Annotated in this window: 43 protein-coding genes (2 of these 43 cut by a window edge); 19 read left to right on the top strand and 24 right to left on the bottom strand. The window is 67.1% G+C overall.

Going from position 1 to position 57671, the window contains the following annotated elements; translation table 11 throughout:
• From LY284_RS25690 to LY284_RS25675, 4 genes are all read left to right on the top strand, one after another.
• Window positions 1-249, top strand: the 3' end of a protein-coding gene (locus tag LY284_RS25690; RefSeq protein WP_233388747.1) for an amino acid ABC transporter permease. The gene continues 483 nt to the left of window position 1, outside the view; the window shows 249 of its 732 coding nt (coding positions 484-732); its start codon lies off the left edge, out of view; the stop codon is at window positions 247-249.
• Window positions 246-986 (top strand): amino acid ABC transporter permease, encoded by a 741-nt coding sequence (locus tag LY284_RS25685; RefSeq protein ID WP_233388745.1) that lies wholly within the window; start codon window positions 246-248, stop codon window positions 984-986. The genes LY284_RS25690 and LY284_RS25685 overlap by 4 nt, the downstream gene beginning before the upstream one ends.
• A gap of 55 nt (window positions 987-1041) precedes the next feature.
• Window positions 1042-1302, top strand: coding sequence for a hypothetical protein (locus LY284_RS25680; protein ID WP_233388743.1), 261 nt, complete (start codon window positions 1042-1044; stop codon window positions 1300-1302).
• 81 nt (window positions 1303-1383) lie between these two features.
• The gene (locus LY284_RS25675) at window positions 1384-2709 is read left to right on the top strand and encodes an LLM class flavin-dependent oxidoreductase (RefSeq protein ID WP_233388741.1); all 1326 of its coding nucleotides are present in this window, start codon (window positions 1384-1386) and stop codon (window positions 2707-2709) included.
• A gap of 19 nt (window positions 2710-2728) precedes the next feature.
• Here LY284_RS25675 and LY284_RS25670 read toward each other — a convergent pair whose 3' ends face one another.
• From LY284_RS25670 to LY284_RS25635, 8 genes are all read right to left on the bottom strand, one after another.
• On the bottom strand, window positions 2729-3904 hold the full coding sequence (locus LY284_RS25670; RefSeq protein WP_233388740.1) for an acyl-CoA dehydrogenase family protein: 1176 nt from the start codon (window positions 3902-3904) through the stop codon (window positions 2729-2731).
• Between the two features lie 100 nt (window positions 3905-4004).
• Window positions 4005-4895: an ABC transporter permease gene (locus tag LY284_RS25665; RefSeq protein ID WP_233388738.1), complete on the bottom strand. Its 891-nt coding sequence runs from the start codon at window positions 4893-4895 to the stop codon at window positions 4005-4007.
• The gene (locus LY284_RS25660) at window positions 4892-5884 is read right to left on the bottom strand and encodes an ABC transporter permease (RefSeq protein WP_077161315.1); all 993 of its coding nucleotides are present in this window, start codon (window positions 5882-5884) and stop codon (window positions 4892-4894) included. Before LY284_RS25660 ends, LY284_RS25665 begins: the two co-directional genes overlap by 4 nt.
• Window positions 5885-5889: 5 nt before the next feature.
• Window positions 5890-7605 (bottom strand): ABC transporter substrate-binding protein, encoded by a 1716-nt coding sequence (locus tag LY284_RS25655; protein WP_045459865.1) that lies wholly within the window; start codon window positions 7603-7605, stop codon window positions 5890-5892.
• Window positions 7547-9235: an ABC transporter ATP-binding protein gene (locus LY284_RS25650; RefSeq protein ID WP_233388735.1), complete on the bottom strand. Its 1689-nt coding sequence runs from the start codon at window positions 9233-9235 to the stop codon at window positions 7547-7549. Before LY284_RS25650 ends, LY284_RS25655 begins: the two co-directional genes overlap by 59 nt.
• On the bottom strand, window positions 9232-10617 hold the full coding sequence (locus LY284_RS25645; protein ID WP_233388733.1) for an LLM class flavin-dependent oxidoreductase: 1386 nt from the start codon (window positions 10615-10617) through the stop codon (window positions 9232-9234). The genes LY284_RS25650 and LY284_RS25645 overlap by 4 nt, the downstream gene beginning before the upstream one ends.
• 28 nt (window positions 10618-10645) lie before the next feature.
• On the bottom strand, window positions 10646-11890 hold the full coding sequence (locus LY284_RS25640) for an acyl-CoA dehydrogenase family protein (RefSeq protein ID WP_233388731.1): 1245 nt from the start codon (window positions 11888-11890) through the stop codon (window positions 10646-10648).
• 77 nt (window positions 11891-11967) lie between these two features.
• Window positions 11968-12858, bottom strand: a complete 891-nt coding sequence (locus tag LY284_RS25635; RefSeq protein ID WP_233388729.1) for a LysR substrate-binding domain-containing protein — start codon at window positions 12856-12858, stop codon at window positions 11968-11970.
• A 187-nt stretch (window positions 12859-13045) separates the two neighbouring features.
• On the opposite strand from LY284_RS25635, the gene LY284_RS25630 reads away from it, so the two are divergent.
• From LY284_RS25630 to LY284_RS25615, 4 genes are read left to right on the top strand one after another with little or no spacing between them, the layout of a single operon-like run.
• Entirely contained in the window at window positions 13046-14302 is a 1257-nt protein-coding gene (locus tag LY284_RS25630) for a Xaa-Pro peptidase family protein (RefSeq protein ID WP_233388727.1), read from the top strand.
• A gap of 57 nt (window positions 14303-14359) precedes the next feature.
• Window positions 14360-15223, top strand: a complete 864-nt coding sequence (locus LY284_RS25625) for a glycine betaine ABC transporter substrate-binding protein (protein ID WP_233388725.1) — start codon at window positions 14360-14362, stop codon at window positions 15221-15223.
• Between the two features lie 38 nt (window positions 15224-15261).
• A complete protein-coding gene (locus LY284_RS25620) occupies window positions 15262-15579 on the top strand; it encodes a cupin domain-containing protein (protein ID WP_233388723.1) in 318 nt (105 codons plus the stop codon).
• Between the two features lie 2 nt (window positions 15580-15581).
• Window positions 15582-17216, top strand: a complete 1635-nt coding sequence (locus LY284_RS25615; protein ID WP_233388721.1) for a choline dehydrogenase — start codon at window positions 15582-15584, stop codon at window positions 17214-17216.
• A 20-nt stretch (window positions 17217-17236) separates the two neighbouring features.
• On the opposite strand, the gene LY284_RS25610 is transcribed toward LY284_RS25615, so the two are convergent.
• Window positions 17237-18259, bottom strand: coding sequence for an MBL fold metallo-hydrolase (locus LY284_RS25610; RefSeq protein WP_233388719.1), 1023 nt, complete (start codon window positions 18257-18259; stop codon window positions 17237-17239).
• Window positions 18260-18474: 215 nt separating this feature from the next.
• Here LY284_RS25610 and LY284_RS25605 point away from each other — a divergent pair, with 215 nt between their 5' ends.
• Together LY284_RS25605 and LY284_RS25600 are read left to right on the top strand one after the other, a co-directional pair.
• Window positions 18475-19116, top strand: a complete 642-nt coding sequence (locus LY284_RS25605) for a hypothetical protein (RefSeq protein WP_233388717.1) — start codon at window positions 18475-18477, stop codon at window positions 19114-19116.
• A 25-nt stretch (window positions 19117-19141) separates the two neighbouring features.
• A complete protein-coding gene (locus tag LY284_RS25600) occupies window positions 19142-19972 on the top strand; it encodes a hypothetical protein (protein ID WP_233388715.1) in 831 nt (276 codons plus the stop codon).
• Window positions 19973-19993: 21 nt separating this feature from the next.
• On the opposite strand, the gene LY284_RS25595 is transcribed toward LY284_RS25600, so the two are convergent.
• The 8 genes from LY284_RS25595 to tssJ all read right to left on the bottom strand — a co-directional run bounded on the left by LY284_RS25595 (window position 19994) and on the right by tssJ (window position 32122).
• The gene (locus LY284_RS25595) at window positions 19994-20761 is read right to left on the bottom strand and encodes a hypothetical protein (RefSeq protein WP_233388713.1); all 768 of its coding nucleotides are present in this window, start codon (window positions 20759-20761) and stop codon (window positions 19994-19996) included.
• 30 nt (window positions 20762-20791) lie between these two features.
• Window positions 20792-22609: an MltA domain-containing protein gene (locus LY284_RS25590; protein WP_233388711.1), complete on the bottom strand. Its 1818-nt coding sequence runs from the start codon at window positions 22607-22609 to the stop codon at window positions 20792-20794.
• Between the two features lie 37 nt (window positions 22610-22646).
• Window positions 22647-24422, bottom strand: a complete 1776-nt coding sequence (locus tag LY284_RS25585) for a serine/threonine-protein kinase (RefSeq protein WP_233388709.1) — start codon at window positions 24420-24422, stop codon at window positions 22647-22649.
• A complete protein-coding gene (gene tagF, locus LY284_RS25580) occupies window positions 24419-25141 on the bottom strand; it encodes a type VI secretion system-associated protein TagF (protein WP_233388707.1) in 723 nt (240 codons plus the stop codon). The genes LY284_RS25585 and tagF overlap by 4 nt, the downstream gene beginning before the upstream one ends.
• A complete protein-coding gene (tssM, locus tag LY284_RS25575; RefSeq protein WP_233388705.1) occupies window positions 25138-28767 on the bottom strand; it encodes a type VI secretion system membrane subunit TssM in 3630 nt (1209 codons plus the stop codon). The genes tagF and tssM overlap by 4 nt, the downstream gene beginning before the upstream one ends.
• A gap of 2 nt (window positions 28768-28769) precedes the next feature.
• Window positions 28770-30077, bottom strand: coding sequence for a DotU family type VI secretion system protein (locus LY284_RS25570; RefSeq protein ID WP_233388703.1), 1308 nt, complete (start codon window positions 30075-30077; stop codon window positions 28770-28772).
• 41 nt (window positions 30078-30118) lie between these two features.
• The gene (tssK, locus tag LY284_RS25565) at window positions 30119-31477 is read right to left on the bottom strand and encodes a type VI secretion system baseplate subunit TssK (RefSeq protein WP_233388701.1); all 1359 of its coding nucleotides are present in this window, start codon (window positions 31475-31477) and stop codon (window positions 30119-30121) included.
• A gap of 120 nt (window positions 31478-31597) precedes the next feature.
• The gene (gene tssJ / locus LY284_RS25560; protein ID WP_233388698.1) at window positions 31598-32122 is read right to left on the bottom strand and encodes a type VI secretion system lipoprotein TssJ; all 525 of its coding nucleotides are present in this window, start codon (window positions 32120-32122) and stop codon (window positions 31598-31600) included.
• Window positions 32123-32273: 151 nt separating this feature from the next.
• On the opposite strand from tssJ, the gene LY284_RS25555 reads away from it, so the two are divergent.
• From LY284_RS25555 to tssC, 6 genes are all read left to right on the top strand, one after another.
• Window positions 32274-34622 carry a CHAT domain-containing protein gene (locus LY284_RS25555; protein ID WP_233388696.1) on the top strand — a complete coding sequence of 783 codons (2349 nt, stop codon included), beginning with the start codon at window positions 32274-32276 and terminating at the stop codon, window positions 34620-34622.
• A 61-nt stretch (window positions 34623-34683) separates the two neighbouring features.
• Window positions 34684-36435: a ShlB/FhaC/HecB family hemolysin secretion/activation protein gene (locus LY284_RS25550; RefSeq protein ID WP_233388693.1), complete on the top strand. Its 1752-nt coding sequence runs from the start codon at window positions 34684-34686 to the stop codon at window positions 36433-36435.
• Window positions 36436-36476: 41 nt separating this feature from the next.
• Entirely contained in the window at window positions 36477-43379 is a 6903-nt protein-coding gene (locus LY284_RS25545; RefSeq protein WP_233388691.1) for a filamentous hemagglutinin N-terminal domain-containing protein, read from the top strand.
• Between the two features lie 12 nt (window positions 43380-43391).
• Window positions 43392-44402 (top strand): type VI secretion system protein TssA, encoded by a 1011-nt coding sequence (tssA, locus tag LY284_RS25540; RefSeq protein WP_233388689.1) that lies wholly within the window; start codon window positions 43392-43394, stop codon window positions 44400-44402.
• Window positions 44403-44481: 79 nt separating this feature from the next.
• A complete protein-coding gene (gene tssB, locus LY284_RS25535; protein ID WP_053572016.1) occupies window positions 44482-45030 on the top strand; it encodes a type VI secretion system contractile sheath small subunit in 549 nt (182 codons plus the stop codon).
• Between the two features lie 38 nt (window positions 45031-45068).
• Window positions 45069-46556, top strand: coding sequence for a type VI secretion system contractile sheath large subunit (gene tssC / locus LY284_RS25530; protein WP_014251932.1), 1488 nt, complete (start codon window positions 45069-45071; stop codon window positions 46554-46556).
• A 28-nt stretch (window positions 46557-46584) separates the two neighbouring features.
• Here tssC and LY284_RS25525 read toward each other — a convergent pair whose 3' ends face one another.
• From LY284_RS25525 to tssH, 3 genes are read right to left on the bottom strand one after another with little or no spacing between them, the layout of a single operon-like run.
• Complete coding sequence (locus LY284_RS25525) at window positions 46585-47370, bottom strand: PP2C family serine/threonine-protein phosphatase (protein WP_233388687.1); 786 nt, start codon at window positions 47368-47370, stop codon at window positions 46585-46587.
• 19 nt (window positions 47371-47389) lie between these two features.
• Window positions 47390-48757: a type VI secretion system-associated FHA domain protein TagH gene (gene tagH, locus LY284_RS25520; RefSeq protein ID WP_233388685.1), complete on the bottom strand. Its 1368-nt coding sequence runs from the start codon at window positions 48755-48757 to the stop codon at window positions 47390-47392.
• A gap of 30 nt (window positions 48758-48787) precedes the next feature.
• Window positions 48788-51436: a type VI secretion system ATPase TssH gene (gene tssH, locus LY284_RS25515; protein WP_233388682.1), complete on the bottom strand. Its 2649-nt coding sequence runs from the start codon at window positions 51434-51436 to the stop codon at window positions 48788-48790.
• A gap of 265 nt (window positions 51437-51701) precedes the next feature.
• On the opposite strand from tssH, the gene LY284_RS25510 reads away from it, so the two are divergent.
• From LY284_RS25510 to LY284_RS25500, 3 genes are all read left to right on the top strand, one after another.
• Window positions 51702-52256, top strand: a complete 555-nt coding sequence (locus tag LY284_RS25510) for a PAAR domain-containing protein (RefSeq protein WP_255724887.1) — start codon at window positions 51702-51704, stop codon at window positions 52254-52256.
• 246 nt (window positions 52257-52502) lie between these two features.
• Window positions 52503-53090, top strand: a complete 588-nt coding sequence (locus LY284_RS25505; protein WP_233388678.1) for a M35 family metallo-endopeptidase — start codon at window positions 52503-52505, stop codon at window positions 53088-53090.
• A gap of 79 nt (window positions 53091-53169) precedes the next feature.
• Window positions 53170-53454 carry a hypothetical protein gene (locus LY284_RS25500; RefSeq protein WP_233388676.1) on the top strand — a complete coding sequence of 95 codons (285 nt, stop codon included), beginning with the start codon at window positions 53170-53172 and terminating at the stop codon, window positions 53452-53454.
• A 258-nt stretch (window positions 53455-53712) separates the two neighbouring features.
• On the opposite strand, the gene tssG is transcribed toward LY284_RS25500, so the two are convergent.
• The 4 genes in view from tssG to LY284_RS25480 are tightly spaced (at most 27 nt apart) and all read right to left on the bottom strand, a layout consistent with a single transcriptional unit that may run on beyond the window.
• Window positions 53713-54825 (bottom strand): type VI secretion system baseplate subunit TssG, encoded by a 1113-nt coding sequence (gene tssG / locus LY284_RS25495; protein WP_233388674.1) that lies wholly within the window; start codon window positions 54823-54825, stop codon window positions 53713-53715.
• The gene (gene tssF / locus LY284_RS25490) at window positions 54801-56684 is read right to left on the bottom strand and encodes a type VI secretion system baseplate subunit TssF (protein ID WP_233388672.1); all 1884 of its coding nucleotides are present in this window, start codon (window positions 56682-56684) and stop codon (window positions 54801-54803) included. Before tssF ends, tssG begins: the two co-directional genes overlap by 25 nt.
• Before the next feature lie 18 nt (window positions 56685-56702).
• Window positions 56703-57191, bottom strand: coding sequence for a type VI secretion system baseplate subunit TssE (gene tssE, locus LY284_RS25485; RefSeq protein ID WP_014251938.1), 489 nt, complete (start codon window positions 57189-57191; stop codon window positions 56703-56705).
• Window positions 57192-57218: 27 nt separating this feature from the next.
• Window positions 57219-57671, bottom strand: the 3' portion of a protein-coding gene (locus LY284_RS25480; protein ID WP_233388670.1) for a type VI secretion system tube protein Hcp. Its footprint extends 147 nt past the window's final position; 453 of the gene's 600 nt are visible here — the last part of the coding sequence; the start codon falls outside the window, past its right edge; the stop codon is at window positions 57219-57221.

Genomic DNA, 57671 nt, shown 5'->3' with positions numbered 1-57671 from the left:
CTGCGCATCGCGACGCCGCCGCTCGCGGGGCAGTACATGAATCTGGTGAAGAACTCGTCGCTCACGATGGCCATCGGCGTCGCGGAGCTTTCATACATGTCGCGTCAGGTCGATACGGAAAGCTTCAGGACCTTTCAGGCCTTCGGCACGGCGACGGTGTTCTATGTGCTGACCATCGCGGCGATCGAGGCGGCGCTGGCCGTATGGCAGCGCACGGGCGTGCGCGCCTTGCGGCGAGGCCACGCATGAGCGGCATCGACTGGCTTTCCTCGCTGCGCTATCTGTTGCTGGGCGCGTTCCCTTCGGGGCCGCTTGGCGGCGTCGCGCTGACGGTGGCGCTCTCGGCCGCCTCCGCGCTGCTCGCCGCGCTTCTCGGGCTCGCGGGCGGCATCGCGCTCGCCATGACACGCGGCGTCGCGCATCTCCTGCTGACGGCGCTCGTCGCGTTCTTTCGCGCCATTCCCGTATTGATGCTGATCTTCTGGACGTTCTTCCTGATGCCGATTCTGCTGCACGTGAACGTGCCGGGACTCGCCACCGTCGTGTGCGCGCTGTCGCTGATCGGCGGCGCGTACCTCTCGCATTCCGTGCATGCCGGCATCGTTTCGATCGGCGCGGGGCAGTGGCAGGCGGCGCTGTCGCTCGGACTCACGCGCTGGCAGGCGCTGCGCGACGTGGTGCTGCCGCAGGCCGTGCGCGTGATGATGCCGTCGTTCGTGAATCAATGGGTGTCGCTCATCAAGGACACGTCGCTTGCGTATATCGTCGGCGTGCCGGAATTCACGTTCCTCGCGAACCAGCTCAACAACCGGCTCATGGTCTATCCGGCGCAGATTTTTCTGTTCGTCGGCTTCGTCTATCTGATGCTGTGCGGCGCGGTGCAAGGGCTCGCTTACGTGCTGCTCGCGCGCGGCAAGCGGGAGCCCTTGCAAGCGGCACGGAAGCGTGCCATCCATGCAATGCATCGCAGAAAAGCTCGTTTGTGAAACAGGCCGCGGCGGCCTAGATTGAGAGGCATCGTCTCTTTCCAGGCATCGATTCATGGCGCAATTCCTGACGCACTACTGGCGCACCCTGCACCACAGCTTCGAGCGGTCCCGCGAGCGCCGCTTTCTGCGCGAAGCCCGGCGCGCGATGAACGCATGCGCGTGCGATGCGCCGCGCGCCAAGACCTTGAGCGGGGAAGAGGCGAGCCGCGCGGAGCGGCTCGAATCCATCGCCCTGTTTGCGCAGGCGGGCTATTTCAACATGGGCCAGGCGGTCGATCTGTTTCAGCCGCCGGTCGACCCGCCGCCTTTCTGACACGCCGGAACGCGTGATCCGAGCAGCTTTTCGCGACTTGCAGTACCTTGGCGCGACCTGCCTCTTTCCCATGCCGATGCGATGCCACATTCCCGACAACTCCATCTCGGCGCGTTCATGCGCCCGGTCAGCCTGCATACCGGCGCATGGCGCTACCCCGGTGCGTATCCCGACGCCAACTTCAACTTCAGGCACCTCAAGCGCTTCGTGCAGACGCTGGAGCGGGCATGCTTCGACGCCTTCTTCATGGCGGATCATCTCGCCGTGCTCAACATGCCGGTGGATGCGCTGAAGCGCAGTCATACGGCGACGTCGTTCGAGCCGTTCACGCTGCTGTCCGCGCTTGCATCGGTGACGGAGCGCATCGGGCTGATCGCCACGGCGTCGACCACGTTCGACGAGCCGTATCACATCGCGCGGCGCTTTGCGTCGCTCGATCATCTGAGCGACGGGCGCGCGGGCTGGAATCTCGTCACGACATCGAATCCCGACGCCGCGCTGAACTTCGGCCGCGATGAACACATGGAGCACGACGAGCGCTATCGCCGCGCGCGCGAGTTCTACGATGTGGTCACGGGCCTGTGGGACAGCTGGGCCGACGACGCCTTCGTGCGCGACACGGAAAGCGGCCTCTTCTTCGACCCGGACCGGCTGCGCGTGCTCGACCACAAAGGTCCGTATCTCTCGGTGCGCGGGCCGCTGAACATCGCGCGGCCGGTGCAGGGCTGGCCGGTCGTGGTGCAGGCGGGTTCGTCGGAAGCGGGCAGGCAGCTCGCCGCCGCCACCGCCGACGCGGTCTTCACCGCGCAGCCGAATCTCGCGGCGGGCAAGCGCTTTTATGCGGATGTCAAAGGCCGCATGGAAAGCCTCGGCCGCGCGCGCGATCATCTGAAGATCCTGCCCGGCGCATTCGTCGTGGTGGGCGATTCGCGCGACGAAGCGCGGGAGAAGCGCGCGTTGCTCGACACCTTCGTGCACGACGACAGCGGCTTCGCGTCGCTATCGATCGCGCTCGGCCACGATGTCTCGTCGTTCGATCCGGATGGCCCGCTCCCCGATATTCCCGAGACCAACGCGAGCAAGAGCGCGCGCGAACGCGTGATCGAGATGGCGCGCACGGAAGGGCTCACGGTCCGTCAACTGGCGCAGCGCGTTGGCGGATATTCCGGCTTGCAGATGGTCGGAACCGCGGCGGATATCGCCGACGAAATGCAGCAATGGCTCGTCGAAGAAGGCAGCGACGGGTTCAACGTGATGTTTCCCTTCCTGCCCGAAGGCCTCGACGATTTCGCGACGAAGGTCGTGCCCGAGTTGCAGCGGCGCGGCATCTTCCGGCGGGCCTACGAGGGCACGACCTTGCGTGAGCATTTCGGCCTCCCGCGACCGGCGAATCGCTTCTTCGCATAGCGATGAGAGGCGGGCCTTCTCACGAGTAGAACGACGGCTTCGGAATCCGTTCGTTGAGCGCCCAGTCTCCCAGCTCGCGCACCTTGTAATCGAGCGGATCGTGCAGCGTGTGCACGCGCACGTTGCGCCAGAAGCGGTCCAGACGCAAAACCGCCGTGGTCGAACGCGCGCCCGTCACGTCGAACATGCGATGGGCGACGTCCAGCCCCGCGCGCGCCGCGGCCACCTTCGACGCCGCCACGGCCACGGCCACTTCGCCGCGCTCGCCTTCGGTGAGGGCGAGGCCGCGAACCCAGGCGCCATCGAATGCCTGCATCGCGCGTTCGACGAGCAGGCGCGCGCCTTCCAGCGCGATCCAGAAATCGCCGTAATTCGCGAGCACGTAAGGATCGTCGGCGGGACGCTCGGCTTGCGAGGCGATCCACGGCCGCGTCTGCGCGAGCGTCGCTTCGCGCGCAGCCTGCAAGGCGCCTTCGCCGATGCCGAGGTAGATATGGCTCAGGATCGATTGCGCGAGCAGCGGCCGCAGCGTGGCGAACGGGCTGGAAAGTGGTCCCGGCTGAAGCAATAGTTCGTCCTTCGCGATCGGCACGCGCTCGAAGACCACCGTGCCGCTGTCGGTCTGACGCTGCCCCATGTTGTCCCAGTCGTCGAGCACGGCGATGCCCGCGCGATTCGTCGGCGTCACGCCGATGAGCAGACGCCCGTCGCCGTCGAACGCGGAGGCGAGCAGCCGGTCCGAATCGCGTGCGCCGGAACAGAAGCTCTTGCGGCCATCGAAGACATAGCCGCCGGCGCCATCGGGCAGGGCGCGCGTGCTCTTGTCGAGCGGATTGAGCGCGTTGCCCCAGAACCAGCCCTGCGTGACCGTTTCGCCGAGCCACGCGCGATTCTGCACGTCGCTGCCGAAGAGGCGGATCGTCGCCAGTTGCAGATGATGAAACGCGAACAGATGCGCAAGCGAGCTATCCACCCGCGCCATGCGCCGCACGACATCGAGCGTGACCGACCATGGCGCGCCGTCGCCGCCATGCTCGACCGGCACCGAAAGGCGCAGCAGGCCGCTCTCGCGCAGCAGGCGGCGCTCGTGAAAGGCGGTGCCGCCGGTCTTGTCGCGCGCGGCGGCGGTTTGCGCCCATTCGCGCAGCACCGCTTCCAGCGGCTCGTTCCACGGGGCGTCCTGGGTGCGGCTCATTGCGGTGTCTCCTGTCGGTGTGGGTGCCTTGCGCGTTGCGCGGCATGAAGCAGTTTCGCCCATTGCGGGCCATCGCGTCGAGCGCGGCACGGCACGGCGCTCACGGCCGCGATCCTTCGAGCGCTTCGGGCCGCGACGCCGCATCGGCGTGTCGATGTCGCGACAGGCGCGGATTGAACGCCGCATGCAACGCATCGCTCAGCAGATTGAGCGCCAGCACCGTCAGGGCGATCGCCGAGCCGGGCACCGCGATCATGTACCACGCGGTGCGCAGCGCTTCGCGCCCGGTGCCGACCATCGAGCCCCAGCTCACCACGTTCGGATCGCCGAGCCCGAGGAACGACAGCGCCGCTTCGGACAGAATCGCGTTGGCGACGAGCAGCGCGGTCGAAACGAGGATCGGCGTCAGCGCATTCGGCAGGATTTCGATGAAGATCAGATGCGCATCGCTCGCGCCGAGCGCCACGCTCGCGCGCACGAACTCGCGCTCGCGCAGCACGATGAACTCGCCGCGCGTGAGCCGCGCAATGCCCGGCCACGCGGTCACGCCGAGCGCGAACACGATCGTCGAAAGAGACGGCGTGAGAATCGCGACGAGAATGATGGCGAGCAGAAACGGCGGCACCGTCTGGAAGAACTCGGTGATCGCCATCAAGGTCTGGTCGATCAGGCCGCCGAAGTAGCCCGCGATGCCGCCGATCAGCACGCCGAGCACGAGCGCGATGACCGCGACCGTCGCGCCCACGTACAGCGAGACGCGCGCGCCGTGGAACAGCCCGGCGAGCAGGTCGCGCCCCATCAGATCGGTGCCGAGCGGGTACGCGCCATCCGCGCCGGGCCATTGATAGGGTGCGGCGACCATGTCGAGCGGATCGCCGGGAAAGAGCCAGTTGGCCGACAGCGCCGCGGCGAGCGCCAGCGCGAGCAGGATCACGCCGGCGAGCGCGGACGGCTGGCGCAGGAAATGAAGCAGGAAGCGAAGCAGCTTCATTGTCTCGACCTCGTGCGGGGATCGACGATGCCGTAAAGCAGATCGACGATCAGATTGAGCAGGACCACCAGCATGGCCGAGAGCAGCAGCACGCCGACGAGCAGATTGACGTCGCGGCTTTTGATGGCCTCGAACGACAGTTGCCCGAGCCCCGGCCAGCCGAACACCGTCTCGACGATCACCGAGCCGCCGATCAGCGCGCTGCCCTGCAGGCCGAGCATCGTGAGCACGGGCAGCACCGCGTGGCGCAGCGCGTGATGCGTCGTCACGTACCACGGCCGGCCGCCTTTCGCGCGCGCGGTGCGGATGAAGTCTTCCTGCAGCGTTTCGATCATCGAGGCCCGGGCGAGCCGCGCGAAGATGGCGACGTAGTACAGCACGAGCGTCGCGGCGGGCAGCACGAGATGGCGCAGATGATCGAAGAGGCGCGCGGCGCCGCGATGCGCGACGTTGGTGTCGGCGATACCGCCTATCGGCAGCCATTCGAGATGCACGCCGAAGACCACGATCAGCATCAGCGCGGTCCAGAACATGGGCGCGGAATAGCCGATGGTCGCGAGCGTGGACACGAGCGTATCGACGAAACCATGCGGCCTGCGCGCGGCGAGCACGCCGAGCAGAAGCCCGAGGCTCACGGAGACGGCGAGCGCCGTGCCGATCAGCGCGAGCGTGGCGGGCAGGCGCGCAAGAATCAGCGCTGCGACCGGTTCGCCGAAGCGAAACGAAAAGCCGAGATCGAGCCGCAGCGCGTGTTCGACGTAGTGCAGCAGTTGCCACGCGACGCCCTGATCCAGCCCGTAAGCCGCGCGCAACTGCGCCACGTATTGCGGCGACACGTTGCCGCTCTCGCTCGCGATGACATCGACGAGATCGCCGGGCATCAGCTTGAGCAGCACGAAGTTGAGCACGGTGGTGCCAAAGAGCACGAGCACGAGCTGAATCAGGCGGTGCGCGATCCTGCGCCCCGCGAGCGCCGATGTGATCCGCATGACGGTCACGCCTGGTCGAACCAGACGCGCGCGAAGTTGGCGCGCGAATGGCTGGCGGTGTCGGTGACGTTGCGCAGGTTCTTCGCCCAGACGCCGAACCAGCGGAACTCGAACAGATTGATGAGCGACAGGTCGCGTTGCGCGATCTTCTGTAACTGCGCGTACAGCTCGCGCCGCCTGGCCGGGTCGGTTTCCGTCTGCGCCGCTTCGATCACGCGGTCCATTTCGGGGCTCGCGTAGCCGGATGCGTTGAACCACGGCGTGCCGTTGGAGGCCGCCTTCGACCAGTAATGCTGCTCGATGCCGATCTGCGGATCGAGCCCGTCCGTGCCCCAGCTGCTGATGAGCTGGAAGTTGTAGTCGGTGAAGACGTTCTTGATCCAGGTCGGCAGGTCTTGCCCGCGCAGATTCACGTCGATGCCCACGCGGCGCAGCGCCTGACGCACGAATTCGCCGGTGCGGCGGTAGTCGTCGCCATAGGGAATGAAATCGTGATCGATTTTGAAGCGCCAGCCGTCCGCCTTCTTGGGAAAGCCGGCCTGATCGAGCAACGCTTCCGCGCGCTTCGGATCGTACGGATACTGTTGCGTATCCGGCGTGTAAAACGCCTTGACGAGCGACGATTCCGGCCCCGTGGCGGGCACCGCGTAGCCGCCCCAGACGGTCTTGACCAGCACGTCGCGGTTGATCGCGTGCGCGATGGCCTGACGCACTTCGAGCTTGCCGAGGATCGGATCGCGCAGGTTGGGTTCGAGCCAGAGCCACGCCGCATAGCCGTTATAGCCTTCGCGCGAGACGATGAGATTCGGCAGCTTCGCGAGCCGGTCCGCATCCGCGAACGTCACCGGATTGCGCTCGCCGTATTGCGCCGCGCCGGTTTCGAGCGCGGTGGCGCGGCCCGAGACGTCCGGCGTGATCTTCCATGTGATGCGGTCGAGATAGGGCTGGCCGGGCGCCCAGTATTTCTCGAAACGGTCCAGCACGATACGGTCGCCGCGCGCCCATTCGGTGAACTTGAACGGACCCGTGCCGACCGGCTTGTTGTTGTACGGATTGTTGCGGATGTCCGTGTTCTCGTAGAGATGCTTCGGCAGGATCGGCGTGCCGAGCGAATCGAGAATGCCGAAGGTCGCGGGCGTCGATTTCGACAGATGCAGCACGACCGTATGCGCGTCCGGCGTATCGATCTTCGTCAGGTATTGCAGCACGCGGCGCGATGCCGGACTGATCTTGAGCCACACTTCCTCGGCGGAGAACTTGACGTCGGCGGAGGTGAAGGGCTGGCCGTCGTGCCACAGCGCATTGCGCCGCAGCCTGAAGGTCCACGCGAGGCCGTCCTGCGAGACGTTCCAGCTTTCGGCGAGCTGCGGGCGCGGCTTCAGGTCGGGACCGTACTCGACGAGGCCATCGAATACCTTGCTCGCCACCGCGCCGATCATCGTCGCGGAGTTGACGAAGAACGCCAGCGTCGGCGGTTCCGGATGGATCACCGCCGTGAGCGTGCCGCCGCGTTTCGCGCCGTTCAGCGTGACCGGCGTCGCCTCGGTCGCGGCCCATGCGTTGCCGCTGAACACGAACGGCGTCGCCGCGCCCGCGAGCAGCGCGCCCGCGCCCTTGAGCAGTCTGCGCCGTTTCAGATCGGCAACCGCCGCGCCCAGCGGATCATCGCGGAACAGCAGCGGCGAGGTTGAAGTCGGCTGTGGCTTGCTCTTGTAAGTCACGATCCATTTTCCTTGTGTTGAATGACGATGACGGCACCGCGTCGATCAATGCGCGCGTGTAATCGTGTTGCGGCGCAGTCCAGATGGAGGTGTGATCGCCGCTTTCGACGATGCGTCCCGCCTGCATCACGAGCACGCGATCGGCGATATAGCGGACCACCGACAGGTCGTGCGAGATGAACAGCAGCGCGAGGCCGAGCTCGTGCTTGAGATCGGCGAGCAGGTCGAGAATCTGCGCCTGAATGGAGACATCGAGCGCGGACACGGGCTCGTCGCAGATGACGAGTTCCGGCCTGAGCACGAGCGCGCGCGCGATGCCGATGCGTTGCCGCTGCCCGCCGGAGAATTCGTGCGGATAGCGCCGCAGCGCGGCTTGCGGCAGCCCGACCGCATCGACGATGCGGCGAATCCGCTCGTGCCGTTCGCGCCGGTTCGAGACGCCGTGAATGGCGAGCGCATGACCGAGCGTGCGTTCGACCGTATGACGCGGATTGAGCGAGCCGTACGGGTCCTGAAAGATCATCTGCACGCGCCTTCGATACGGCCGCAACGCGCGCCTTGCGCGATGCGCGACGTCTTCGCCGTCGAACACGATGCTGCCGCCCGTGGGCTCGACGAGCCGCGTCAGCGCGCGCGAAAGCGAGGACTTGCCGCATCCCGATTCGCCGACGAGACCCACGGTTTCGCCCGCGCGAATCGCGAAGCTCACGCCGTCCACGGCGCGCACGCCGTGATAGTCGACGCGCACGTCGCGGGCTTCCAGCAGCACGCGGGCGTGCGTGGCGGCGGCAGGGCGCGGCGGCGTGCGCGGTGCGTCCGTGAGCCGCGCGTCGCGGTAATGCAGCCCCGCGCCGAAGTTCAGCGACGCGCCGAGCAGCGCGCGCGTGTAGGGCTGCGATGGCTGCGCGAAGAGTTGCGCGCCCGGCGCTTCCTCGATTTTCGCGCCGTCCTTCATGACGACCACGCGATCCGCCCAGCGCCCGACTACGCCGAGATCGTGCGTGATGAGCAGCACGGCCATCGACAGTTCGCGCCGCAGGCTGTCGATGAGGCCCAGAATCTGCGCCTGGATGGTGACGTCGAGCGCGGTGGTCGGCTCGTCGGCGATCAGGAGGCCGGGCCGGCAGGCGACCGCGATGGCGATCATCACGCGCTGGCGCTGTCCGCCCGATAGCTGATGCGGATAGTGCCCGAAGCGGCGGCCCGGCTCGGGCAACCGCACGAGTTCGAGCAGTTCGAGCGCTTGCTTGCGCGCGGACTGCGCGGACATCGGCCGATGCAGCGTCAGCGCTTCGGCGACCTGTTTGCCGATGGGCTGTAGCGGGTTCAGCGAGGTCATCGGCTCCTGAAAGATCATGCTGATGCGATTGCCCCGCAGCGCGCTCCAGTCGCGTTCGTTTCGCCCGAAAAGCGGCTGATCCTCGAAGCGGATTGCGCCCTGCACATGCGCCTGGCGGGGCAGGAGGCCCATCGTCGCGAGGGCGATGGTGGATTTGCCGCTGCCGGATTCGCCGACGAGCGCGACGATCTCGCCGCGCGCCATCGTCAGATCGAAAGGACGAACCGCCGCATGTCCGCCGAAGGACACGCTCAACCGGTCGATGTGCAGCAGCGGCGTCGCGGCGCTCATGCCGACTGCCCGGACAGATCGCGGAAGCCCGCGGCCGTGTGGCTTGCGCCGAGCCGCGCGCCGCCGCCGAAGAGCTTTTCGCGCAGCGTGCCCTCTGCATACGCCGTCTTGTAGATGCCGCGCGACTGCAATTCGGGAATGACGAGATCGATGAAATCCTCGTAGCTTTCCGGCGTCACCGTGCGCGTGAGATTGAAGCCGTCGATGCCGGCTTCCTCGACCCAGGACTGCAGCGCATCGGCCACCTGACCCGGATCGCCGACGAGGGTCGTGTAGCGTCCGCCCAGTTGCATCTGTTCGAGCAGATGGCGCACGGTGACGCCGCGCTTGCCGTCGGTCACGCGCTGCACGGAGGATTCGATGCCGCGCCCCTTGTGGCCGCCGGGCGGCGCGATTTCGTCGTCCAGCGCATAGGTCGAATAGTCGATGCCGCTGCCCGCCGCGAAGTGCGCGAGGCCCGCTTCGGGGCTGGCATGGCGCGCGTACTCGGCGAACTTCTCTTCGGCCTCGCGCTGCGTGCGGCCCACGATCACGGTGATGCCCATGATGATCTTCAGATCGCCCGCGTCGCGCCCGGCTGCGACGGCTTGCGCGCGCAGCGCGTCGACCAGCTTGCGCGTGCCTTCCTTGCTCTGGCTCGACACGAACACGCATTCCGCGTGACGCACGGTAAAGGCCTGGCCGCGCCCCGACGATCCCGCCTGAAAGAGCACCGGCGTGCGCTGCGGCGACGGCTCGCACAGGTGATAGCCTTCGACGTCGTAATAGCGGCCGCGATGATGCAGCTTGCGGACTTTCGCGGGATCGGCAAATACGCGCGCTTCGCGGTCGCGCAGCACCGCGTCGTCCTGCCAGCTTCCTTCCCACAGCTTGTAGAGCACGTCGAGATATTCGTCGGCGCGGTCGTAGCGCTCGTCGTGCGCGCTCATCCCGGCCGCGCCCATCGCGCGCGCGGCGCTGTCGAGATAACCCGTCACGATGTTCCAGCCGATGCGGCCTTCGGTCAGATGATCGAGCGTCGAGAAACGCCGCGCGAGCAGATAGGGCGCTTCATACGTGAGATTCACCGTGATGCCGAAGCCGAGGTTCTGCGTCGCGGCGGCCATCGCGGAGACGAGCATCATCGGATCGTTGACCGGCAATTGCACCGATTCCTTCAGCGCGACATCGACCGATTGCCCGTAGATGTCGTACACGCCGACGATGTCCGCGATGAACAGCCCGTCGAACAGGCCGCGTTCGAGCAGCTTCGCGAGATCGGTCCAGTACGAGAGCTTGCGGTAGTCCGTCGAACGGTCGCGCGGATGGGTCCAGAGGCCATGATTGATATGGCCGACGCAGTTCATGTTGAACGCGTTCAGAATGATGTGCTTCTTGCTCATGGAAGGGCCTGAGGCGAACGAGGAAAAGTCAGGCCACGCCGATGCGCCATTGCCCCGGCGGCAGCGTGCCGTTCACGGCGAAATCGCCGACGATGCGGTCCTTGTAGATGCGCGGGTTATGCGACGCGATGGTGCGTGCGTTGCGCCAGTAGCGGTCGAGCCCGGCGGTGCGCAGCGTCGCGGAGGCGCCGAGCGCGTCGAACACGTTCGCGCTCGCATCGAGAACGAGTTGCGACGCGACCGTCTGCGCCTGCCAGATTTCGATTTCGGTTTCCGCGATGACGGCGAGCGCGTCGGGCCGGTCGAACGAGGCCGCCGCGCGTTCCAGCGCGCGCGCCGCCTGTGCGACGATCGCGCCGGCCGTCCAGGCGTGCGCGCGGGCGCGGCCGACCACCTGAAGCAGTTGCGGGTCGTCCCCGGCGCGTGTGCTCGACGCGCGGCTGTAGCTGCGCGTGCGCGCGGCGACCGCGGCGGCTGCATCGTTCGCCACCGCGCGGCCGATGCCCGCGAGCGTCGCCAGATGCACGAGCTGATAGAACGCTTCCGAGTACGGAAACGGCGCGCGGCCCGCGACGATCTCGCGTTCATCGACCTTCACGTTGTTGAAGCGGCTCGTGCCGCTTGCGGTGAGTCGCTGGCCCATGCCGTCCCAGTCGTCGATCACCTCCACGCCGTCCGTATGCCGATCGACCGTGACGGATACCGCCGCATCGTCCGCGTCCGTTGCGCCGACGTGAATCCAGTCGGCGAAGAGCGAGCCGGTCGTATAGAACTTCGCGCCGTTCAGATGCCAGCCGTCCGCACTGCGCGTGAGACGCGTCGCGAACTGGCTCTGGCGCGCTTCGCCGGTCTCGGACCACGCCGCGCCGACGATCGCGCCCTTGCCGAGCCGCGAGAGCCAGCGCTCGCGGCGTTCCGCGGGGCTGTCCAGCGCATGCTCGGTAAAGCCGAAATGGGCGCGCAGGGCCTGCGTGATGTTGGAATCCGCTTCCGATAATTCGATCAGCAGTTCGAACAATTCGACGAGCCTGATGCCTTCGCCGCCATGCTCTTGAGGCACGCGCAACGACGTGAAGCCCGCATCGCGCAGCCATGCGATTTCTTCGACGGGCAGACGGCGATCGAGTTCGCGCGTCACGCTTTGTGCGCGGATGCGCGCGAACAGCGGCCGGAATCTCGCGGCCAGCGCGGCGTAGTGTTCCGTGGGACCAGCGCCCCACGCGGGGCCGACGACGGCATCGGAGGGCAGGGGAGCAGTGCGATCGAAAGGCATGGCGCTTGTGCGTGATTCGTCAAAGCGACGATTATCTGCAACGAACGCGCCGGCGCTAAACGACGAATTATCAGAAGCTAAGGCGAAATCAACTCATAACCCGCGATCCAGTCATATAGCTGTTCGACTTCGGCCCGAATGGGACGCTGCGTATTGCGCATCAGGAAGTATCCGCGGCCGGGGCGCACGCTCAGTGAAGAGAGCCGCGCCAGTCTTCCGCTGCGAATCTCGCCGTCGAGCAGATAGCGCGTGCCGAGCGTGACGCCGCGCCCGCGGATGGCGGCATCCACCAGCACGATGTAGTTGTTGCCGTACTCGGTCGCCTTCACGCGCCGCGGATCGATTCCCACCGCTGCGAACCACGCGGACCAGTTGATCCAGTTCGGTTCGAGCCGTTCATATTCCAGCAGCGTCTGGGTCAGCAAGGCTTCCGGGCCGTCTCCACTCAGCGGATGACTCGCGATGTAAGCGGGACTCGCCACCGGAAATATCTCCTCCTCGAACAGCATGCGTCCCGTCCAGTCGATCCGCTGGCCCGCCGCGTACACGACGGCGAGATCCACGCTGTCATGAAAAAGATCGGCGGTGTGATCGGACGTGATCGTGCGAATGCTCGCCGCGAAGCTCGGGTTGCGGTCGCGGAAGTCGTTCATGACTTCGTTCAGCCAGAAATGCGAGATCGCCGTGTTCCCTGCCAGCGTGACCACGGCGTTGCTCCGCTTCACGCTCACTTCATCCACGGCATCGGCGAGATAGTTGAAGGCCGCGCTGACCTTGCCGTGCAGCTGCGCGCCGCGAGGCGACAACTGCACGCGGCGTCCCACCCGTTCGAAAAGGGCAAAGCCCAGACCTTCCTCCAGTTGCCGGATCTGCTTGCTGACCGCCGCTTGCGAGACGTGCAGTTCCTCGGCGGCGCGGGTGAAATTCAGCGTTCGAGCTGCCGCCTCGAAAAACATCAGACCGGTCATCGGCGGGAGTCGGTGGCGCAGGCTTTTCATAACCGTGGGTTATCGAAAAAGATGAGATTTCATCTGTGTACAGCGAAATATGCGTCTCGTAAAGTCTTCTATAAGCGAGTTACGGCGGCGAATTCCAAAGCGGTCCGTGAAACGCACACATAACTCATAGTGATTTGATCCCCATAGGAAAGCCTTCATGACGACGCTGGACTGGCATCGCGAACGCCGCGATCTCTCGGATGTTCAAACGCTCGATCAAGCATCGGCCGGCCTGGAAATCGACCTTCGGGCGGTGCGCGCATACCGCCTCGCTCGCGTGCGCGCCGAGATGCGCACACGCGGCATTGCCGCGCTGATCGTCAGCGATCCGGTGAACATCCGCTATGCGACCGGCGCGCGCAACATGCAGATCTTTTGCGCGCGCAATACGCCGTCGCGGTATCTCATCGTGACGGAACACCGGACCATTCTCTTCGAGTTCACCGGTTGCGAGCATCTGGCCGCCGGGCTGGAAACCATCGATGAAGTGCGGCCCTCGTCCACGGCCAGCTTCGTCGCGGCAGGACCGGATATCGCGCGGCGGGAACGGGCATGGGCCGCCGAGATGGCCGCAACGCTGACGGAACTCGCCGGACCGAATGCGACGGTCGGCATCGAGCGCATGAACGCCGGAACCGCGATCGCGCTGGCCAGCCACGGCGTGCATCTGGTCGATGCGCAGGAGCCGATCGAAATGGCGCGCGCCATCAAGTCGGCCGAAGAACTCAAGTGCATCGTCGCTTCGCTGCGCGCGACCGAGATTGCCGTGGGCAAGCTGCGCGATGCGATCCGGCCCGGCATGACGGAGAACGAGTTGTGGTCGGTGCTGCATCAATCGGTGATTGCGCAGGACGGCGACTACGTGGAAACGCGTCTTCTCAGCGCGGGTCAGCGCACCAATCCATGGTTTCAGGAAACGTCGAGCCATGTGATCGAAGCGAACCGGCTGATCGCGCTCGATACCGATGTGGTCGGTTGCCACGGCTATTACTCGGACTTCTCACGCACCTTTCATGCGGGACCGGACAAGCCGGGCGAGAACCAGCGCACGCTCTACAAGCTCGCGCATGAGCAGGTGCATCACAACATCGACGTGATTCGTCCGGGCATGACGTTCAGGGAATACAGCGACAAGGCCTGGAACATTCCGCAGAAGTATCACGCGAACCGCTATTACCTGTCGGCGCATGGCTGCGGCATGACGGGCGAGTATCCGTATCTCTACCACCACGCGGACTTCGGCGCGTCGGGATACGACGGCGAAATTCAGCCGGGCATGACGCTGTGCGTGGAGAGTTACATCGGCGAAGAGGGCGGGCAAGAGGGCGTGAAGCTGGAGCAGCAGCTTCTCGTGACCGAGACGGGCACCCGGTTGCTTTCGCAGTTTCCTTTCGAAGAGGCCTTGCTGAAATAGCCAGATGAATGAGTGAGTGCAATCCAACTATTTTTCCCCGAAATGGACGTGTCGAAAATGATCAGGTTTATTCGATTGCTCAAGTTTCTTTTGCCCGTTGCGCTGCTGCTTTCGGCCGTATCGGCGCGTGCGGACGACAAGTCGCTCACCATTGGCGTGAACAACTGGGCGGAGAACATCGCCGTTGCGAACATGTGGAAGATTCTTCTCGGCGAGAAGGGTTATCAGGTCCGGCTGCAAAACGCGGACAAGGCATTGCTCTACAACAGTGTCGCGCAGGGAAAGATCGATGTGACCTTCGAAGTGTGGCTGCCCTCGGGGGACAAGCCCGCGTTCGACAAGGTCAAGGATAGCGTCGTGCGAATCGGGCCCTGGTTCAAGGAGGCGAATCTCGGCCTCGTCGTGCCCGACTACGTTGCGATCGATAGTATCGATCAGTTGAACGCGAACAAGAACCTCTTTGCTTCGAGCGGACGCCCGAAGATCGTCGGCATCGATTCGGGCAGCAGTCTCATGCAACTGACGGAGAAAGCGAAGACAGCGTATGGCCTTGATTACGACGTTCAGTCATCGTCCGAGTCGGCGATGGTCTTGTCGCTCGAACGCGCGATTCAGCGCAAGGAGCCCATTGTCGTGACCTTGTGGAAGCCGCACTGGATCTGGTCCAAATACAAGCTCAAATATCTTCGCGATCCCAAGGCCGCTTACGGCGCGACGGATTCGATCTACGGCATTGAGACGCAGGCATTCAAGCAGAAGCATCCCGATCCCGAACGGTGGTTGCAGCAATGGAAGATGGACGACGACTCGCTCGGCAGTCTGATGTCGGAGATCATCAAGCAGGGCGTCTCGACGCCGGAGAAAGGCGCGAAGGGGTGGGTCGATGCCAATCGTCCGCTGGTTCAGCAATGGATGCGTTGAGCCGGCATCTTTCATCATTCGCACTGAGATCTTCTGTCATGACATTTGCCCAATCCACTCCGATCATCTCCAAAGAACCCGCGCCTTCCGATATCGAACGAATGACCGCACGCTGGGAAACCTGGCATTGCGACAGCCGCGAGTTTCAGCATTGCTATGTGCCAGGCGCGACGTTCTATGTGGTTCGCGGCCGCGCGCATCTGACGTTTTCGCACGGCGCAGCGCTTTCGATCGAGGCGGGCGATCTCGTATCGATAGGCGAAGGCGCGCAGGCGCAATGGGCGATTTCGGCGCCGGTCGAAACGCGCTACACGTATCACGATCACGATCATGGCGATGCGTCGTCGGAGAACTGAGCATGAGCAATGCCGTGGAGTTCGACTATGTGATAGGCGGCGCGGGGTCGGCGGGTTGCGTGCTGGCCCGCCGGCTTGCCGACGCGGGCAATCGCGTGCTGTTGATCGAAGCCGGCCCGCGCGATAACGCGTGGGTCATTCGCATGCCGGCCGGCCTGCGGTCCATCTTCAAACCGAGTTCGCGCTACAACTACTGGTTTCAGACCGAACCGCAAAGCAATCTCGACAACCGGCGCATTCAGCAACCGCGCGGCCGCGTGCTCGGCGGATCGTCGTCCATCAACGGCATGACGTGGCTGCGCGGACATCCGCTCGATTACGACCGCTGGGAACGGGAAGGCGCACAGGGCTGGGGATGGAAGCACTGCCTGCCTTACTTTCGCCGAATCGAGCGAAGTGACGTGGGCGGCGCGTATCGCGGCGCGGAAGGTTTCATCCACGCGCAGCGGCAGGAGACACTGTGCCCGCTCAATCAGGCGTTTCTCGACGCCGGTGTGGAAGCGGGCTATCCGCTTACCGACGATGTGAACGGTTATCGACAGGAAGGCGTGTCGCGCTTCGAAATGAGCGTCGATCGCGGAATCCGCAATAGCGCCTCATACGGTTATCTTCATTCGCGCAAGGAAGATGGAAACCTGACCGTCTGGACGCAGAGTGCGCTCAGGCGCATCAATTTCAACGGGAACACGGCGACGGGATTCGAAGTGCTGCGCGGCGGCTCGACGGTCAACGTCATCGCCAGAAAAGAAACGCTGCTATGCGCGGGCGTGTTCGGTTCGCCGCAATTGCTGATGTTATCCGGCATCGGACCGGGCGGGCATCTGAAAGAAAAGGGCGTGCAGCCGAGAGTCGATTCGCCGGGCGTTGGCCTGAATCTGCAGGATCATCTGGAATGCCATATCCAGATCGAAACGAAGGAGCCGGTCTCGCTCAATCAGGAGCTTCGGCTTCACAGAATGTTTCTTGCGGGCGTTCAATGGTTTGCATGCAAGTCCGGCGTGGCGTCGGTGAATCAGTGTCACGTTGGCGCGTTTCTGAAAAGCGGTGTGGAGATAGCGCATCCGGATATCCAGTTTCATTTCTTTCCCGTCTTCTTCGACAAGAACTGGATTCCTACGCGCCGCACAAATCGTTATCGCATCGGCGTCGGTCCAATGCGGCCGACGAGCCGCGGACACGTGCGCCTGAAGTCCGCCGATGTGGACGATCCGCTGCTGATCGACCCGAATTACATGGACACGGAGGAAGACTGGCGCGTGATGCGAGAGGCGGTTCGGCTCGGCCTGCTGTTCTCCCGGCAACCCGCGTTCCGGCGCTTTCATCATCGCGAGGACATGCCCGGCGAAGACGTGAGCGATAGCAGTGCGCTCGATCGATTCATTCGAGCGGATGCTTCCAGCGCGTACCATCCTTGCGGCACATGCAGAATGGGCGCGAAGGACGACCGGACCGCCGTCGTCGATTCCGATCTGAAGGTGAGAGGCGTCGAGCGGCTGCGCGTGATCGATGCGTCGGTCATGCCGTCCGTGCCGAGCGCGAACATCAACGCGGCGACGATCATGCTGGCCGAGCGCGCGAGCGATCTGGTTCTGGGGCGTCCGGCGTTGCAGGCCGAATGGCTGGCGTTCGCGGCGTGAGGTTGAGCGTGTCGAGATCTTCAGTCGTAGTCGAGGCAGTTCGCGCCGGGTCCGGCATACGGTTCGACCGGCGTGTTCGCATCGAATAGCTTGACTCTTTGCAGGCCTTCCATGACGCCGAGGCGAATGTGATCCTGCTGCAATCGGCCGCGCAGGTAGTTCAGCGTCGAATCGGCGCCGGGCATCGCGGTCAGCGGCTTCGAGAGCGGCTTGAAGAAGTTGTCCCAGTGCACGGGAATGACGAGCGAGGGGCGCGCGCAGCCCACGGTATTGTCGTAGTAACGCGCGCGGAAATCGGAACCGCCCGTGAGCAGTCCGGCAGTGGACAGGAACACGGTTTCCGCATGCACGTTGTACAAGGCGCCCGCTTCGAAGTTGGCGGACGCGACCACCAGTATGCTGTGTCCGCCGTTACGGATCAGGAGGTCATACGTGCGGCCTTCGACAAAGGCCTTCGCGGGGGCAGGCAACGTAAGCGGCGTGCGAATCTGCTGACCCAGATCGTCGTTGATGAAGCGGATCGGCGGCGAATGCTTCGAGGGTATCGGCGTGACCTCGAAGTTGCCGACGCGATTGCCTTGTCCGCTTACGAGATGAACGCGCTGTTTCTCCTCGAGACCGCCGCCGCGCCCGATGTTGAGCACGCTGTTCGATCCATATAGCCGCGCGCCGGTCTTGTGCGCGAGATAGGCGACGTCGAGCGCGTGATCGTAATGCGCATGCGTCACGAAGATGCCCTTGACGCGGGTCGCGCCCGTCTGCTTCAGGATGTCGTTGACCACGCTGGGTGCGGTCTGCACTTTATCGAATGCGACGGTGGCGATCGATGGTCGCGTGATGAACGCGTCGACGAGAATCTGCGTGTCGCCGTCGTCGAACAGAAGGGTGGTGGTACCCAGAAACGTGACCGTGATCGTTCCGGGACGCGCTGCCTGCGTATAGTCCGGCAGCTTCTCGTCGCCGGATACCGTGAGCGCCACGGCGCGTGCGGCGGTGACGAGCGCGAGGCACACGAGCAGCGCGGCGATCAGCAGATTTCTCATGGCCAACTCCCTTGAACCCGTTGCGAGCGAAAGCCCCGTGCGGTCGCACGGCTTCGTTGCCAAGGATAGGGAAATAAACCGTGAACCGGGGCATCGCGTTTCCACGGATTGCAAGATGGCCGCGCGACAAGCGGTGAGGCCAGTTCAAAGCGCGCCCTCGCCGCTCGTCTATGCAAAAGAGCGGAACGCGTCACGACATCGAGGCTCAACGCGCCATGAACCATGCTGCCATTTCAGCCCATCATCACGTCGGTAGCCTTGCCGATCCCGTTCGCATTCTCGGCGTGCCGATCTCGTCCTATTCGCGCGCGTTGCTCCAGACGCTGGCGCAGCGCGCGAATCTGCCTTCGGTCTACGTGACGAGCGCCGAGCGCGCCGTATGCGATCAGGCGCGAATCTTCTTTCAGAAGCATGTGGTGGAAGGCAAGGAAGCGTCGTACAAGAATCACGCGGTCCCGAAGATCATCGCGCATGCGCGGGCGTTGCATGCGAACCATGCGGGCGAGCGCGTCGCCATTGCCTATCTGATCCGCGCCATCGAGGGCGTTCATGGCGGACCGCAGTCGATCTCGCGGCACCTGGGGCGCAGCCCGTTCGTCGAAGTATTCGACGTCGCTCACTACAGCGGCCCGACCACCGGGCCGGGCAGGCGCAACAGCATGGAGCCCGCTCAGGCGAAGGCGTTTCTGGAAGCATGCCGCACCTTCATGGCGTTTCCGATCCTCCGGCTGGGCCATTCCGTCGAACTGGGTTTCACCTATGCCGGCGAGTTCAAGGACGAAAAGTGCTTTCACTTCGAGGTCGCTCAGCCGGCCTTCGACCGCCTGTCGATACCCGGCGGCGCTTTGACGGCCTAGCGCTTCGCATGCATTCATCGATCCGATGAAATTCGCCGTCACCGTGGTTTCGCCGCCGGGCTATGTGCATTCCGCCGCCTTCCATGAAGTGGCCGAGACGCTCCATTACGCGCTGCTCGCGCTCGGTCACGACAGCGTGATGACGCGCGAAGGATGGCTCGACGGGCGGCGTCACATCGTGCTCGGCTCGAATCTGCTGCCGCACTACGCGTTGACGCTCGCGCCCGATGCGATTCTCTACAACCTCGAACAGGTCCACGCGGGCTCGCCGTGGATCACGCCGCCATTCCTCGCGCTCCTGCGCCGTTATGCCGTGTGGGACTACGACGCCGCCAACGCGCGCGCCTTCGCGGCCCTTGGCGTGCGCGTCGAACGCGTCGTGCCGGTCGGATACGTGCCGGAACTCACGCGTATCCGTTTTGCCGAGCCGCGCGATATCGACGTGCTGTTCATCGGCTCGCTGTGCCCGCGGCGCACGCGGGTCATCGAGCGCATGCGCGCCGCGGGCATCGGCATCGTCGCTGCGTTCGGCGTGTACGGCCGCGCTCGCGACCGGCTCATCGCGCGCGCGAAGCTGCTGTTCAACGTGCATGGCCGCGCGGACGGCGTGTTCGAGATGGTGCGGGTTTCATATCTGCTCGCGAACGGATGCGCGGTCCTGAGCGAGCGCTGCGCGAATGCGAGCGATGAAGCGCCGCTTGCGCACGCGATCGCCTTCGCCGATTACGATGCGCTGCCCGACCGCGCCGCCGCGCTCGTCGCATCCTTAGACGAGCGCGAGCGGCTTGCGCGCGCGGGTTTCATGGAGATGCAATCGCGCCGCGCGGCGGACTATCTGCGCGCCGCGCTCGCCTGAGCCTGAGCCTTAAACCGCGCATCAGACATTGGCGCGCATGCGCAACGCGCGCAGATATTGCCCGGCCACTTCCGACGCGCCGTAGTGCACGACCGTCTGATCGACCAGCGCCCACACCGACGCCCCGCCGAGGCGTACGCGCCGGCAGAAGGACAGGTCTTCGGACAGATAGCGGCCCTCTTCTTCGATGCTGTCGAAAAAGCCGTAGAAGCGCGCATCGGGCAGCGCGTCGCGGTATTGCTCGGGCGGCTCGTAGCATTGCGCGAACGGCTTCGCGGTCTCGAACGCATCGCGCCGCGCGAGAAAAATGCCGGTGCCGACGTGCTCCGCTTCCACGAGGCCGTCTGTCACGCTCGCGCGGCCGTCGCCGGAGGTCTTGAGGCGCACCGTATAGTCGGCGTGTTTTTCGAGCCATTCGCGCAGCGTGAGCCCCTGATCCGAATCGCCGATGCGCTTGTCCAGATTCATGCGCCGGTACGGATACGCGACGCCGGCCACAGCCTTGCCGGCGGCGAGCAGCTTGATCACCGCTTGCGGCGGAAACTGCATGTCGGTGTCGAGAAAGAGCAGATGCGAAAACTCGGCATGCGCGACGAAGTAGCTCGCGAAGAAGTTGCGCGCGCGAATGACATGCGACGAGCCGACGTGCATCGTCTGGAAACCGCAGCCCGCGTCGCTGAGCGCGCGCGCCGTCTCCATCAGCGAGAAGGCGAAGTTGATGTGCACGTCGTCGTGATGCGTCGGCAGGCAGACGAGCACGTTCGGCGCGCTCATGGATCGTGTATTCATACTTTCTCCGTGACGGGCGGCGCGCCGCGTTTACTGCGCATCGTCCACGCACAATTCGGGGTCGCTCACGACGCAATCCGCGCTCGGCATCGACGGCCCGCCGCGCACGCGCACGCCCGATTCTTTCGCCGAGATGCGCAGGCCCTTGGGCAGCAGCACCCACATTTGCGTCGGCTGCTTCACGCGGCTGGCCCTTTGTTGCGCCTGCTCGCCGGTGCCGAAGAAATAGTCGGCGCGCACGGCGCCGCGAATCGCGCCGCCCGCGTCCTGCGCCATTAAAAGACGCGTGAACGGCGAGCCATTCGCCGCGCCATCGCTCGCGTTGATGAACACCGGCGCGCCGAGCGGCGTCGTGCGCGGATCGACGGCGGCGGAGCGTTCCGGCGACAGCGGCACGCCCAGCGCGCCGATCGGCCCGGCGGGCGAATCGGGGATGGTCCGGAAGAACACGTAGCTCGGGTCTGAAGCGGCAAAGGCGGCCGTCAGCGGCGGCGCGCTGGCCAGCGGTGTTGCGGGCGTTACGGGCGTTACGGGCGGCGCGGGCGTGACGGGCCTTGCCGGACTCGCCGCCGCCGATGTGCTCACGCGCGCCGGCCGCACGCCGGGCGTCGCGCCTTGCGCGAGATTGAAGCCGCGCAGCAAGGGCGATTCGGGCGGCGCTTCAGGCGAACTGACATCGCCCACGCCGCGCAGGAGCGAAGACTGTGGCGTGTCGCTATCGCCTGACACGGACTGCGTGCTCGCGCCGCCTTCGTCCAGATCGAGTTCCACGCCGCGCACGAGCACCTTGCGGCCCTTGCCCGATGCACTGGCGACAGGCGGATTGAACGCGAAGCCGTTCTGCTCGGCATAGGCCAGCCGGATGACGCTCACGCCATCGGGCAACACGACCTTGCCCGCGCCCTGCAACTGCATCGCGTAGAGCATCGCCGGGTCGGCGACATACGCGAGCACCGGCGCGTCGATGCGCCCGCGCTCGATCTGCGCGCGCGAGTAATACGGCACGATGCGATTGCCTTCGAGACGCAGCCGCAGCTTCTTGTCGCGGATATCGGGCACGCTGTTGCCGAGCGCGAGCGCGTACACGCCTTTCGCATTGCCGGTGGAAAGCGTCGCGAGCGGCGTCACCGTGCGCCCTTCGATGCGCGCCATGACCGGCTCGCTGCGCGCATTGGGCGGCAGACGGCGCACATCGAGGAACAGCATGTCGCGCGGCGTGCCATAGACCGGATAGACGTACGGCGCGCCGTACTTGCGGCTGCCGCGCAGAACCGGCTCGTAGTAACCGGTGAGCACGCCGCGCGCGCTTTTGTCGACGTTGCGGATCTGATAGACGGTGAAGTTGTCCTCGAAGAAACGGCGCACGGCTCGCCCGTCGTTCGCGTCGATGCCGCGCGCCGCCGCGCACGACGCCGCCCACGCGGGCTTGCCGCCCAGCACCGAGCAGCCGCGCCTGAACGCATCCCAGGATTGCGCGACGTCATCGTTTGCCCAGCCCGGCACGCTGGAAAAGGGCACGGGCGAATAGAGCGCGTTCTTCGTGGCGAAAGCCGCCGCGATTCCTGCAAGCGACGCGGACGGACTCGCGGGCAGCGGACTGACGATGCCCGGCTCCGGTCCCGAACCCGCCGCGCTCACGATGGACGGCGCATCGGCCGCCTCGCCGCCGGGCGGCATGACGGCGCGCGCGCCAGCGGCTTGCGGCGCGCCCGGCGGCGAAGCCGCGCAGCCGGCGAGCGCACCCGCGAGCAGCGCGGCGGACAGCGTGAGCGCGGCGCGCGTGACGGGTTCGGCGCGCGCCAGAGAAACCGCGACTGCAAGGGAATTGCCGCATGCTCGTGATGCCATGATGTCCTCGTCCGGCCGCAAAGCCTGTCGATAGCCGCTACCTAGACGAACGGACGACATCGATTTTGAAGGCCACCGCGCCATACGCGACCGGGCAGGACGGCGCGGCGCTGTCGCACGACGGCACGCCCGCGAACGGCGACGCGGTGAGCGTGCGCGCTGCCGCCGCCGCGTTCTGCGCGTCGCGCGACAGGCTCGCGAACGCGGAATCGTGCGTCAGGGCGAGCGCGGAGAAGTCGCGTGGTGCGCTCGATACGATCGCGAGGAAATGATTCGCGCCGGCGGGCTCGCCCGCTTCCATGGGCCAGCTTGGGCGCGGCAGCACGAGGCGCTTGTTTGCGCCGATGCGGTTGTCGCGGTCGAGTTCGTTCGGAAAGAGCTGCACGTACTGATTCGCCGGATCGACGGCGAACACGTAGACATAGCCGTCGCGATTGCTCGTGAGGGTAAAGCGCAGCCGGTCATGACCGGCGACGGCGCGCGCGAGCGGCACGTCTGCCTTCACGACGAAGGACGGGTCCGCGAGGGACACGATGCGCGCGAATTCGTCGGCGGGCGAGTAGGGCGGCAGCGCGGGCGGTTGCGGTGTGGTGGGTGCGCTGGGTGCGCTTACGACGGCGGCGGGAGGGCTCGCGATCGGAGCCGGCGCGCTCGCAGCGCTCGCCGCATGACCGGCATCGGCGGAAGCGGGCGCGCGCGGCAGCAGCTTCGGCGCGAAGAAGCCGAGCGCGGCCGCCGCGGCAAGCCCGCACGCCGCGGCTAGAGTCCAGCCGATGCGCCGCCGCAAGAGCGCTGCTGCGCCGCCCGTGTTGCCGCGCGCCGTCCGGCCGGCGGCAGCATCGTCGAGCGAGATGCCGAGTTCGGCGGCGAACGCCTGATCCGTCTGCGGCCGATGCGCGGGCTGCACCGCGAGGGCGTGATCGATCGCCTTCAGAAAGCGCTCCGAGTAACGCCCGGCCGCGAGCTTTGCGAGCGGCTGATAGCTGTCCTTCACCATCCGGCCGACGGAGGGCGGCGGCGTCTTGCCGGTGATCGCGAAATAGACGAGGGCGGCGAGCGCGTAATGATCCGTCCACGGCCCCTGCCTGAGCGATGGCACTTCGGCGTACTGTTCGATCGGCGCATAGCCCGGTTTGAGGATGACGGTGAGCGCCTGCGTCATATCGCCGATCACGCGCCGCGCCGCGCCGAAATCGAGCAGCACGGGCCGATGGCCGTCCTCCAGCAGGATGATGTTGTCCGGCGCGATATCGCGGTGAAAGCAGTTCGCCGCATGCAGCACGGCGAGCGCATCGATAAGCGGCGTGAGCAGCGCGCGCAGCCAGGCTTCGTCGGGCGGCCTTGGCATGGCCTTGAGCGCGTCCCTGAGCGTGACGCCCCTGTAGTACGGCATCACCATGTAGGCGGTGCCGTTCGCTTCCCAGAAGCGGTACACCTTCACGAGCGACTGATGATCGAAGCGCGCGAGCAGCCGGGCTTCGTCGTTGATGAAGCTCTTGAGTCCCGCGCGGAATAGGGTCTCGTAGCGCGCGGATTTGACCTGCACCTGCGTCGCGCCGATACGCGCCGCGAGCGCCGAAGGCATGTATTCCTTGAGCGCGACGTGGCGGTCGAGCGAGGTATCGAAGGCCAGATAGACGATGCCGAAGCCGCCTTCGCCGATCAGCCCGACGATCTCGAATTCGCCGAGCCGCGTGCCCGCGGGCAGGACGTTGTGCGTGACGAACGATGCAGACGCGCCCGGCGCGCCGCTCACGATCACGGTCTTATCGTCGTTGGCGTCGTTGTCGGGAAGCCCGCGTGGCGCGTTCATGATCCGCAGCCTCGCAGCAGCGCGGTGAATAGCGCGGTGTCCGGCAAGCCGCGCACCGGCCAGACGGTGAAGGCGGACGCGTCGGACGCTTCGTGCTGCGCCTGCGCCGAGGTCCACAGGCTCGTGCCGCGCGCGCCCGCTTGCCAGAGCGGCGCGAAGGCGTGCGCGAGCGTATCGGCAAGCGCATCGGCGGAGTGCACGATGCACGGTTCGTCGAGCGCATCGGCGCATGGCGGCGCGGGGATCGGCATCGGCAATGCGGCGAGTTGCTCGTCCAGCCGCTCGATGCCGTGATCGAAGTCGAGCGCGGCGAGTGCCACGCCCTCGATCGCCGAAAGCCATCGCCACAGCGCGGCGACTTCCGCGCCCGTCGCTGGCGCACACGGCGGCGAGGCCGCGACCGTCAAGGGAAAATGCCGCCCGACGCGGTCCACCGACGCCATCACCACGCCGGTCCAGCACGACGCGAGCGTCGGCGCAATCGCGCCCGGCATCGCGAAAAAGCGCCACACCGGGCAGGTGAGATAGAGGTCGAGCCAGTCCGGGCCGAGCGCGCGCCGCGTTTCGCCGACCCGCCGCGCGAGCCACGCGTCCCACGGCGCGACGAAGGCATCCGGCAGCCGCCGCGCGGCGAAATCGCCGAGCGAGGGCAGCTTGCCGTACCAGCCGGCGATCCCTGCATCGCCGGCGGTGAGCGTTGCGTCGGGGGCGTCGCTCATAGGCGTTCCGGGCAGGAAAACGCGCGCAGATCCGCGAGCCGGAACGGATTCTCGACGCTATTCGCCGTCACTTCGAAGCGCGCCTTGCGGCCCTCGACATCGAAAGTCACGATGAAACGCTCGGGCTGCGCGGTCGGCTGCACGTCCAGCCGGTCGAACATGCGAAAGAGCGCCCACGGCCCTTCGAAGACCAGATTGCCCGCGCCGCCCGCCGGCGGCGGCGTCAGTTGCACGCTCACGCGGCCCGAGCCGCGCGTGCCCGGCCACTGGATCGCGGTGGCGATCTGCGGCCCGTGCGCGTAGGTGAGCACTTGCCCGTCGATGTCGAGCGTGAAGGACAGAATCGTCGGGTCCATGTCGAGCGGCTTCAACTGCAAGGCGAGCCCGGGCGTCTTGCCGCCCGCCCGAAAGAGCACGCTGCGGATCGTCGCGGCGCGCTCGAACTGCGCGAGCCCCGCCGAACTGATCTGCGTCGCCGACGAATCCGATTTCTTGAAGGCCCACGGTTTCGCGGAGATATCGACGTCGGGCGCGAGGTTCTTCTGAAAGAAATCGTCGAACTTGCCGCCGGGCGCGAAGAGCGCGCCGAAGTCCTCGGGCGGCACATCGCGCGCGGATTCCGGATTGAACGGATAGCGCCCGCTCACGGCCCGCTTGCAGAACGCCGAGATCGACTCCTTCAGATCCGCCGAGAGGTTCACGCGCCGCGCCTGCTGCGTCTGCGCCGCGCCCTGGCTGCCGAGTTCCAGGAGCGCGGTGCGGATCGGCTCGGGCAGACGCGGCGCCTGCGCGCGCAGCTTCGCGGGCGCATCCGAGGGCGGCGGCGCGGTTTTCTGCTGCAACGCCTGATCGGTGGCGCTCAGATACGTGTAGATGTCGTTCAGCAGCGCGAGCGTCTGCGCGATGGGCGCGGGCTCGCCTGCGCCGGGGCTCGTCACCAGCGCGCGCAGTCCGCTGAAGCGGTCATCGACGATGCTTTCCAGACGCGTGCCCGGCGCGACCGGCGCGATGCGCGTGGGATCGGGCCCGCGAATGATCTTCTCCAGTTGCTCGCGCGCGGCGGTGAGCTTGTCGCTCGCCTTGTCGACGACGGTCGTCTCCGTCGCGGGCTTCGCGGCGAGCGTGGTTTCGCGCGCAGCCGCCTTCACGAGCATGGCGAGCGGCGAATCGGGCGCGGACAGAATGCGCGCGATCTGCACCGATTGCGCGAGCGTGTCCGAGCGCACGATGCGGACGTCGTTCAGGAAGTCGCTCCAGGTGCGCGCGTAGTCCTGCAGATACAGCAGCCGGACGTCTTCGGTGAGGCGCTGCATGGCGGCCGGATCGCCGCGCGGCAGGCCGCTCTGATCGCGGATGCCGAGCACCCACGGCTCTTCGGCGGCAAGCTGCGCCGAGACCTGATCGACGGCCGCAAGAAACGCCTTGTGATAGCCGTCGAACGAATACAGGCCCGGCACGCCGCTCGTGAGCGGCTTGCCGCTCGAACGCACGAACACGAGCGACGCGTTGGGCCCGCCCGCGCGTGCCACGGTGAACTCCGGATAGTCCGCGCCCACGCCTTGCTGCTTCACCCGCCCGTACACGCGCTGCGCGAGCGTGCTGGTGGCGAGCATGCCGCGCAGATACGCGACGAGCCGCTCGTCGAACGGCAGATTCGGATGCACGACGCCGCGTGCGAAGAGCGTGTCGAGATGCGCGGCGAGCGCGGCGCGCTCCGCATTGCCGACTTCGCGCGGCAGCGTGCGGTCCCAGTCGCTGACGATCCAGGTTTTGAGTGCATCGGCATCCTGATGATCGGGCTGGTTCATCATCAGATAAGCCTTGAGCGACTCGTACGCGTAGCCGGGATTGGCCGGGTTCGCGCCGCGCGCCTGCTCCTCGATGCGCGCTGCGAGCTTCGGCAGAAACAGATCGGTGAGCAGGCGCTCGTACGCGCCGCGCGCGGCGGCGTCGAGTTTCGCGCCTTGCCACAGGCCGAGTTGCATCGCGAGCGGCGGATGCGCGGCATCGACCTGCGGCGTCGAGGCGAGATCGCGCACCGCCGAGAGCAGCGGCAGCAGCGCGGCGACGCTCGCGCCCGCCGCCGACGTGCCCGCGGCCGCCTGCCGCGCCGCGTGCGCTGCCCGGTCGACGCTGGCAACGTACGTCTCGTTGCGCACATAGCTCACGCCCCAGAGCGCGAGCACGCACGCGCCCGCCGCCGCGATCGCCGCATACGCCGAGAGCCGCCACACATGCCTGCGCCGCGCCCATTGCAGGTTCGACCCGGCCAGGCCCTGCTCCGCGAACACCACCTGCGTGAGCAGCCGTTCCAGAAAGAAGCTGCGCCCCGCCGACGCACGCGGCGGCTGCACACCGCGCTCGATGCCGAAAGCGCGTGCGAGCGCGCCCATCACACGGTCGATCGGCGCGCCTTCCTGCGTGCCGCTCGTGAAATAGACGCCGCGCACGAACGGAAGGTCGTCGTGGCGGGACTGCATGAAGGTCGCGCGCAACGCCTCGGCGAGAAGCGGCTTGAGCGCGGCGAACTGCTGCGGGAAGCCCACGATGGCGGCGCGCTGCGCGAGGCCGGGCTCGGCGTTCAGCCGGTCGGTCAGGCGCGCGACGAGGCGTGCTTCGAGCGCATCGAGTTCCGCGTCGATGCGCTCGGCGAACTCGGCTTCGCCGAGCGGGCGCTTCGCATCGTAGGGAAAGGTGAAGCCGAAGACCTGCGCGCGCTCTTCCTTCGACATGTCCGCGAAAAACTCCGTGAAGCCCGCGAGCAGGTCCGTCTTCGTGACCAGCACGTAGACCGGAAAGCGCGTGCGCAACGCCTCCGTCAGTTCGTGCAGGCGCGCGCGCAGCGTCGCCGCCATGTCTTCGGTGCGCGCGGGCGTCGCGGCGAGCAGGTCGGGCACGGCGAGCGTCAGGAGCACGCCGTTGATCGGCTGGCGCGGGCGCGTCTTGCGCAGCAGCGCGAGAAAGCCCTGCCACGCGGCCTGATCCGTGTCGCGGTCGCTTTCGTGGGTCGTGTAGCGCCCGGCGGTGTCGATCAGCACGGCGTCGTCGGTGAACCACCAGTCGCAGTTGCGCGTGCCGCCGACGCCGCGGATCTTGTCGGTGCCAAAGCGCTTGGCCAGAGGAAAGCGCAGACCGGAATGCACCAGGGCGGTCGTCTTGCCCGCGCCCGGCGCGCCGATGAACATGTACCACGGCAACTGATACAGGTATTGCCGGCCCGACAGCGTGACCCAGTCGCGCCAGCCCGGCTTTCTGCCCGACGCCGCGAGCCGCGCGGAGCGCAGCGCGGCGAGCGCTTCGTCGAAGCGTTTGGCGAGCGTCGCGACTTCGGCTTCGCCCGGCGTGGGCGCGACGGCGGCGGCGCGGGGCATGGGAAGCGGCGCGGCGAGTCCCGAGGCGAGCGCGGCCTGCGTGCGCCGCGCGCTCCACGCAACCCAGATGCGCCTCAGCACGAACAGCAGCGCGACACAGCCGATCGCCATGAAGCGCGCCTCGCGCCGTTCGAGCGGATACGCGCCCGCGAACGACACGAGCGGCCCGGCGATCCAGATCGCGCCCGCGATGAGCAGCATCCCGACGACGAGCAGGACGAGCGGCTGAAACACCATCGCAAAGAGTTTTTTCATGTTCAGGGCCCCGGCTTCGCGAACAGCGTCACTTCGACGCGCCGGTTGCGCGCGCGTCCGGCGGGCGAATCGTTGGGCGCGACGGGGTCCGCATCGCCCTTGCCCTCGGCCTTCAGGCGCGCGGGCGGCACGCTCGCCGCGAGCAGGTCGCGCACGTTCGCGGCGCGCTCCTGCGACAGTTCCCAGTTCGACGGATAGCGCGCCGAGCGGATCGGCCGGTCGTCCGTATGGCCCGTCACGAGCACGTTGCCCGGCACCGCCGCGAGCGCCGCGCCGATGCGCTCGATGAGCGGGCGCACCGGCGCCGCCACTTCCGCGCTGCCGGGCCTGAACACGTTGTCGCCGTGCAGCGTGACGACCGAGCGGTCCACGCGGTCATCGACGGCCAGTTGGCCATCGCGGATCTCCTGCGCGAGGAATTCGGCGAGACGGGGCTTGGCCGCCTGCGTGACGACGAGCGGCCGCTGCACGCCCGCGCGGATCGACGCGAGCGCATCGAAGGCTGGATCGGACAGGCGGCCGAGGCGGAAACTCATCGTCAGATAAGCCGCCGCGAGCACGAGCAGCGCGAACGCGCCGACCACCCACACCGGCAGCACGTCGGTCGTGCGCCGCCGCGTGGTCGGCACGCCTTCCCAGTGCGGCGACAACGCGCGCTCGTGCTCGCCGCGCTCCTTGCGGATCAGTTGATAAAGCCGCGCGCGGATCGCATCGAGCGCCTGTCTGCCCTGCGCCGCCACGCGATAGCGTCCCTCGAAGCCGAGCGCGAGCACCACGCTCGCCAGCTCCAGCAGATGCAGATGCCGGGCGGGCTGCTGCGCGAGGCGGGCGAGCAGCTGGAACACCTTCTCGCCGCCCCATGCCTCGTTATGAAACGTCACGAGCAGACTCTGGCGCGCCCACACGCCCGCGCCCCACGGCGTGCCCGCGGCGGCTTCGTCGAGCATCGTGCAGACGATGTAGCGCGCCGCCGTCACCTGTTCCGCGGCGACGCCGTTGACGCGCGCCTGCGCCTCGAAGCGGCGCACGCCCGCCGCGAGCGAATCGCGCAGCGCGGCGGGATCGTCGCAGGCGCTCATGGTGCGGATGCGCGGCGCAAGCTGCAGCAACGGCGCGCACGCAGCGACCAGCGGATTGACCGCGCCGCCCTGCGTGAACGCGGCATCGAAGGCATGCGCGCCCGTATCGGCGGCCGCGCCCGGCGTGAAGGGCCCTTGCGTGTTCCCGGTGCGGCGGCGCGCGCCGGGATTGGGCTTGATCATCGTCTGGTCGGATTCGAATCCGGCGAAGGGATCGTCGTCGTTGCTCATGGCGCTCGATGGTTTCGGTGGCCTTAGTGGCCTCGGTGGCCTCAGTGGCGGATGGCCCAGAACTCCAGCTCCAGCGCGGGAAACTCGCCGGCGATATACATCGCGAGGTTGCCGGTCTGTTCCAGCTCCTTCCATAGCTCGCCGCCGCGATCCAGTTCGAAGTACGAACAGCCCGCGTGAAACGGAATCTGGCGCGGCGCGACCGGCATCGCGCGCAGCCCGATGCCCGGCAGCGCGAGATTCACCAGATCGCGCAGCTTCTCGGCGGGCGCGACTTTCACCTGGGTCGGAAAGCGCGTGCGCAGCGCCTCGCCCGGCATCTGCGCGCTGGCGGCGAGCACGAAGCCCGCCGTGCGCACCAGATCGAGATCGTTGATGACGGCCACGCGCAGCCCCGGCTTTCGGGTCTGCAATTCGATGGCGATGGCGTTCGGCTCCGGCACCTGCGCGAGCAACTGCCGCACGTCGCGCATGAGCGGCTCGAAGGAACTGGCCAGATCGTCGTGACGGTAGGGCGGATAGGCGAGCACGCGGCGGCGCTCGTCGAACGCGGCGAGATCGCCCGCGAGCGCGAGCGTCGTCTGATAGAGGCGCTCGGGATGCAGGAGCGGCACCTGCAGCAGATGCGCGAACTGCGGCTCGAAACGGTTCAGCGTTTGCAGCAGCAGGAAGTCGGCGATCTCGGCGACGCCGCCGCGCCCCGGATTGGCGATATGGCGCGCGAGGCGATCCGCGTGCTGATGCAGCAGTCCCGCGATTTCCTGCGCGTAACCGGCAAGACGCGCATCGGCGAGGGCATGGAGCATCGGCGGGATATAAGCGGTGTCGAGCATCACGCGGTTGTCCGCGCGCCGCTCCAGCACGCGCGCGATGCCGATGGTCGCGAAGGCGTCGGTGGCGTCGCGCGCGAGCATGAGCCGCAGGTTCGGCGCGCCGACGCGAAGTTGCGCGACGCGCTCGCCGCTGGTGGTGACATCGGCGACGGAGGTATCGGTGGTGCGGTAACGCAACGCGCCGGGGCGGCCGTCTTCGGGCGCGGCGTCGGGTGTGGCGTTATCGGGATCGGACTCCATGGCCCCCGCGCGCGCGAGCGGCAGCGCGAGCAGCACGGTTTCGTCGCGCGCGCCCGCGGGGATATCGAGCGGCGGCGGCGCGGGCGCGTCGTCGGGAAAGGAGAACGCGGTGCCGTCGGGCAGCACGCCGAACGCGGAAGCGAGCGCGACCTTGCCGAGCCCGAGCGCGATGTCGTCGAGCATCACGGACGCCCAGCCCCACGACCACGCCTGCGTCGCCCGCGCATGCGAGCGCACGAGATGCTCGAAGAAGCGGTCCTGCTGCTGGAAATGCTGTGGTTCGAGGAACAGCCCCTCGGACCAGATCATGCGCTGGTTCCAGGTCATGGTGGCTCGTGTCCGCTTGGGTGATGTCGTCCGGTTAGCCCGCGCGCCCGGTTCGGCACGCGCGTTCCGCCTCAAGAACGAACGAGCGGCCCGAATTTGCAAGGCGGCTTGCGGGCGGGGTCATTTTTTGGCGGCGCGCGACGGCGGCGGCGGGGTCGCGCGCTGCGCGGCGATCGAGACATCGGCGGTGTCGATGCGCACGCTCATCACGGTCGTCTGGTTCGGCGGCACGGGCACGGCGGCGCGCCAGCGCGCGTGTTCGATGTCGCGGTAGGCCGCCACGACCGCGACGAACTTCGTGCCCGGCTGCGCCGCCTGTTCGATGCTCTGCTTCTCGCCGGGCTTGAGCAGGAATTCGTTCTTCGCGTTGAGATCCGCGCCGAGCGTCGCCTGGTCCTTGCCGTAGAGCGTGAAGAAGTCGGCGCTGTCGAAGGCGGCGGTCGCCTTCAGTTCGTACACGCGAACGAGCACGGGCGAGGGCCGGCCGCTGTGATCCGGATTCACTTTGTCGAGCGCGCTCACGTCGATGCGCACGATCGTCGGCGGGGGTGGAGGAGGCGGCGCGGATTTGCACGCCGCGACGGCGAGCGCGCCCGCTAGGACGACGAACGAAAGCACGCGCGACACTGGCTCGACTCTTCTCATGGCTCACCCCCGGCACCGTCCCACACAGCAGCAGACGAACCGCGCCGCCGCGCTTTTCAAATCCGCTGCGGTGGTTCGTTTAGTCGTGGCACTGTTGCGGGCGCTCGCTGCCTGGCCGGTGCGAAGCCTGGGTCCATCGAGGAGCGCATTCGTGATAGCGATCGAGCGGAACGCATCGGCTCATCAGGAGACCGATGCACATGCGCCCGCCAGCGGCGCCATCAGACGGACGTGCGCCGTGTTCGCCGTGCTCATCGTGCTCGCCACGCTGGGCGCTTCGGCGTCCGATGCCCGCGCGCAGCCAGCCCCCACGCACGATTCGGGATGCGCCCCGGATGCCGCGAGCATGCAGCTCGCCTACAACGATCTGCGCGAACCCGGCATGCAGCTCGCGCAGGAAGCGCCGGCCGCCGTCCCCGCACGACGCGCGCAGCCGGTTCCGCCCGCGGCCGATACCGCGCAGAACGCGCCCATCACGAGCGCCGCGCGCGATGCCGAAGCCCGCGTGCGCGACGCCGAAACCATCGCGACGCTCTCGAAGGAAGGGCAGTTGCTGCTCGCGCGCGATCAGGTCAAGCTCGACGGCTACGCGTACTGCAGCATGTCGGTCGCGGCGGCGGAACGGGGCGACTTCCGCGAAAGCATCGAGGCGGCGTCGCGCGCTCTGGTCGTCGCGCAACGCACGGACAACGCGAACCTTGCCGCGCTGTCGCGCCGCGATCTGGCGATCGCGTACAGCTACGCGGGCGATCTCGACGACGCTGAGCGTTACGCGAAGGAAGCCATCGCCGCGGGCGCGAAGAGTCCCGACCAAGTGCTCGCGCCCGCTCACAAGGTGCTCGGCGATATCGCGGCGCGCCGCGGCGACGCCAGCGCCGCGCTCTCGGAATACCGCACGGCGCTGGAGACGGCGTCGCCGCGCTATCGGCCGCTCGTGCTGCTCTCGCTCACCAGCGCGCAGATCGCGAGCGGCGATCCGGCCGGCGCGCGCGCGACCTTCGAGCAGACGGCCGGCGTCGATGGCACGCTGCTCGCGCCGCTCAGGAAGCGCATCGAGGGCAATCTGCTGCTCGCCGAAAACCGGCCCGACGCGGCGCTCGCCGCATTCGCCGCGAGCGCGGGCAAGGGCGGCTCCGACGCGAGCTACGACAACCTGTGGGCGCACGAAGGCATGGGCCGCGCGTATCTCGCGCTCGGCAATCGCGCGAAGGCGCGCGAGGCATGGCTCGCGGCGCTCGACGATTCCGAGTCGATCCGCGCGCGCTTTCGCAGCGAAGAGTTCAAGACCGGCCTCTTCTCCGACACGCAGACGGTGTTCGAGGAAACCATCGCGCTCGTCGTCGATGAGGGCGACTACGCGCTGGCCTGGACGCTTTCGGAGCGCAGCCGCAGCCGCGCGCTGCTCGATGTCGTGCGCAACCGGCTCGACAAGAGCGTCGACGCAACGCAGCTCAACGGCCAAACGCTTTCGCTCGACGAGGTGCGGCGCGCGCTCGCGCCCGGCGAGGCGATCGTCGAATATCACGGCCTCGCCGATCGCCTGATCGCGTGGGTCGTGCGCGCCGACGGCATTCAGGGCTTCACGCTGCCGATCGCGCGGCGCGACATGACGCTCGCCGTGAGCGACTTCCGCGGCGCGATCACGCGCGGCCGGCCGCAGGCGATCGCCTACGGCGCGAAGCTCGATGCGCTGCTCATCGAGCCGCTCGGGCTGCGTCCTGGCGAGCGGCTCATCATCGCGCCGAACGGGGCGCTGCACTACATGCCGTTCCAGGCGCTGAAGAACGGCCAGGGCTTTCTGATCCAGCGCCATGCAATCGCGCTCGCGCCTTCGGCGAGCGTGGCGGTGCAGCTCGTGCGGCGTGAGCAGAAGATCGCGAGCAATCTCGTCGCGTTCGGCAATCCGCGCATCGGGCCGGAGTACGAACTGCCCGCCGCCGAGGCCGAAGTCAGGGCGATCGGCCCGCTCTTCGCGAAAAGCGAGACCTTCCTGCAAAGCGACGTGACGCGCAAGACCTTCAGCGACAACGCGCCGGGCGGCCGCATCGTTCATGTGGCGACGCACGCGCAGGCCGACACCATCGATCCGCTGCATTCGCGCGTGCTGCTCGCGCCCGCCGCGCAGCCCGCCGACGGCCCCGATCCGATGCTCGCCGCCGACATCTACAACCTGCGCTTCGATTCCGTCGCGCTCGTCACGCTCTCGGCGTGCGAGACGGCGCTCGGACGCATTGCGCGCGGCGACGAAATCATGGGCTTCACGCGCGCGTTCTTCTACGCGGGCGCATCGGCGCTGCTGGTGTCGATGTGGCCGGTCGCCGACGAATCGACCGAACTCACGATGCGCACGTTCTACGGCGCGCTCACCCGGGGCGAGCAGGCGATCGACGCGATGCGCGACGCCCAGCTCGCCGTGCTCGCCAACAGCCGGTTCGCCCATCCGTTCTACTGGGCGCCCTTCGATCTGATGGGCAACTGGCGGCTGTCGGTCGCCCGTTGAATCTTGTACCGCTCCCGCGCATCGCGCCGGTCCCGATGAGGATGTCGCCGTGAACCACGCCATGAAAACCGAACGCCTCGTCTTGCGGCCACGCGCGCGCGCTCTGCGCATCCGGTGTCTCGCGCGCGCGGCCGGCGCGGGCCTCGCCTGCGCGGGCGCGCTCACGGCGTGGGCGCAGCAGACGCCGCTGCCCGGCACGGCGCAGGTGCCGAGCGCCGGCACGCTGCTCAACGAGCAGCCTCGCCCGCCGGTCACGGCGCCGCCGCCCGATGGCGAAGCCGTGTTGCCCGCGCCGGTCGCGCCGCCGCCGCCCGCCGCGCCCGAAGGCAGGAAGTTCGTGCTGAAACGCATCCAGCTTGCGGGCAACGACACCTTGCCCGCGGATACGCTGCTCGCGCCTGTCGCCGGCAGCATCGGTCAGGAAGTTTCGTTCAGCGATCTCGACGCGATCGCCGCGCGTATCGCGCAGGTGTATCGCGATCGCGGCTATCCGCTCGCGCAGGTCGTGATTCCGCCGCAGGACGTGACCGATGGCGACGTTACCTTCACGGTGCTGGAAGGCAAGATCGGGCGCGTGCGGCTGACCATCGCGCCGGGCGCGCCGATCAAGGAATCGCTCGTGCGCGCGCGGCTCGCCGCGATCGAGCCGGGGCGGCCGCTCAGGCAAGGCGAGCTCGAACGCACGATGCTGCTGCTCTCCGACCTGCCCGGCATTCGCGTGACCTCGGCGCTGGAATCGGGCAGCGCGCCCGGCACTGTCGATCTGAACGTGAACGTGGAGGGCGTGCGCCGCTGGAACTTCGCGCTCTCCGCCGACGACTACGGCTCTGCGCCCGCCGGACAGTGGCGTCTGGGCGCGCTCGGGCGGCTGGCTTCGCCGTTCGGCATCGGCGACAACCTCGACGTCAATCTGCTGGCCGCCGAGCGCGCCGACACGCTGTACGGGCGCATCGGCTACGACGCGCCGGTGGATGCCAACGGCACGCGCGTGGGCCTCGCGTACTCGCATCTGTACTACTACCTCGGTCAGGATTTCGCGTCGCTGCAGGCGCACGGCAACGCGGATGTCGTGACGGCTTCGGTCTCGCGTCCGCTCATCCGCTCGCGCAGCCAGAACCTGCTCTTTCGCGGCGCATTGGAGTATCGCGCGCTCACCGACAAGATCGACAGCGTCGCGTTCGAGAATCCGCAAAAGCTCTATGTCGCGAGCGTCGGGCTGTCGTACGAAAGCCGCGACAGTTTTCTCGGCGGCGGCTTCAACAGCGCGGATGTGCAGCTTGCGTTCGCGCATCTGAACATCGATTCGGCGGCGGGGCAGGCCATCGATCAGGGTCCGGGCGGACGCAACACGGCGGGCAACAGCGTGCGCCTCGTCATGCAGGCCAACCGGCTCAACGCGATCACGCAGAAGACGAGCTTCTTTCTGGGCGTGTCGGGGCAATGGGCGAATCAGAACCTCGACAGCTCGTCGCGCTTCGCGCTCGGCGGGCCGAGAGCGGTGCGCGCGTATTCGCCCTCGGAGGCGATCGTCGACGAAGGACTGGTCGGAACCGCCTCGTTGCGCTACGCCGTGATACCGACGCTGACGCTCTCCGCTTTCTTCGATATCGGCGTGGGGCGCTACAACGCCCGGCCGGTGCCCGGACAGGGCGCCAACACGGTGACGCGCAGCGGGGCCGGGCTCGGGCTCTTCTGGAACGGCCCGTACGGGATCTCCGTGGACGCCAGCGTCGCATGGCGCACGACCCGCGCCGACAGCACCGGCGACGACAAGGTGCCGCGCGTGTATGTGCAGGTGTCCAAATCGTTTTAGCCGTTCAACGCCGCATCGAAGCAGTCAGACAGGAGTTCAAGATGAGCGACAACCACTGCCTTCGGACCCGCAGGGATCGCCGGGAATGGGAGCGCGCGGTGCGGCGTCTCGCGAGGCGCGCCGCGCGCCACGCGGGCATCGATCTCACGCCGGCCGCGCTTTTGCCGTTGATCGCGCTCGTCGTTGCGCCGGGCGCGTTCGCGCTGCCGGTCGGCGGACAGGTCGTCAACGGCGACGTGAGCATCAGCACGCCCGCGCCGAACGCCATGGCGATCACGCAAGGCTCGCAGAAGGGCATCGTCAACTGGAACGGCTTTTCCATCGGCGCGAACGAGACGGTGAACATCTCGCAGCCCTCGGCGCAGGCGGTGCTGCTCAACCGCGTGACGGGCGGCAATGCGAGTACGATCGCCGGACAGCTCAACGCCAACGGCAAGGTCTTCCTGGTCAACCCGGCGGGCGTGCTGTTCGCGCGTGGCGCGTCGGTGAACGTCGGCTCGATCGTCGCCTCGACGCTCGGCATTTCGGACAGCGATTTTCTGGCGGGCAAGTATCGCTTCGTCGGCGCGGCGGATGCGCGCGGGCGCGTCGTCAACAACGGTTCGATCACGGCGGGCGAGCGCGGCACGGTCGCGCTGCTCGGCGCGCAGGTGGACAACGGCGGCACGGTGAGCGCGAAGCTCGGCACGGTCGCGCTGGGCGCGGGCAGCGACATCACGCTCGATTTCGCGGGCGACGGCCTCACGATGCTCAAGGTCGACGGCGCGGCGGCCCAGGCGCTCGCGAGCAATTCGGGCGTGCTCGCGGCCGACGGCGGCCAGGTGCTGATGTCGGTGCAGACCGCCGACGCGCTCGCCGCGACGGTGCTGAACCAGACGGGCACGGTGCGGGCGCGCAGCGTGACGGAGCGCAACGGGCGCATCGTGCTGGACGGCGGCGCGGCGGGCGTGACCGACGTGTCGGGCGGCATCGACGCGACGGGCGGCGCGGGATCGAAGGGCGGGGCCATCGACATCACGGGCTATCAGGTCGCCGTGACGGGCAACGCGCGCATCGACGCGAGCGGTTCGGCGGGCGGCGGGCGCGTGCGCGTGGGCGGCGGCGCGGCGGGCAAGGAGACCGACATCCATAACGCCGATGCGGTGTGGATGGGCCCGGGGGCCGCGGCGCGCGCCGATGCGCTCGACAGCGGCGACGGCGGCCATGTCGTCGTGTATGGCGAGAACGCGGCGCGCGTGTACGGGACGCTCACGGCAAAGGGCGGCGCGGCGGCGGGCAATGGCGGCCTGATCGAAACGTCGGCGCGTTTTATCGATGTCGCCGGCGCGCACATCGATGCGTCCGCGCCGCACGGGAGCGGCGGCACATGGCTGCTGGACCCGTACGACGTCGATATCGTGGCGGACACCTCGGCGCGCGACTTCGGCACGTCGTCGGATGCGACGGGCGTCACTTTCCGGCCCGTGTCGCCCACGCAGAGCCCGAGCCAGCTTGCGGTCGGCCAGATCACCGGCCAGCTCGACGACGGCGTCTCGGTGACGGTGAACACCGGCACGGGCGGTTCGGAGTCCGGCACGATCCGCGTGCGCACCGACATCATGAAAAGCGGCGACCGGGACGCCGCGCTCACGCTGAACGCGGCGGGGTCGATCCATCTCGATAGCTACACCGTGCCGAGCGGCGAGTTCCCGATCCGTGTCACGCCGCAGATCGGCGTGACGAAGGGGCCGGGCAATAACGGCAAGCTCGACGTCAATCTCAATGCGAACGTGAACGGCACGAATCCGTCCGCGCTCGTGACGATGAACGGCATGCTGGTCGATGGCGTGGCGACGCATCCGGGCATCGCGACGAACGGCGGCAAGCTGACGATCAACGGCGCGGCGTCGCCCGGCAACGCGGCGGGCGTGCGCCTCACCTACGCCAACATCGACACGACGTCCGCCGCGACGGACGGCGGCACGGGCGGCGACGTGATCGTGCGCGGGACCGCGCCAAGCGGCCCCGGCGTGAGCCTCCAAGACACGTCGATCACGACGGCGACGGGCGCGATCACCATCGAAGGGCATGGCGGCGTGCAGTATGTCGCGCCCGATGCGTCCGGCTACGACTACGTGGACGCCACGGGAAGCGGCGTCGTGCTCACGGGCGGCCGTCTTTCAACGACGCGCGGCGCGATCGGCGTGACGGGCTTCGGCGCGACGGGCGGCCCAGAGACGCTCGACGGCCGCGCGGGCCGCTTTCAGGGCGACGGCGTCGCGCTTTCGGGCGGCGCTTCGATCGAATCGACGAGCGGCGCGGTCAGCATCCGGGGCACGGCGGCGAAGGGCAAGGACGCGCAGGTTCTGGTGCAGGGCGACGGCGTGAACATTGCCGGCTCGACGATCCGCGCGGGCGGCACGCTCGATCTGAACGGCACGGGCGCGACGGCCGATGAAAGCCTCGGCAGAGTGAGCGGCGCGGGTGTCGCGATCGCCGGTTCCACGCTCACGGCGGGTGGCGCGATGACGATCGATGGCGCGGGCGCGGCGGCTGTGCAGACCATCAGCGGCGTCGTTGGCGACGGCGTCTCGATCACGGGCGAATCGAGCGTCGGCTCGACCGGCGGCGGCATCACCCTTCGCGGCACGGGGGCGAGCAGCACGACGAAGACGCTCACGGACCGCGGCGCGATTCAGGGCGATGGCGTGCTCATCGACGGCCCCTCGATCAGGTCGGCGGGCGCGCTCGCGATCACGGGAACGGGCGCATCGGCGCGCAACGAGCAACCGTCGGACGGCGGCACGGGCATTTCCGCTTCCGGCAACGGCGTGTCGATTCGCAATGCAACGATTACCGCGGGCGCGTTCAGCGTCGATGGAACGGCGGCATCGACGAGCGGCGCGCGAACGGCAGCGGCGGGACCGGCCGTGTCCGCCGTCGGCGACGGCGCGCAAATCGTCAATGCCACGATCGACTCGGCGGGCGCGCTGCGCATCAAAGGGACGGGCGCGCAGGCGAGCGGCCAGCAGGCGAGCGTCGCGGGCGCGGGCGTCTATGTCGAGGCATCGACCCTCACGTCGAGCGGCGGCGACGTCACGCTCGACGGCACGGGCGCGACCGGGCTGAACCGCTTCGTCGCCGGTTCCGGCGTGGACACGCTTCATTTCGGCGGCACGTATGTCAGTGCGTCGGACATCGGCGCGACGGCGGGCAACGTGTCGGTCTTCGGCGTCGCGCCGGATGCGAGCGTTGCCGCTGGCGGCGTCGTCGTGAACGGCATGGACCGCGACCAGAACCTGGGCATCCACGCGAACGGCGATGTGCGGATTTACGGCATCGGCAACGTCTTGAGCGGCGTGACGCTGCTTGGTCTGAGCGCGACCGTCCGCGGCACGGTCAGTTCGGCGGCCGGTTCCATCGACATACGCGGCGCGACGAACGCGCAATCCAATACGCTCTACCATGGCATCACGCTCGGCGCGGTGAACGTGCAAGCGGACGGCGCGGGCCAGACGGTCTCGCTCACCGGCTCGACGCCAGTGGACGCCAACGCGATTGGCTTCGCGAACACGAACATCTCGGCGGGCTCGCGAGGCGTGATCGTCGTGCGCGCGGACAATGCGGGCGGCGATTTCACGGTGTTCGACGACCAGAACACCTCGTTCTACTCGCCTTCGGGCACGGTCGTGTTCGTGCCGGGCAAGGTCGGGCCCGGCTTCGAGATCGTCGACGACCCCGCGCGGCCCATCAACGTGTGGGGCGGCAGCGGCGGCTTCACGGTCGGGCCGTCGATCCTCGGCGCGGTTTCGTCGAGCATCGATACGATCGTGATCGGCTCGTCGAGCCATACCGGGCAGATCACGGTGAACGCATGCAGCGGCGCGCGCTGCCAGGCGCCGGCGCAAACGGTGCGCAACAACCTCACGCTTCAGAACGAAGGCGCGGGCAGCGGCGGCATTTCCCTGGCCGCGGGGCTTTCCGTGCAGACGGCGCAAAACGGCGCGTATGTACCCGGCACGCTGACGCTCGCGTCGGCGGGACAGGTGAGGCAGGCGGCGCAAGCCTCGCAAGCCATCACGGCCGGTCTCGTGACCCTCAGCGGACCCGGCGCCGTCACGCTCACGAATGCGGCCAACGTGTTTTCCGCGCTGGCGCTCGTGAACAGCGGCAACGTCGCCGTCACGCGCGCGGGCAATTTCAGCATCGTCGGCAACTATGGGGCGGCGCCCGTCACGTTCGGCTCCTTCGATACGGCGACGCGCACCGTCGCGCGCATCGGATCGGGCGGCCTCGTCACGCCCGGCGGCAACGTGACCGCGACCGCGCTGGCGGGACCGGGCGGTGCGGGCGGTACGGGCGTCATCACGCTGAGCGATCCGCTCGTCAAGACGTCGGCGGGCGCCGCGACGCTCACGCTCAACGCGGCGGACACGGTTTCCATCACCAATAACATCACGTCTTCCGGCGGCCCGCTCGATGTCAGGGCCGATGCCGGCACGCGCATCCTCGTGTACGGCGAGCGCGGCGACGGTCCGCCTGCGCGCATCCGCATCGCCACCAACGGCGGCAGCGTCGCGCTGGGCACGCAGGACGGGGCCTACGATGTCGTCCAGTCGGCCGATATCGATACGCGGCGGGGCGGAGAGGCGGGCGGCGATGTGACGATCCACGGTGTCGCGCCTTCGGCGCCGTACGAGGGCCTCGCGCGGTACGCGGTGGACCTGAACGACGTGAAGATCGACTCGGGAACGGGCGCGATCGAAGTGGACGGGCGCGGCGCGAACGGGTCGAATTACGGCGGCGGCGTGGTGCTGCGCAACGCGGGCAATCCCGCTTCGGTGCAGCCCGGCGCGACGCGGCTCACATCGAACGCCGCCGATGACGCCAGCGGCGGCGCGATCCGCATTCGTGGCGCGGCGGACTCGGGCAGCGGCGTCGCGATGCTGGACGGCGCGGCGCTCGCGGCCCCGAACGGCACGGTCGATGTGCGCGGCAGCGCCACCGGTGCGAACGCGGCGGCGTACGGCGTGCGGCTGGATTCGGCGTCGGCTTCGGGCCGCGCGGTCGCGCTGACGGGCACCGGCGGCACGGGTGGCGCGGGCGGCGTGTCGCTGCAAGCGGCGCGGCTCACGGCCTCGGGCGGCGCGCTGCGCGTCTATGGCGGCGGGCGCGGCGCGGGCGCATACGGCGTGGCGCTGCTCGACGGTTCGTCGCTCAGCAGCGCGGGCGGCCCGATCGACATTCGCGGCAACCTCACGGGCGTCGCTGCGGGTGGGCCTTCGCCGTCCTACGGGGTGCTCTTGCTCAACGGTTCGATCAACGCGAGCGCGCCGGCCGGCACGGTCTCGATCGCCGGTTCGACCTCCACCGCCGATGCCGGCATCGCCTACGGCGCCGTGCCGCTGCCCGCCAATTCCGGGCTCGTCGCCGGACCGTTCTCGATCACCACGGGCGCGGGCGGCGTCATCTCGCTGCGCGCGTCCAACGACGGCACCGCGACCAGTCTGCTCGGCCGCAGCGGCGCGGGCTCGATCGGCGCGCCGGGCGGCACGCTCGCCATCGCGCCGGGATCGGTCGCGCCATCGGACTTCGCTGTCACCGCGCAGAACGGCACGCCGATCACGCTGTTCGGCACGAACGCGACGCCGGGCCTCTCGATCGACGACGCGACGTACCGCACCTTTTCCACGCAGACGAACACGCTCGTCCTCGGCTCGCCGACGCAAACGGGGCGCATCACGGTCGAAGGCGCGTGCGCGGGCGGCGCGAACTGCGCGGCGCGTCCCGCCGTCGCGACGAATCTGACGCTGCAGAACCCCGGCAGCGGCAGCCAGGGCATCGACCTGCCATCCGGCATCGCGCTGCCCGCCAACGCCACGCTCGCGCTCGACACGGCGGGCGCGGCGACCGATCCGGGCGGCGTTCAGGCCCACACGCTGCTGCTCGCGGGCGACGGCGTCTTCACGCTGCTCGATGCGAACCAGGTCGATACGCTCGTCCTCGCCGGCGCGCGCACGGTGAATTTCAGGAACGCGGGCAGCTTCACGATCGGCACGGGCAGCGCGAACGGCATCGATGCGGCGACGGGCGGCGTCGTGCCGGTCGGCGGCCAGCAGGGCGCGGTGACGGGCGATCTCGTGGCGATTTCCGACAACGGCAAGATCACGCTCGGCACCCAAGGCACGCCGATGCATCTGCAAGCGGGCGGCAGCATCGACCTCGTGATGCAGAGCGCGCCGTTCGACAACCCGTTTGGCGGCACGCTGAGCGCGGGCGGCGCGTGGCGCGTGTGGGCCTCGACATGGCGGCAGGAGAACCGCAACGGCATCGCACCCGGCGGTCCGATGCCGAACTTCTACGGCTGCAGCTACAGCGGCGGGTGCAGCTGGACCGACCGGCCGTTAAGCGATGTCGTATCGGGCAACGGCAATCACTTCGTCTACGCAGAGCGGCCGACGCTCGATGTCGTCATCGGCGATCAGCAGCGTTCCGCGGGCGCGGACAACGCCCCGTTCTCCGTCTCCGTCGACGGAATGCGAACGGGCGACCTGCGGGACAGCGTGCTCACCGGCGCGCCGCGTTCCGATGCCGACCGCAACTCGTCGCCCGGCACGTATGGCATCAACGGCGCGTATGCGTCGCCGGTGGGCTATGTCGTGAACGTGAAGCCGGGCACGCTCACCGTGCAGCCCGCCGATCCACCGCCCACGCCGCTGGAGGGCGCGGTGTTCAACCGCACCGGCCTGCAGCCGCTTTTCACCGCGCAGGAACAGAGCTTCGTCTACGAGAGCAATCTTGGCGGCGTGAATGTCTGCGTGGGCACGAGCGAGGCGATCCTCGCCATGCAGCAGTCCGAAGGACCGGCCGATTCGCTCGCGTCCGAATGGAAACGCGTGCGCTCGCGGCCGAACCTGAACAACTGTCTCGTCGTGAACGGCCAGCACGGCTGCGGCGAATTCTGAAAAGGTGCCACGATGATCGACGTCGAACCCCTGCTCGCGCCGACCGAGACGATGCCGCCCGCGGGCATCGATCTCGAATACGACCCGGCGTTTCTCGCGCTCGATGCGCTCGCGCGCGGCAATCCCGAGCGCCAGTTCGAAGCGCTCGCCGAGCCGACCGCCTGGCCGGACGTGCTGGAAGCGTCGCAGGCGCTGCTCGCGAAGTCGAAGGATCTGCGCATCGGCGTGGTCTATGCGCGCGCGGCCTCGCGTGTGCACGGCCTCGCGGGTTTTCATGCGGGCTTGCGCCTCCTGACCGGGCTGTTCGAGCGCTACTGGGACACGCTCTATCCGCCGCTCGATGCCGACGACGACAACGATCCCGCGCTGCGCGTCAACGCGCTCGCGCCCCTCGCCGATGCGTACACGCCCTTCGCCGAAAGCGAAACGCTGCTGCACGATTTGCGGGAGGCCGAAGTGTGCCGCGCGCGCGGCGAACGGCTGACCGTGCGCGATATGCTCGTCGCGCAGGGAAGGCTGGCGGCGGCACAAGGCGAGAGCGCGGCGACGCCCGCGCGCGTCGAAGGCATGCTCGCCGATGCGCTCGCGCGGAATCGCAACACGCTCGCCGAAGGCCTCGATCTGCCGCGCGCCGTGCAGGCGCTTTCCGATGCGCTGACCGGCCGGCTCGGCGCGGAACGCGCGCCGCTGCTCGCGGACATGCTGGGCACGGCGCGTCTCGTGGCCGCGCAGATGCACGCGGCGGCGCCTCAGGCGGAGCCCCAAATCGAGACCGCGCCGCAAGCGGGCGTCGAAAGACGCATGACCGCGCGCCCCGGCGAGATCGCCACGCGTGAAGACGCCGTTGCGCTGCTCGATGCGGTTTGCGCGTTCCTGGAGCGCACCGAGCCCGCGCATCCCGCGCCGCTGTTGATCCGCCGGGCGCGCGGGCTGATGGGCAAGGACTTTCTCTCCGTGATGCGCGATCTCGCGCCCGGCAGCCTCGACCAGATTCATTTGATCGCGGGGACCAGGCCGGAGTGACGCGTTCGATGCCGCTTTCAATCCCCGGCCGGCTGAATCGTCCTCCAGACGTGGTTCACGCTCACGCGAAGGAGACCTCATGGCAACCAGCAGTCAGAAATTCATCGGCCGCAATCGCGCGCCGCGTGTTCAGATCGAATACGACGTCGAAACCTACGGCAGCGAGAAGAAGGTCCAGCTTCCGTTCGTAATGGGCGTCATGGCCGATCTTTCCGGCAAACCCGCCGAGCCGCTGCCGCCCGTCGACCAGCGCAAATTCCAGGAGATCGACATCGACAACTTCGACAGCCGCATGAAGGCGATGCACCCGCGCGTAGCTTTCCAGGTGCCGAACAGGCTGACCGGCGAGGGCAATCTGAGCGTCGATATCACCTTCGACAACATGAGCGACTTCTCGCCCGCCGCCGTCGCGCGCAAGGTCGATGCGCTCGGCAAGCTGCTCGAAGCGCGCACCCAGCTCGCCAATCTCGTCATCTTCATGGACGGGAAGACGGGCGCGGAAGAACTGATCGCGCGCGTGCTCGACGATCCCGCGCTGCTCAAGACGCTCGCTTCCGCCGCGCCGGCCGCGAACGATGCCACCGCCGCCGATCCCGCCGCCGATGCCGCCGCAAAGCCCGCCGAATGAGTCCCGAAAGGAAAACGACCATGTCCGACGTTTCTCAAATGACCGAAGCGAAACCCGACTTGCAGGGCGCCACGCTCGAAGGCAGCGATCTCGAATCGCTGCTGAACCGGGAGTTCCGCCCGAAGAGCGACGAGGCGAAGTCCGCCGTGCAAATGGCGGTGCAGACGCTCGCGCAACAGGCGCTCTCGCAGACGCAGATCATCTCCGGCGACGCGATCCGCTCGATCCAGTCGATGATCGCCGAAATCGACAAGAAGCTCACCGATCAGGTAAACGAAGTGATCCATCACGCCGACTTCCAGAAGCTGGAAGGTTCGTGGCGCGGGCTGCACTATCTGATCAACAACACCGAAACCGACGAGATGCTCAAGATTCGCGTGATGAACATCTCGAAGAAGGATCTCGGCAAGACGCTCAAGCGCTTCAAGGGCGTCGCGTGGGACCAGAGCCCGCTCTTCAAGCAGATTTACGAGCACGAATACGGGCAGCTCGGCGGCGAGCCGATCGGCGCGCTGTGCGGGGACTTCTACTTCAATCAGTCGCCGCCCGATGTCGAACTGCTCGGCGAGATGTCGAAGATCGCGGCGGCGGCGCACGCGCCGTTCATCGCCGCGGCCGATCCGAGCCTGCTGCAGATGGACTCGTGGCAGGAGCTTGCCAATCCGCGCGATCTCACGAAGATATTCGGCACGCCGGAGTATGCGAGTTGGCGTTCGCTGCGCGCCTCGGAAGACGCGCGCTACATCGGCCTTGCGATGCCGCGCTTTCTGGCGCGCGTGCCGTACGGCGCGCGCACCGAGCCCGTCGACGAATTCGATTTCGAGGAAGACACCAACTCCGCCGATCACACCAAGTACACCTGGGCCAACTCGGCCTACGCGATGGCCGTGAACATTACCCGCTCGTTCAAGCTGTATAGCTGGTGCTCGCGCATTCGCGGCGTGGAGTCGGGCGGCGCGGTGGAGGGCTTGCCCGTGCACAGCTTTCCGACCGACGACGGCGGCGTGGACATGAAGTGCCCGACGGAAATCGCCATTTCGGACCGGCGCGAAGCCGAACTCGCGAAGAACGGCTTCATGCCGCTGATTCATCGCAAGAATTCGGATTTCGCGGCGTTCATCGGCGCGCAGTCATTGCAGAAGCCGTTCGAATACGAAGACCCCGACGCCACCGCGAATGCCGCGCTCGCCGCGCGCCTGCCGTATCTGTTCGCGTGCAACCGCTTCGCGCATTATCTGAAGTGCATCGTGCGCGACAAGGTCGGCAGCTTCAAGGAACGTGCCGACATGGAGACCTGGCTCAACAAGTGGATCACGCAATATGTCGACGGCGATCCGGCTAATTCTTCCGAGCACACCAAGGCGCAGAAGCCGCTTGCCGCCGCGGAGGTGAAGGTGCAGGAAGTGCCGGGCGCGCCGGGCTATTACACGTCGCAGTTTTTCCTGCGCCCGCATTATCAGCTCGAAGGGCTCACGGTTTCGTTGCGGCTGGTTTCGCGGTTGCCGTCGGCGAAGCAGGCGGCTTGAGGGGGTTTTGTATTGGCGGAGGCCTGCTTCAGATGGCGGGCGTCCGCAACACCGTCACCTCCGACCCATCCCCCACCCAAACCGCGCTAGCCGTAAAGTTGTCATGATCCGGCCGCGCGGCCTGCCGCAACTGCGCCACCATCAGATCGAGCCATGCCGCGGGCGTTGACGCGCGTCCGATCGCGTCGATCATCGCCGATTCGTCGAGATACTCCCAGAAGCCGTCCGTGCAGAGCAGGAACGCGTCGCCTTCGGCAATCGGAAACGGCGCGCCGGACGCCGCGATCGCAAGATCGTCCGCCGTGCCGAGCGCGGAGAACAGCACGTTGCGCCGCGGATAGTGCCGCACGTCGCGGGCGTCGAGCAGGTTCGCGTCGATCATGCTTTGCACGAGGCTGTGATCCTGCGTCTGCACGACCGTCGCGCCGCGCCGGAAGCAGTAGAGGCGCGTGTCGCCGCAATGCGCCCAGGCCGCGAGCCCCGCCGCCTCGTCGATGCCGAGCAGCACCGCCGTCGAGCGCATGTGCGCGAGCCCGGCGTCGTGCTCCTGGGCGTCGACGATGGCGTCGTTCGCGCGCAGAAGCACGCGCAACAGGTTTGGCCCGGTGAGCGCGACGCCCGCCTGCGCGACGCGCGCCAGTTCCGCGAGCACGGTATCGACAGCGATGCGCGATGCCGCATCGCCGCCGCCGTGACCGCCCGCGCCGTCGGCCACCACGTTCGCGAAAAGCGTCGCGTGCCGCCATTGGCCGTGGGCGTCTTCGTTGCGCGACCGGCCGCCTGCCTCGCTCACGCTTGCGGTTTGCAGTTGCATGTCGGTTCTCCGGCGCGCGTCATGGGCGGCCGCGGCGCTTCAGTTCGTTGATCTGCGCCTCGTAGGCGGCGACGAACGCGCGGCCGAACAGCACATGGAAATCTTCGGTCGCCTCGTTCGAGAGTTGGCCGTAAGTCTCCATGAAGCGATCCCAGCAGCGCGCGCGCCGGTTGATGCCGGGCAACAGGCCGTCCAGCATCGAGTGACCCGACAGGCGCGCCTCGATGCGCTTGGGTTCGAAACGCTCGAACACGCCGTCGAGCGCCGCGCGCATGCCGGCGACCATGCCGACCTGATGCGCGCGCAAGTCGGCGTGTGCATCGGCGAGCGCGGCGGCGGGCGGCATGAAGCCGCGCACCGGCGGGCCGAACAGATGCGCGAGCGCGGCCTCGACGTTTGGCGAGAACTTGAGCGGATTGTTATCCGCTGCCGCGATGATCGTCGCGTCCGTGCGCATTTCGCGCTTGAATGCGGCGCGCGCGGCCAGCAGATCGAGCGTGCCTTGCGTCGCTTCGTGCAACAGCTCGCCGATGAGCCGCATGAGCGCGGGCGTGAGCGCGTCGAGCCGCACGCCGGGTGCGCGCAGGCCTTGCAGGAAGGCATCGATGAGCGCGTTATCGCCGGTCTGCGTTTCGGCGGGCGTGAGCGCGGGCGTTGGCGTCGGCGTGGCGCGCGGTCTCGGCGGCGTGAACGCGCTGCGCAACTCCGGCCCGGCGTCGGAGAGCGTCGCGAGCGGCGCGGCGGGTTGCGCGCCCGTCAGGCTGGCGAACGGATCGTCGGCGTGGGCGGTGTTGGGCTGCGTCAGCGGTTCGACGAGCGCGTCCATCGGCGCATCCGTCGAGTGATGCGCGCCCGGCGCGAGATCGAAAAGCTCGTCGATGGTGCGCTTCGAAGCCGGATCGTCGAGACCTAGCTCGAAGCCGCCGCACACCACGTCGGCGTCGGGCGGCGCGAGCGTTGAAGCGTGCGCCACCGAAGGCGCGGCGCACGCATCGAACAAGCCCGCGAACGGATCGTCCGATGCCGCATAGGTCGTCGCATCCGGCATCGCGCGCGCGTTCTGCGGATCGTCCTCGGCGGCAACTTCCGCGCGCAGTTGATAGCCGCCGATCTGCACTTCGTCGCCGTGGTCGATCCGCACTTCCTCGCCGGGGTCGAGCGGCGCGCCGTTGACGAGCGCCGGATTGCTGCCGCGATCGATCAGCCGGTACGTGCCTTCGCGCCACACGATCTGCGCATGCATGCGCGAGACGGTGCGCTCGGCGTCGTCGAGCACGAGACGGTTCGTGACCGCGCGCCCGATCGTGCCGCCGTCCGCATCGAAGCTCGCCGCGAGGGGCCTGTGCGGCGGCTGGCCGTTGTGACGTATCACCGTGAGTTTGAGCATCGCCTGCGCCTTTCGCGTGTGCGCGTGAGTTCAGTCGAACGCATAGACGAAGTCGTTCGCGCTCGCCGATAGCCGGATGCGTTCGAGCGCGCCGCCTTCGGTGAGCCGCGTCAGATACTCCGTCGAAATGCGCGGCAAGACCGTGTTGGTGAGCAGCGCATCGATCACGCGTCCGCCCGATTCGGCCTCCGTGCAGCGCGACACGATGAGCCGCACGGCGTCGTCGTCGTAATCGAACGGAATGCCGTGATTCTCCGCGACGCGCCTGCGGATACGATCCAGTTGCAAACGCACGATGTCGGCCATCATCGCGTCGGAGAGCGGGTAGTAGGGCACCGTGACGAGCCTGCCGAGCAGCGCGGCGGGAAACACGTCGAGGAGCGGCCGGCGCAGGGCGGCGGCGAGCCGCTCGGGCGCGGGCAGGCCGGCGGGATCGCGGCACATCGACATGATGAGATCCGAGCCGACGTTCGAGGTCAGCAGGATGATCGTGTTCTTGAAGTCGATATAGCGCCCTTCGCCGTCCTCCATCCAGCCCTTGTCGAAGACCTGGAAGAAGATTTCGTGCACGTCCGGATGCGCCTTCTCCACTTCGTCGAGCAACACGACGCTGTACGGACGGCGGCGCACCGCCTCCGTGAGAATGCCGCCTTCGCCGTAGCCCACGTAGCCGGGCGGCGCGCCCTTGAGCGTCGAGACGGTATGCGCTTCCTGGAACTCGCTCATGTTGATGGTGATGACGTTCTGCTCGCCGCCATAGAGCGTTTCGGCGAGCGCGAGCGCGGTTTCCGTCTTGCCGACGCCCGACGTGCCGGCCAGCATGAACACGCCGATGGGCTTGTCGGGATTGTCGAGGCGCGCGCGCGACGTCTGGATGCGCTTCGCAATCATCTCGAGCGCGTGGCGCTGCCCGATCACGCGGCGATCGAGCGCATCGGCGAGATTGAGCACGGCGGCGAGTTCGTTCTTGAGCATCCTGCCGACGGGAATGCCGGTCCAGTCCGCGACCACGCCCGCGACGACGCCCGCATCGACGCTCGGCAGGATCAGCGGCGCGTCGCCTTGCAGGTCGGCGAGACGCGCCTTCAGTTCCGCCAGGCGCGCGAGGCGCTCGTCGCGCGAGGGCGGCGGCGCATCGACCGCTTCGCCTTGCTCGCGCAACGAGGCCCGCAGCGCGAGCAGTTCGTCGACCACGCGCTTTTCCTCGGCCCAGCGCGCTTCGAGCCCGCCGAGCGCATCGCGTTCGCGGGCGAGCGACGATTCGACCTCCGCGGCGCGCGTGCCGACATCCACGCCGACATTCGCTTCGCGCGCGACGATCTGCGCTTCCACGTCGAGCGACTCGATGCGGCGCTGGCAGTCCTCGACCTGCGGCGGCGTCGCATGCTGGCTGACCGCGACGCGCGCGCAGGCGGTGTCGAGCAGCGAGACGGCCTTGTCGGGCAACTGGCGCGCGGGAATGTAGCGATGCGAGAGCCGCACGGCCGCTTCGATCGCCTCGTCGAGCAGTTGCACGCGGTGATGGCCTTCGAGCACGGCCGCCACGCCGCGCAACATGCGCACGGCCTTCGCCTCGTCGGGTTCGTGAACCTGCACCACCTGAAAGCGCCGCGTGAGCGCGGGATCTTTCTCGATGTGCTTCTTGTACTCCGACCACGTCGTCGCGCCGATGGTGCGCAAGTCGCCGCGCGCGAGCGCCGGCTTGAGCAGATTGGCCGCGTCGCCGGTGCCGGCCGTGCCGCCCGCGCCGACGATCGTGTGCACTTCGTCGATGAAAAGAATCACCGGCTTCGGGCTTGCCTGCACGTCTTCGACGACCTGACGCAGGCGCTGCTCGAATTCGCCCTTCATGCTCGCGCCCGCCTGCAGCAGACCGAGATCCAGCGACCACAGCGCGACCTCCCGCAAGGACGGCGGCACGTCGCCGCGCACGAGGCGCTGCGCGAAACCTTCGACCACCGCGGTCTTGCCGACGCCCGCTTCGCCAGTGAGAAGCGGATTGTTCTGCCGCCGCCGCATCAGGATATCGATGAGCTGGCGAATCTCCTCGTCGCGACCCGTGACCGGATCGAGCGCGCCCTGACGCGCGCGGTCGGTGAGATCGCTGGCGTACTTGCGCAAGGCTTCCTGCCGGCCCATGCTGGCCGGCGCGGCATCGTCATTGGACGGGGATGGTGGCGCGAGCGCTTCGTCCTCACCTTCTTCGGCTGAATCCGCGACGATGCGCGCGAAGTTGTCCGAAAGATCTTCCGTCCCGATGCGCTCGAACTGCCGCGAGATGCCGACGAGCACATGACGCAAGCGCGGCGTCTTGAGCATCCCGACGAGCAGATGGCCGGTGCGCACCTTGTTCGCGCCGTAGAGCAGGGTGCCGTACACCCAGCCGCGTTCGATGGCGTCGGTGATGTGTTCGGAGATATCGGAAATCGACGTGGCGCCGCGCGGCAGGCGATCGAGCGAGGCGGTCAGCTCGCGGGCGAGCGCGGCGGCGTCCACGCGATAGTGCGCGACGATGCGCTGCAGGTCGGAGCGCGGCGTCTCCAGTATCTGCATGAGCCAGTGCGCGAGCTCCACGTAGGGATTGCCGCGCATCTTGCAGTAGATCGTCGCGCTTTCGACGGTTTTGTAGCCGAGCCTGTCCAGCTTGCCGAACAGCGCCACCCGATTGATTTCCGCCATCGTCCGACTCCTTCTCAACGGGCGCGCGGCGACCGAAGCCGCGTCCTCATCCGGTAAGACGGCGCTTGCCGTGTGTTTTTGCAATGTCTAGAGCCTGCTATGAACTTTAGGCAGAGATAAGGCGAGATGTTGAGATGAACACGCGTAAGCCTTATCCAAGTGATGTAGGCGAGGAAGAATGGTCGCTTGGTGACGCCATGCGGCTCATCCAAATGTTTCGCCATCCACAAAAAACCACCCATAACAAGCAAAGAATGACTTAAACATGGAGGCTTTCGGGAGGCATTCAGTGCGAAGAGCAGTGGCACGGTTTGGGGATTCGACCACTACAGGCGGCAAGGTGTTCGCATTCTCAGCAGAAATGTATGACAACGGTCGAAAGCTCGCCCTGAGCGGCGAGACGGCGAGTTGCGGAAATTGCAGCGGCGCTTATCCGATCTTCGGAACTGGTGAACAGATGACCGAGCACGGACGCAGTGTCGTGCTACATGGGGATTCGGTTCTATGCCCGTGTGAGAAAAATAAGGTGTTCGTGAGTGACGACGCTGGGATACACGTCGATTGCGATGGATCAGACAAGGCTTCTAGCAAGCCTAACTCATCGCTTAGTCACGCGGCTCTAGCTCTTATCAACTTCGATGAAAAATTCACGTTGGTAGATGCTTTCACACGTGCGCCGATTAAAGGCATGGCATATCGGCTTGTGTCTGATGGTGACGTGATCGGAACAGGCATCACGGACAGCGAAGGAAGAACCGAGCGAATCGCAACGAATAGCGCGCAGAAAGTGATGCTACAAATAAGGAGCATCAATGTATAAAAAGGCAGTTTTGGACGGAGACTGGACAACGACAGGCGGAAGGGTGATTGCTCATCACGCAGCAGACGATGCGTCAGGCCGAACGGATCGCATCAAGACAACGCAAGCCGAGAAATTTACTCTTTAAGTAAAAGGACTATGAGAACGCAGGACGGAGAATGGTTCACGGTAGCAACGGGTACAACGAATCAAACACCCGATTCGGTTGTGGAAGTCCCCATTAACACAACACCGATATGCCCGAACATGACCAATGCGGAATTTCGAAAGCGCATTATGGAAGCGCGGGACCGAGCGATTAAGCTCGTGAAATTCAGAATCGTTGCACTCTCGACAATGTGGACCAGCGAGAAGCCGCGCTTACAAACTTATTTCGGATCGACCGATGATGCATTGAAGCAAAAGCTTCAGGTTGGCTTAGGAGCGCTCTGCACGGTGCTAGAAAGCCTTAAAGAATCTAACTTTGTGCGGCCCGGTTCCGATGAAGACAAGGCGACTGGATGCCTACCAAGTCCGAACTTGCAGACCGGGACGGTAGCCCACGTTTGCGGACCCGATACCGCTACGCATACAATCGCGATTCACGATGCCTTTTGCGTGTTACCGTTCGTCACGAGATCAGGGACGGATTCGTGGGAACTTACACTCGTTCATGAATGCACGCACTTCACTGATACGTTCGCATCGATAGACTACAAGAATATTTACTATGGCCCTCATCAAACCCGCATGCTTGCCAAAATCGAACCAAACATGGCTTTGCAGAATGCAGACAACATTGCTTGGTATGTGTGCGATCCTAGCAATGATTTTAGGCCCGGCATCACAAGCTAACGCGTGTAAATTCTCGATTCAACGGTCTGTGACGTTCGAACCCGGTGTGTCATCAATATCGAATCAAGATCGAGTCGATATGGCGAACATCGTAATCGATGCAAACAACAGCGTCGCTCGCACGGGAAAGGTTGTTATCTATGGCATTGCAGATGCAGATGAAGCCAAGAAGAACGTTAAGAAGGCCAAATCAATTACCGAGAAGCGGGTCGAATCGGTGATGGCCTACCTTCGCAGCCTTGGTGTTTCACAAGACCGATTCGCCGTGGATTATCATGCTGTTAGCTTCGCGCTGGACACGCCGCCTTCTGAGCGGTTTCAGGTCTTGATCGAGTTTATTCCGGCATCTAGCCCTTGCGGTTAAAAGCGACGTTAGCAGTTTCACCGAGAACCATAATCAAGGCCCGCGATGTGCGGGCCTTTTCGCAATGAATTATTAGTCGGAGCATCTACCATCGAGCCGGATCGATGGCTTCGTGGTCACCCCACGTGCACGCGGATGGTTTGATCATCGTTTTGTATGGTCTTGCTTCGCTTCCTTGCTCGTCTGCTCATAGCACCTCGCGAATGATTCGAAGGATGAGTGAAGCGGTGCCCGTGATGCCCGGCGCCGCACGGCGTCTCACGGGCAATGCGCATCGGCGTCGAGCGCGAGATCGGCGCGATCGGCGCGATGTTCACGCCGGCCGATCCACGCCGAATAGCCGAGCCGTCCGTAACGGCCGGGCTGCGCCGTCGGCACTTCGCCGGCGAGGAGCACGAGCTGCGCATCCCAGGCAAGCTCGCCGTTCAGATGCCGGCGAACCAGCGCGGCGAGCACCGGCAGCGCCGCGCCGCCGGGCAGAAACGCTTCGTACTGCGCGAGGGTCAGCGGCCCGATCACGAGCCGAAACGCATGCTGGCGGTCCCACGCCCGCGCGCCGAGCACCGCGCCCCGGCCGAGCTGCGCGAATCCCGCCGCCTGCGAGGAAAAGCGTGTCGCGCACGCGCGCAACGCCGTGCGCTCCTCGCGCGGCAGCGTCATCCAGTGGCCTCGAAACGGCTCGACGCGCACCGGTGCGCGCAACAGCGCCGACGCGATGCTCTCGATCACTTCGGCGGGGCGCGTCTGCATGTTCATGAGGCCCGCGAAGTGCAGCCGCGCATGATCGGAAACGGCATCGCGCGCGCGGCTCGCCGGATCGGCGGAACCGACCAGCGCGCCGGTATAGAACGCGAAGCGGTCGTGCTCCGGCCGGTCGAGCCCGGTCACGGGCCGCCCTTGCGCCCACGCGCGATAGAACAGCAGCAGGAAGCGATGCAGCAGCGTATCGAGCAGCCGCGCGAAGGCCGTGTCGCCGTGATGCAGCGCGCGCTCGCGGGCAAAATCGGTCAGATGCAGCGGCAGCGGGCCGTTCGGACCGAGAAAGCCGAAGAAGCGCTGGACGAGACGCGGCGCGCCGCCGCCGTCCGGGTGCGCGAGGGCGGCGAGCGGCGCAGGCGCGAACGCGAGCGAGACGTCCTGGGCGAGGCGCACGGCTTCGTCGGCGGGACGCGCGCTTGCGCCGAGACGCGGCAGGTCCGGCGTAAGCGCCTCGACGCGCCGCATCAACTGATAGAAATCGAAGCGATGCGGTTCGGCGGCGACGGCCTCGAACAGATCGACGAGCGCGCGCGTGGACGCGGCCGGCGTCGCGATGGGCCGTTGCGCGGGCGCGTGCGCCGCCGCGCCTAGAAGATCGCTCGCGTGCCGCATCGCGTGCGCGAGCGCAGGATTTCGCCGCGCGCGTCGGTGCGCAGCGTCGTCTGCACGAACGAATTGATCGACACGTAACGCGCGAAAAAGCGGTCGAGCACGCAGCCGAAAAGCCAGGCGCTGCCGCCCTGAAACGCGAGTTCGTCGACCAGCACGTCGATCGACAGGCCGCGCCCGAAGGCGATCGGGCCGGGCATCGGCAAACGGCGCACGACGGGTTTCGCATCGACGGACACGACGCCCGCGACCTGGCCGCGGCCCGCGCCGTCGTGGGGCGCGACATGCAGCATCAGGAGCGCGCGCAGCGCCGCCGCGGCCTCGCGCGGGCCGTTGCACAGCGACAGATAATGCAGCGATAGCTGATCGATGAGACGCCAGGTCTGCGCGCCGTCGAGCGTCGCGGGCGCGGGCCGCGACGGGCCGCTCACGCAATGCACGGCAGTGACCGGCGCGGCGATGTCGAGCGAGAAGTCGCTGCCCGCGCCGCCTGGCGCGAGCATAAGCGGCAAGTCGCGGTTGCTGCACAGCGTGGCGAACGACAGTTGCCGCAAGGCGCCGCGATACGGCGCGGCGCGCGGATCGACGATCGATACATACATTTCGCTGCCGACGTAGTCGGTGCGCGCGCCGCTCTTTTTCCGCGCGGCGGGCACGAGGCGCGGCTCGCGCTCGACGGTGAAGTACGCGGCCTCGCCGGGCCGGTCCGCGAGATAGTCCGCATAGAACGGATGGAACGCCTGCTCGCTGTCGTCGCTCGCGCCGTAGCCGGTCACGCCGGTGACCGAATGCACTTCGAAATCGAGCGGATGCGTGCGGTCGGGAATCACATGAAAGCGCGCGGCGGCGTCGGTGACGAGCGCGGGGTTCGCCTGTTTCGGGAAGAGATTGACGGCGGGCACGCAGTGCAGCAGCACGTGATCCTTCGTGACGATGCGTTCAAGCGAGGCGTCGCCCGCCGCGAGCAGGAACGTAAGCTCGATTTCGCGCACGGCAAAGGCGCGCAGCACGCTCGCGAGCCCTTCGATGCGGGCGAAGCGAAAGCGCTCGGGCAGCGCGAAATACTCGTGCAGCACGCGATAGCCCTGGAATGCGTTCGGCGTGACCGGCAGGAGCGCTTCGTCCGCGGCGAAGCCCGGCAGCGAGACGGCGTCGCCGGGCAGGACGGCGAGCGCGCGGCTCGGGCGCTCGGGCGTCGATACGACGATCGCGAGCGTGCCGCCGAGCACGCGTTCGGCGAGCCGGTACGCGGTGTCGTCGCCGCCCGCGAAGTAGAGCGGGAGCGCATCGAGACGCAAGGCGTCGAACGACAGGCCTTCCGGCGTCGCGAGCCTGATGCGCAACGCGCCTTTCACGCGATGCGCGAGCGGGCGCGTCGCGGGCAGCGCAGCGAGCGGCAGGTCCGGAAGCTGCGCGAGATAGCGCGCATCGGTGAGCTCGACGGGCCAGAGCGTGAGCGCCGCGGCCGTGCGGAATTCGCACGGCGTCGTGTCGGCGGGCGCGCGCGTGGAAAGGAGCGCGGTGTGACGCGGCACGGTGAAGCCATCCGCGAGATTCGGATTGGCGAGATCGGGCGCGAGACGCGCGATCAGCATCGCGGGCGTCGGGCAGCCGGCCTGCGGCAGCACGACGTGCGCGAGTTGCTGCGTGAAACGCGGAAACTCTTCTTCGAGCTTCAGTTGAACGCGCGCGGCCAGGAACGCCGTGCCTTCGAGCAGCCGCTCGACATAGGGGTCGGCCACGTCGATGCCCTTCATGCCGAGCCGCGCCGCGATCTTCGGAAACTGCTGCGCGAATTCCGCGCCCATCTCGCGCAGATGGGCAAGCTCGGTGTTGTAGTGACGCAGCAGGCGCGGGTCCATGTGTTATCCCTGAGCGAGTCAGCGCGGCAGTTCCATCACGGTGATGCCGCCTTCTTCCAGATCGATCTGCGTACGCAGCGCGAATTCGAGCGGCACCGGCTGCGCCCACAGCAGGCCGCGGATCACGAGCGCGATCTGGTTGTGCATGTCGAGCACGGAGCGGTCGAGCACGGGCTCGATCTCCAGCGTCGAAGGATCGATGCGCGGCTCGAAGCGCTCGATCGCCTGACGGATCGCCTGTTCGAGCAACACCGTGTCGATCGTCGATGCGAAGCGTCCCGACAGGCACGGCAAGCCGTAGTTGAGCACCGAGGCGAACGCGTGCGGGAAGTGTTCTTCCTCGATCGCGCCGCCCAGATTGGTCGTGTTGAAAAGCCACGACACGTCGCGCAGCACCGCCGCGCGCAGACTGCGATGCGTCATGAAGCGCTCGGCGGCGGGATCGTCGTCGATCAGGCGATCGAGCAGCGACGGCTGGAGCCGGTCGGCGGCGCTGGGTTCGTTCATCGGCGCGAGTCCTTTTTTGAGGGCGCGCTAGCTCACGCGCCGCGTGGACACGTCGAGCGCGAAGGTCACGTCCGCGCCTCTACTGCCGGCGTCGGTTTGCGGCGCGCAGGTCATCGTGAGTTGCTGCGCGGACAGTTCGAAAATCTCGCACGGGCGATTGAAGCGCGGGCTCGTGAAGACCTGATAGTTGCGGATATACGCCTGTTCGAGCTTCATCGACAGATATTCGATCTGCACGCCATGATCCGTGCCCGCCGACTTGAAACAGCGGATATGCGCGAGCGCGAGCAGTTCCGCCTGCGCGCACAGTTTCGCGATGACGGGCGACGCCGAGTCCGCCGTCCTGATCACGCCGAGCGCCGTCACGCGCATGTCGTTCGCATTGAGCGCGGCTCCGTGCGAGGCCGCGTCGTAGCCTTGCGCCCAGCGCCAGCCGTGAATCTGCATCGGCGTGTCCCAGTCGCCGCGCTTGCCGGCTTC

Origin of the sequence: Caballeronia sp. PC1 (genome assembly GCF_021353155.1) — a bacterium.
Classification (GTDB): Bacteria; Pseudomonadota; Gammaproteobacteria; order Burkholderiales; family Burkholderiaceae; genus Caballeronia; species Caballeronia cordobensis.
The sequence above is the reverse complement of the archived record's forward strand: the minus strand, read 5'-3'. Positions and strand labels throughout refer to the sequence as shown.

Coding starts and splice junctions, on each gene's coding strand:
- LY284_RS25685 (WP_233388745.1), top strand. CDS start 246: ATGAGCGGCATCGACTGGCTTTCCTCGCTGCGCTATCTGTTGCTGGGC.
- LY284_RS25680 (WP_233388743.1), top strand. CDS start 1,042: ATGGCGCAATTCCTGACGCACTACTGGCGCACCCTGCACCACAGCTTC.
- LY284_RS25675 (WP_233388741.1), top strand. CDS start 1,384: ATGCCACATTCCCGACAACTCCATCTCGGCGCGTTCATGCGCCCGGTC.
- LY284_RS25670 (WP_233388740.1), bottom strand. CDS start 3,904: ATGAGCCGCACCCAGGACGCCCCGTGGAACGAGCCGCTGGAAGCGGTG.
- LY284_RS25665 (WP_233388738.1), bottom strand. CDS start 4,895: ATGAAGCTGCTTCGCTTCCTGCTTCATTTCCTGCGCCAGCCGTCCGCG.
- LY284_RS25660 (WP_077161315.1), bottom strand. CDS start 5,884: ATGCGGATCACATCGGCGCTCGCGGGGCGCAGGATCGCGCACCGCCTG.
- LY284_RS25650 (WP_233388735.1), bottom strand. CDS start 9,235: ATGAGCGCCGCGACGCCGCTGCTGCACATCGACCGGTTGAGCGTGTCC.
- LY284_RS25645 (WP_233388733.1), bottom strand. CDS start 10,617: ATGAGCAAGAAGCACATCATTCTGAACGCGTTCAACATGAACTGCGTC.
- LY284_RS25640 (WP_233388731.1), bottom strand. CDS start 11,890: ATGCCTTTCGATCGCACTGCTCCCCTGCCCTCCGATGCCGTCGTCGGC.
- LY284_RS25635 (WP_233388729.1), bottom strand. CDS start 12,858: ATGACCGGTCTGATGTTTTTCGAGGCGGCAGCTCGAACGCTGAATTTC.
- LY284_RS25630 (WP_233388727.1), top strand. CDS start 13,046: ATGACGACGCTGGACTGGCATCGCGAACGCCGCGATCTCTCGGATGTT.
- LY284_RS25625 (WP_233388725.1), top strand. CDS start 14,360: ATGATCAGGTTTATTCGATTGCTCAAGTTTCTTTTGCCCGTTGCGCTG.
- LY284_RS25620 (WP_233388723.1), top strand. CDS start 15,262: ATGACATTTGCCCAATCCACTCCGATCATCTCCAAAGAACCCGCGCCT.
- LY284_RS25615 (WP_233388721.1), top strand. CDS start 15,582: ATGAGCAATGCCGTGGAGTTCGACTATGTGATAGGCGGCGCGGGGTCG.
- LY284_RS25610 (WP_233388719.1), bottom strand. CDS start 18,259: ATGAGAAATCTGCTGATCGCCGCGCTGCTCGTGTGCCTCGCGCTCGTC.
- LY284_RS25605 (WP_233388717.1), top strand. CDS start 18,475: ATGAACCATGCTGCCATTTCAGCCCATCATCACGTCGGTAGCCTTGCC.
- LY284_RS25600 (WP_233388715.1), top strand. CDS start 19,142: ATGAAATTCGCCGTCACCGTGGTTTCGCCGCCGGGCTATGTGCATTCC.
- LY284_RS25595 (WP_233388713.1), bottom strand. CDS start 20,761: ATGAATACACGATCCATGAGCGCGCCGAACGTGCTCGTCTGCCTGCCG.
- LY284_RS25590 (WP_233388711.1), bottom strand. CDS start 22,609: ATGGCATCACGAGCATGCGGCAATTCCCTTGCAGTCGCGGTTTCTCTG.
- LY284_RS25585 (WP_233388709.1), bottom strand. CDS start 24,422: ATGAACGCGCCACGCGGGCTTCCCGACAACGACGCCAACGACGATAAG.
- tagF (WP_233388707.1), bottom strand. CDS start 25,141: ATGAGCGACGCCCCCGACGCAACGCTCACCGCCGGCGATGCAGGGATC.
- tssM (WP_233388705.1), bottom strand. CDS start 28,767: ATGAAAAAACTCTTTGCGATGGTGTTTCAGCCGCTCGTCCTGCTCGTC.
- LY284_RS25570 (WP_233388703.1), bottom strand. CDS start 30,077: ATGAGCAACGACGACGATCCCTTCGCCGGATTCGAATCCGACCAGACG.
- tssK (WP_233388701.1), bottom strand. CDS start 31,477: ATGACCTGGAACCAGCGCATGATCTGGTCCGAGGGGCTGTTCCTCGAA.
- tssJ (WP_233388698.1), bottom strand. CDS start 32,122: ATGAGAAGAGTCGAGCCAGTGTCGCGCGTGCTTTCGTTCGTCGTCCTA.
- LY284_RS25550 (WP_233388693.1), top strand. CDS start 34,684: ATGAAAACCGAACGCCTCGTCTTGCGGCCACGCGCGCGCGCTCTGCGC.
- LY284_RS25545 (WP_233388691.1), top strand. CDS start 36,477: ATGAGCGACAACCACTGCCTTCGGACCCGCAGGGATCGCCGGGAATGG.
- tssA (WP_233388689.1), top strand. CDS start 43,392: ATGATCGACGTCGAACCCCTGCTCGCGCCGACCGAGACGATGCCGCCC.
- tssB (WP_053572016.1), top strand. CDS start 44,482: ATGGCAACCAGCAGTCAGAAATTCATCGGCCGCAATCGCGCGCCGCGT.
- tssC (WP_014251932.1), top strand. CDS start 45,069: ATGACCGAAGCGAAACCCGACTTGCAGGGCGCCACGCTCGAAGGCAGC.
- LY284_RS25525 (WP_233388687.1), bottom strand. CDS start 47,370: ATGCAACTGCAAACCGCAAGCGTGAGCGAGGCAGGCGGCCGGTCGCGC.
- tagH (WP_233388685.1), bottom strand. CDS start 48,757: ATGCTCAAACTCACGGTGATACGTCACAACGGCCAGCCGCCGCACAGG.
- tssH (WP_233388682.1), bottom strand. CDS start 51,436: ATGGCGGAAATCAATCGGGTGGCGCTGTTCGGCAAGCTGGACAGGCTC.
- LY284_RS25510 (WP_255724887.1), top strand. CDS start 51,702: ATGGAGGCTTTCGGGAGGCATTCAGTGCGAAGAGCAGTGGCACGGTTT.
- LY284_RS25505 (WP_233388678.1), top strand. CDS start 52,503: ATGACCAATGCGGAATTTCGAAAGCGCATTATGGAAGCGCGGGACCGA.
- LY284_RS25500 (WP_233388676.1), top strand. CDS start 53,170: ATGGCGAACATCGTAATCGATGCAAACAACAGCGTCGCTCGCACGGGA.
- tssG (WP_233388674.1), bottom strand. CDS start 54,825: ATGCGGCACGCGAGCGATCTTCTAGGCGCGGCGGCGCACGCGCCCGCG.
- tssF (WP_233388672.1), bottom strand. CDS start 56,684: ATGGACCCGCGCCTGCTGCGTCACTACAACACCGAGCTTGCCCATCTG.
- tssE (WP_014251938.1), bottom strand. CDS start 57,191: ATGAACGAACCCAGCGCCGCCGACCGGCTCCAGCCGTCGCTGCTCGAT.